This is a genomic window from Burkholderia sp. AU30198 (assembly GCF_020419825.1).
Lineage (GTDB): Bacteria > Pseudomonadota > Gammaproteobacteria > Burkholderiales > Burkholderiaceae > Burkholderia.
Genome location: NZ_JAIZSA010000012.1, coordinates 114,689 through 169,797, shown reverse-complemented (window position 1 = coordinate 169,797; position 55,109 = coordinate 114,689). Strand labels below are relative to the sequence as shown.

Sequence of the window (55,109 nt, the reverse complement as noted above, 5' to 3'; positions counted from 1 at the left end):
GAGGCGCTCGTGCCGGAGGCACGCATCGCGATCGCGCACGGTCAGATGCACGAACGCGAACTCGAACGCGTGATGCGCGATTTCGTCGCGCAGCGCGCGAACGTGCTGCTGTGCACGACCATCATCGAGACCGGCATCGACGTGCCGAGCGCGAACACGATCATCATGCATCGCTCGGACAAGTTCGGCCTCGCGCAGCTCCACCAGCTGCGCGGCCGCGTCGGCCGCTCGCACCACCAGGCGTATGCGTACCTGCTGGTCCACGATCCGCAGGCGCTGACCAAGCAGGCCCAGCGCCGGCTCGAAGCGATCCAGCAGATGGAGGAACTCGGTTCGGGCTTCTATCTCGCGATGCACGACCTCGAGATCCGCGGCACCGGCGAAGTGCTCGGCGACAAGCAGTCGGGCGAGATCCACGAGATCGGCTTCCAGCTCTATACGGACATGCTGAACGACGCGGTGAAGGCGCTGAAGAACGGCAAGGAGCCCGACCTCACCGCCCCGCTCGCCGCGACGACGGAAATCAACCTGCACGCACCGGCGATCCTGCCGGCCGACTACTGCGCGGACGTGCAGGAGCGGCTGTCGCTGTACAAGCGGCTCGCGAACTGCGAGCACGGCGACGCGATCGACGGCATCCAGGAGGAGCTGATCGACCGCTTCGGCAAGCTGCCGCCGCAGGCGCACGCGCTCGTCGAGACGCACCGGCTGCGGATCGCCGCGAAGCCGCTCGGCATCGTGAAGATCGATGCGAGCGAGGTCGCGATCGGGCTGCAGTTCGAGCCGAATCCGCCGATCGATCCGATGCGGATCATCGAGATGGTGCAGAAGCACCGGCACATCAAGCTCGCGGGCCAGGACAAGCTGCGCATCGAGACGCGCTCGCCCGATCTCGCGATCCGCGTGTCGACGATCAAGGAAACGCTGCGCGCGCTCGGTCCGAAGCAGGGAGCGGCTGCCCCGGTGCGCTGACGCGATACTGACGGGTGCGGCGTTGCTGCACCGCATCGCGCCCGACGCGGGCGGGCCGACGCGTTTTTGAGTATGATTTTCCCATTCTTCAGACGGAGTTTTGCCATGTCCACTCTCGACGCGACGGCGCCGTCCGCCGCCGACCAAGGTGACGCGTCGCTCGTCAGCCTGCCCTGGATCAAGCAACTGGTGTCGATGGACACAACGAGCCGCGTGCCGAACCTCGGCCTGATCGAAACGGTGCGCGACGCGCTCGCCGCGAAGGGCATCGCCTCGACGATCACGCACGATCCGCGCGAAGGCTGGGCCAACCTGTTCGCGACCGTGCCCGCGCACGACGGCTCGACGAACGGCGGCATCGTGCTGTCGGGACATACCGACGTCGTGCCGGTCGACGGCCAGCAATGGGACAGCAATCCGTTCGCGCCGGAAATCCGCGACGGCCGCCTGTACGGCCGCGGCACCTGCGACATGAAGGGCTTCATCGGCACCGCGCTCGCGCTGCTGCCCGAGATGCAGGCGACCAGGCTCGCGAAGCCGATCCACTTCGCGCTGTCCTACGACGAGGAAATCGGCTGCGCGGGCGCGCCGCTGATGATTGCGGATCTGGTCAAACGCGGCGTGCAGCCGTCCGGCTGCATCGTCGGCGAGCCGACCAGCATGCGGCCGATCATCGCGCACAAGGGCATCAATGCGTACCGCTGCTGCGTGCGCGGCCACGCGGCGCATTCGTCGCTGACGCCGAAGGGGCTGAACGCGATCGAGTATGCGGCACGCCTCATCTGCCACATCCGCGACATCGCCGACCGCTTCCGCGCCGAAGGCCCGTTCGACGCGCTGTACGACGTGCCGTTCACGACCGCGCAGACGAGCACGATCCAGGGCGGCAACGCGATCAACACGGTGCCGGCCGAATGCCGGTTCGACTTCGAGTTCCGCAACCTGCCGACGCTCGATCCCGAGCAGATCTTCACGCGCATCGAAGCGTATGCACGGGACACGCTGCTGCCGCAGATGCTTCGCGAGCATCCGAATGCCGCGATCGAATTCTCGAAGATCGCCGCGGCGCCCGGCCTCGACGCCACCGAACAGGCCGCGATCACGCAACTCGTTCGCGCGCTGACGGCCGACCAGGACAAGCGCAAGGTCGCATACGGCACCGAGGCCGGCCTGTTCGAACGCGCGGGCATCCCGAGCGTCGTATGCGGGCCCGGCAACATCGAGCAGGCGCACAAGCCGAACGAATATGTCGAGCTCGCGCAGCTCGCCGCCTGCGAACAGTTCCTGCGCAAGTTCATCCGCAGCATGTCGGTCGACGCGCACTGACTGCCTCCCGCCACGCCGGCCCGCGTGTGCGGGCCGGCCCACTCCGCCACCCGCCACGTCATGTCGACTGAACACCACGGCACCGCCCATACGACGATCGACGGCGAGCCGATCCCGACGCTCGACGAAATCGCCGCGCAGCATTTCGCACTGTCGCCCTGGGTCGCGCGCACGCCCGTGTTCGAACGCGCCGACCTGCCGTCCCTCGAGGGCACGCATGTCAACTTCAAGTTCGAGTTGCTGCAGGCCAGCGGCAGCTTCAAGGCGCGTGGCGCATTCACGAACCTGCTCGCGCTCGACGAGGCACGCAAGAACGCCGGCGTCACCTGCGTGTCGGCCGGCAATCACGCGGCGGCTGTCGCGTATGCGGCGATGCGGCTCGGCAGCAGCGCCAAGGTCGTGATGTTCCATACCGCGAGCCCGACGCGCATCGCGCAATGCAAGCAGTACCGCGCGGAAGTCGTGCTGGCCGGGAGCGCGTCGCAGGCGTTCGACCTCGTCCGGCGGATCGAGGCCGAGGAAGGCCGCTTCTTCATCCATCCGTTCAACGGCTATCACACGATCCTAGGCACCGCGACGCTCGGCTACGAATGGGCAACGCAGACCCCCGACCTCGACGCGGTGATCGTGCCGATCGGCGGCGGCGGGCTCGCGGCCGGCATGGCGACCGCGCTGCGGCTCGCGAATCCGCGCGTGCACGTGTACGGCGTGGAGCCGGAAGGCGCCGACGCGATGAGCCGCAGCTTCGCGGCGAATCACACGATCAAGATGAGCGCGATGCAGACGATCGCCGATTCGCTGATGGCGCCGCATACCGAGGAATACAGCTACCAGCTGTGCCGGCGCCATGTCGACCGCATCGTCACCGTGTCCGACGACGCGCTGCGTGCCGCGATGCTGTTCCTGTTCTCGCACCTGAAACTGTCGGTCGAACCGGCGTGCGCGGCCGCGCTGGCCGCACTGCTCGGCCCGCTCCGCGAAACACTGCAGGGCAAGCGCGTCGGCGTGCTGCTATCCGGCACCAATACCGACCCCGGCACACTTGGCATGCATCTCGCGCACGCGAAATTGCAGCACTGACCCCGTATCGGGCACTCGCGGGTAAACCTAGGGTTATCCCCAGATTATGTTGACAGCCCTGTTGATAACCCGCCGGACAAGCACGCAAGTGGTTGAGCGCGCAGCGTTTTGCGCGCGCGGAGGTCGATCGTCACGAAATGGGCAGATGCGGCCGTCAGCCGCATGGGCCGCGACCGGGTGGCGCCGCGCGGCACCGGTGGTCGGCAGTGTCGCGATCGCGCTGCTCGCCGGTTGCGCGGCACCATCCTCGCCCGTCGACGGCGCGCCGTCGGCCTGCGCGCAGCCGGGCGAGCACCGCATGCTGCAGGCCGACCTGCTGTTCGGGCGCGACATCGCCGGGCGCAGCCCCGTCACCGATGCGGAACGCGCGACGTTCCTCGCCGACACGGTCACGCCGCGGTTCCCCGACGGCCTCACCTACTGGGACACGCACGGCCAGTGGCGCGACCGCGCAAGCGGCGGAATCACGCGCGAAGACAGCTTCGTGATCCGTATCATCGCCGCCGATACGCCCGACACACGCGCACGGCTCGCCGCGATCCGGCAGGCGTACAACCAGCGATTCCACCAGCAATCGGTCGGCATCACGCTCGTGCCGGCCTGCGCGTCGTTCTGATTCCGCTTCCGCCGCGGCTTGCGCCGTAAAAAAACGGGCGCCCGAAGGCGCCCGTCGCATGCCGGAACCGCGGCGTACCGCTTACTTGTTCTCGAACATGTCCATGATCTGCTGCTTCTCCTGCGGCGTGACAGGCGGCGGTGCAAGCCCCGCCGCACCGGCCGAGCCGAGTGCGTCGTTCGCGCTGATCGAGTTCTCGGACGGGTTGATGTCGACGTTCGCGACGAAGCCGTTGCCCGGCGTACGATCGGCGTAGAACAGCTCGCCGTCGATCGAGGTCAGGCCGTCCGGCATCGGCATCTGCTGCTCGGGCACGCCGTTCAGCGCGGTGCGCATGTAGTTCACCCAGATCGGCAACGCGAGCTGCGCGCCGAATTCGCGGCTGCCGAGGCTCTTCGGCTGGTCGAAGCCCATCCACGCGACCGCGACGAGCGATTGCTGGTAGCCGGCGAACCAGCCATCCTTCGCGTCGTTCGTCGTACCGGTCTTGCCCTGCAGGTCGCTGCGGCCCAGTGCGTTGGTGCCCGCGCCCGTGCCGGCCGTCGCGACGGAATGCAGCAGGCTGTTCATCACGTACGCGTTGCGGCCTTCGATCGTGCGCGGTGCCGTGCTGCCCGCGAGCACCGGCTGCGACTTCTGCAGCGGCTGGCCGCGTGCGTCGTCGACTTCGGCGATCAGGTACGGATCGACCTTGTAGCCGCCGTTCGCGAACACCGCATAGCCGGTCGCGAGCTGCAGCGGCGTCACGAGGCCCGCGCCGAGCGCCATCGGCAGGTAAGGCGGCGTCTTCGCCGGATCGAAGCCGAAGCGCTGCGTCACGTACTGCTGCGCATACTGCGTGCCGATCGATGCGAGGATCCGGATCGACACGAGGTTCTTCGAACGTTGCAGGCCGGTGCGCATCGTCATCGGGCCGTCCGGCTGGTCGTCGTCCTTCGGCTCCCATGCGGTGCCGCCCGGCACGCTCGGCGGGAAGTACAGCGGCGCGTCGTTGATCATCGTCGCCGGCCCCATGCCCTTGTCGAGCGATGCCGAGTAGATGAACGGCTTGAACGACGAGCCCGGCTGGCGCCACGCCTGCGTCACGTGGTTGAACTTGCTCTTGTTGAAGTCGAAGCCGCCGACGAGCGAGCGGATCGCGCCATCCTGCGGCGCGATCGCGACGAGCGCGCCTTCGACCTGCGGCAGCTGCACCACCTGCCAGCCCGTCTTGCCGTCCTTCAGCACGCGCACGACCGAGCCCGGCTTGATGCGCAGCGTGTCGTTCGCGCGGGGGCCGAGCGCGGCCGCGACGAAGCGCAGCCCGGCCGGGCCGATCGTCGTGGTCGCACCGCCGACGAACTGCACCTCGACCGCAGCCGGCGATGCCGACAGCACGACCGCCGACTGCAGGTCGCCGTTGTCCGGGTGATCGGCGAGCGCGTCGTCGATCGCCTCGTCGCGGTCGTCGCCGGCCGCGGGCAGCTGGATCGACGCTTCCGGCCCGCGATAGCCGTGGCGGCGCTCGTAGTCGAGAATGCCGCGACGCACGGCCTGGTACGCGGCTTCCTGGTCGGACGAGTTGATCGTCGTCGTGACGGTCAGCCCGCGCGTATAGGTTTCGTCCTTGTACTGCTGGTACATCATCTGCCGCACCATCTCGGCGACGTACTCGCCGTGCACCGCGTACTGGTTGCCCGGCGTGCGCACGTGGATCTCTTCCTTCACGGCCTCGTCGTACTGCGGCTGCGTGATGTAGCCGACTTCGAGCATGCGCTTCAGGATGTATTCCTGGCGCACCTTCGCACGCTTCGGATTGACGACCGGGTTATACGCGGACGGCGCCTTCGGCAGCCCCGCGAGCATCGCCGCTTCCGCGAGCGTGATGTCCTTCAGGTCCTTGCCGAAATACACGCGCGCGGCGGCCGCGAAGCCGTACGAGCGCTGGCCGAGATAGATCTGGTTCATGTACAGCTCGAGGATCTGGTCCTTCGTCAGGGCCCTCTCGATCTTGTACGCGAGCAGCATTTCGTAAATCTTGCGCGTGTAGGTCTTCTCGCTCGACAGGAAGAAGTTGCGCGCGACCTGCATCGTGATCGTGCTCGCGCCCTGGCGCGCGCCGCCGTGCATCAGGTCGGCCACGCCGGCGCGCAGGATGCCGAGGAAGTCGACGCCGCCGTGTTCGTAGAAGCGGTAGTCCTCGATCGCGAGCACCGCCTTCTTCATCACGTCGGGAATCTCCTGGAAGCGCACGAGGCTGCGGCGCTCCTCGCCGAACTCGCCGATCAGCACGTGATCGGCCGTAAACACGCGCAGCGGCACCTTCGGCTGATAGTTGGTCAGCGCATCGAGCGACGGCAGTTGCGGCGCCATCACGACCAGCGCGTAGCCGACGATCAGCGCGCCGACGATCGCCAGCGTCACGAACAGGCCGACGAACCACAGCACGACGCGCGAGCCGAACGAGCGACGGCGCCCGCCGCCGCCGCTGCGCTCGGTGCGGCGATCGTCGTCGCGATCGTCGTCATCGGGGTAATAGGCTCCGGACGGCGAACGGCGCAGCGTGTAGTGGGGTTCGTTCCTGTCGGAAGAAGAAGGCGGTCGTTTGATAATTGGCATGTCGGAATGGCGGGCGTACGTGGCGCCCTCGGACGCATGCGGAAATGCAGGCGAATGAATCAGAGCAGAGACATCGTGATGCGGCTGTCACGTCGACAGACCCCGCCGCGCGGCGATCCGTTCCCGCGACGTGACAGCGCATTTTAATGAAATCGACCGGGTGCCTTCGCGATTTTTTGTAAAAATTCCCGCAATGCCGCGATTTAAGGAACGTATTGTCGGCATCCTCTGCCTATCATGGACACGCAATATGGCGCGCATCGCCGGCTTTCTTTCAATCGCGAAAGGTTCGATATCCTGATGCGCAAGCCGCTTGAACTCGCGCGTTTAAGCCGTATTTAAGTGAACCGGTGGTGTAATATCCGCCGGCTCATGCGGGTCGGAACCGGCTCGCAATGGGCACTGCCGCGGTCACGCGGCGCCTTTCAACCACGGAGGATTTCATGTCGCTTTTCGACTCTGTTTCGCGCACGATCAAAGGCCTGCTGAACGATGCGGCCGATTCGGTACAGGATCCGTCGCGCGACGCACGGCAGATCGTGCGGGAGCTCGACGACAGCATCGGCCGTGCCGAGAATTCGCTGATCGAGATCGAGGCACAGGTCGCGACCCAGCGCAGCAAGCGCGATGCGGCCGACGACAAGGTGAAGAAATACGAGGACGGCGCGAAGCGCGCGCTGCAGTCCGGCGATGAAGCACTCGCACGCGAGGCACTCGGCGCGCAGTCGAACGCGGAAGCCGAGCGTGACGCGCTCGCGGCCGAACTGTCGACGCTCGAGCCGTCGGTCGACAAGCTGAAGGGGCAGATCGCCGACATGCGTCAGCGCCGCAACGACCTGAACGCACGCTCGAACATCCTGCAGGCCAAGCAGGAAATCGCGCAGGCGAAGGACGTCGCGGCAAGCGCGTTGGGCGGCATCGGCGGCAAGAACCTGTCCGAGGATTTCCAGAAGCTCGAGGACAAGGTCGCACTGCAGAACGCACGCTCGGACGCGCGCCTGAATTCGGCCGACACGTCGAGCGGCAAGGCGCTCGACGACAAGCTCGCCGCGCTGAACAAGGGCCCGTCGGTCGAGGATCGCCTCGCCGCACTGAAGAAGCAGCTCGACACGCCCGCGCAGTAACGGCAACTGCGGGCAACCGCGCCGCCGCCCGCCCCGGGCGCGGCGCGAACCGATCGTCAGGAGACGGGCGCCTGCGCCCGGTTCGACCATGAAGAAATCTCTCGCCGCACTCGGCCTCTCGCTGATGTTGCTGTCGTCCGCCGCGTTTGCGGTCCCGTCGCTGCAGCAGGTCGAGCAATCGATCGCGCAACGCAACTGGCAGCAAGCCGACACGCAGCTGTCGCAAGTCATCGACGCCCATCCGAACAACGCGCACGCGCGCTACCTGTATGCGCAGGTGCTGGACCGCGAAGGCCGCGCGTCCGACGCACTCGAGCAGCTGCAGCGCGCGAAGTCGCTCGATCCGCAACTGAAGTTCACCGACGCGTCGCGCTTCGCGCAGACGGAGTCGCGCATCCGCGCCGACGCCGCGCGCGTGAGCGGCAACGTGCCTTCGGCCACGCAGGCCGGCACGCTGCAATCGTCGCTCGCGCCCGCCGTCGCGCCGGCCGAGAAACACGGCCCGTCGACCGGCATGTGGATCGCCCTCGGGCTGATCGTCGCGGTGATCGCGCTGGTGCTGCGCTGGACGCTGCGGCGCGCACGCACGGCCGACGACAGCCGCGCCGACGACGAACGCCGCACGCAGCTCAAGCGCGCCACCGACGTGCTGAACGACATCCGCCCGCTGAAACTCGACGCGAAGCTGTCGACGGCGCCCGGCGCCGCAGCGCTCACGGGTGAACTCGAAGCGATCGAGACCGACGCGCGCACGCTCGTCGAAACGCTGGCGAACGGCAAGAATCCGGTGCCGCCGTATCGCGTCGATGAACTCGAACAGCGCCATGCGAGCGTAAAGGCACGCGTCGAAGGCCGCCCGGACCCGGCCGCGCAACCCGCGGCACCGGCCAACGGCAGCGGCTCCGTGTATGCGCAGGAAGCCGACCGCATGACGGGCGCCCAAGGCCAGCCGTATCCGCAGCAGCCCTACCCGCAACAGCAACCGCCTGTCGTGATCCAGCAAGGCGGCGGCGGTTTCGGTGGCGGCATGGGCGGGCTGCTGACCGGCGTATTGCTCGGCGAGGCGATGTCGGGCGGCCGCGAGCGCGTCGTCGAACGCGACGTGATCGTCGACGGCGAGCGCCGCCGGCAGGAGAACGACCCGGGCTTCGACCTCGGCCGCGGCGATGCGTCGAACTGGAGCGACGGCAACAGCGGCGGCGGCATGGATCTCGGCAGCAACGACGACGGCTGGACCGACGACAACACCTGAAGTTGCGCAGCGCGTCGACGCACCCGCGACGCGCTGCCTCGCACGCCACGCTCCCCAGCATGGCCGGCCGCGCCGACGCGCGGATTTGTCAATCATTTCAAGATGGGCTACCGGCAATGGGGAGCGTTCGCTATCATGCGGCCATCGGCGTGCCACCGACCCTCATTCGACGCTCTGCATCCCTGCGCGTCGCGGCACGCCTCCCCTCGCCCCAACCAGGAGAAAGCCGCTCATGAGCATCATCAAGGAATTCAAGGAGTTCGCCGTCAAGGGCAACGTGATGGATCTCGCCGTCGGCGTGATCATCGGCGGCGCGTTCTCGAAGATCGTCGATTCAATCGTGAAAGACCTCATCATGCCGGTCATCGGCGTGCTGACCGGCGGTCTGGATTTCTCGAACAAGTTCGTTCTGCTCGGCACCATCCCCCCGACGTTCAAGGGTAATCCCGATTCGTTCAAGGACCTGCAGGCCGCGGGTGTCGCCGCGTTCGGCTACGGCTCGTTCATCACCGTCGCGATCAATTTCGTCATCCTCGCATTCATCATTTTCCTGATGGTCAAATTCATCAACAAGCTGCGCAAGCCGGAAGAAGCCGCACCGGCCGCGACGCCGGAAGACACCGTGCTGCTGCGCGAGATCCGCGATTCGCTGAAGCAGCGCTGATCGCCGAGCGCCCCGCCAGCCAGGCCCGCCCCGTGCGGGCCTTTTTATTGCGCGCGCGATGCACCGCCGCCTGCGGCCTATCTCACTTTTTTGTGACGGGCGAATGCACGCGCGGGGAAAGCAGGTCTATGATGGAGACTAAACGACAGTACGGGCGCCAAGACGCTGGCTGTGTCGATCATGGCGAGCAGGTCGACGGGAGACATTGATCGTCGTACTGCACGAAGGCAGCATTTTCGTGTGCTATAAAGGATCGACATGCGGCGTACATAGCCGGGAGTGGGTCGCATGAAAGTGCCGCATTTCTTGCAATTGTTTTTGAGGCGAGTGTTTATGTCCTTCCCGAAAAAACGTCGGCGTGCCCAGCAGGATGGCCAGGAGTCATTCCTCGCGGTATTGCGCCACTCGAAACCGTTTGCCCAGCTCGACACCAAGATTGCCCGCGCCCGTGCGCAGGACGAACCCGTCCTGTACGCGCATGTGCTGCCCGGTCTCGACGTGCTCCTGTGCAGCGTGCGCGGCGCCCAGCCGCCCTATCCCGCCATCGCCGAGCTGCGCAAGCGCTGCATCGAATCGATCGCCAACGCGCTCGAGCAGCCGCTGGACGGCCTCGAGAACGGCGGATACTGGTATGAAGCAAACGGCTTCGGCTTCCTCGTGTTCGCCAGCCGTGCGCGTGCGCGCATCCTGCCCGAGTTTGGTGCAGGCACGAAAGCGAGCCTGCGCGGCGGGCTCGGCCGCCAGAACGCCGGCGACACGACACCACGCTCGCTCGGCTGATCCGCCTGCCATTCGATGGGCCGCCTCCGGGCGGCCCATCTGCCATTCACGCGCCCTGCCTGCCCGTCACGACGCCTGCTGACGCCCGTTGCCGGGCCGCACGATGTCGATGAACGCGGCGAAATCGGCGCCGGCAAGCCCTTGCGCGGCACCGAGCCGCAACACCTGCTGGACGGTGGCCGACACCGGCATCACCGCCCCCGTGTCGCGCGCCGCGTCGGCGATCGCATCGACATCCTTCTGGAACGTGCTGAGCGCGCCGATCGGGGCGTGACCGCCCGACGTCATGCGCGGCACGAACGTCTGCAGCAGCACCGAATCGGCCCAGCCGCCCGCTAGCGCTTCGGCCAGCCGCGCGGCATCGATGCCGCTCGCCTGCGCCAGACCGACGGCCTCGGCGATCGCGGTCACCGTCGCGGTGACGATCGCCTGGTTGCACAGCTTCGCCGTCTGCCCCGCGCCCGCGTCGCCCATGTGCGTGATGCGCGACGCGTACGTGTCGATCAGCGGCCGCACCGCGTCGAGATCGTCCGCGCTACCGCCGGCCATCACCGCGAGCGTGCCCGCCTGCGCGCCGGGCACGCCGCCCGATACGGGCGCATCGACCCAGCCGACGCCAAGCGCGGCTGCGCGCGCCGCGTAATCACGCGTCGCGGCGGGCGGAATGCTCGAATGATCGACGATGCGCCGCAGGCGACGCGCAGCGGCGTCGCCGGAGAGCAGCCCGTGCTCGCCGAACACGACCTCACCCACCGCGCGGCCGTCGAGCACGCACACGCATACCGTATCGACGCGCTCCGCCAGTTCGCGCGGCGTGCCGACCACCTGCGCGCCATCCTTCACGAGCGCCTCGGCCTTGTCGCGCGAGCGATTCCACACGCTGACCCGATGCCCGGCCGCCAGCAAATGCCGAATCATCGGCGCGCCCATCAATCCCGGTCCGCAAAATCCGACTTCCACGATGTTCCTCGTCTCCGATATGGGTTGAACTTGCCGCCCATCATACCTATCACTCAAGAAGCCGGGCACGCGCGGCGCCGCTTCGGGACCACGGCTTGCACCGGCCATCCATACCGACATCCCAGGGAGCGCATCATGAGCGACCACGTGTACAAGATGATCGAGCTGACCGGTTCGTCCAAGCAATCGAGCGACGACGCCATCCGCAACGCGATCTCGAAAGCCGGCAAGACGCTGCACAATCTGCACTGGTTCCAGGTGACCGAAACGCGCGGCCACATCGAAGGCGACCAGGTCGTTCACTGGCAGGTCACGCTGAAGGTCGGCATGCGCATCGACGACTGACGCGCCCGCCGCATCACACGCCGCGCCGCGATCCGGACTCGCGCAACGCGCGTCCGCGCGGCACCGCGCGCTTCACATCGCCCCCCGTTCGGGCCCCTTGTCGCGGCCCGGCTGGCGGGTGCCTGCGGGTATCCATCTCTTGACGCTGGCCCATCTTCATATTAAAAACGATATACCCCAATGCCCCATCGATCAGCCCAGACATATAACCCGGAGATATCATGAGTCAGCAACGCGAGGCGATCGACACGTACCTCTTGCGCGTCTTGCACACCTTGTTGATGGAGCGCAGCGTCACGCGCGCGGCCGTCAAACTGAACCAGTCGCAACCGGCGATCAGCGCCGCGCTGCGGCGCCTGCGCGACATCACCGGCGATCCGCTGCTGGTGCGCGGCAAATCCGGCATGGTGCCGACCGAATACGGGCTGCGCCTGCTCGAGCCCGTGCAGAACGCGCTGCGTGAAATCGAGCGCATCAAGTTCCAGCAGCACAACTTCGACCCGGCCACGTCGATCCGCTGCTACCGGATCGGCTGCCCCGACTACCTGAATGTGCTGTTCGTGCCGACCGTGGTCGAGCGCTTCCGGCAGGCCGCGCCGAACGCGACGCTCGAATTCCACTCGCTCGGCCCCGCGTTCGACTACGAGCTCGCGCTGGAAGACGGCAAGCTCGACATCGTCGTCGGCAACTGGCCCGAGCCGCCCGAGCAGCTGCACCTGTCGAACCTGTTCGTCGACGAAATCGTCTGCCTGATGAGCAACACGCACCCGTTCGCAAAGCGCGGCGGGCTCACGCTCGACCAGTACCTGAACGCGCCGCATCTCGCGCCGACGCCGTACTCGGTCGGCCAGCGCGGCGCGATCGACGTGCATCTCGCGCGCGAACGGCTCAAGCGCCACGTGGTCGTCACGCTACCGTACTTCAACCTCGCGCCGTACGTGCTCGTGAAGTCCGACCTGATCTTCACGACGACGCGCCTGTTCGCCGATCACTACGCGAAGTTCCTGCCGCTGTCGGTCGTACCGGCACCGCTCGACTTCCCGCCGATGCAGTACTACCAGCTGTGGCACGAGCGCTGCCACTACTCCGACGAAGTGCGCTGGCTGCGCAGTCTCGTCGCCGAAGCCACCCGCACGCTGATCGAGGCGTAACGGCACGCGCCTCCCGCGCCGTCCCGGCGCGGTGCGGTGCGACGACAGCGGGCGGCACGCCTGGCAACGCAGCCGCCGGATGGCTTCAGAATTTCTTCAGCGCGATGCCTCGACCAGTGCCTGTGCAAGCGCGTTGTGACGCGCGATGACGGGCGGCAGGTCGAGCGTCGCCAGCCGCCCCTCCCGCACCACCACCTTCCCGTTCACCACCGTGTACGCCGTCTGCGACGGCGCGCAGAACACGAGCGCCGCGACCGGATCGTGCAGCGCGCCCGCGAACAACGGCTGGCGCAGGTCGAACGCGGCGAAATCCGCCGCCATGCCGGGCTTCAGCGCGCCGATATCGTCGCGGTTCAGCACCTTCGCGCCGCCGAGCGTCGCGATCTCGAGCGCTTCGCGCGCGGTCATCGCATCGGGGCCGAAACCGACCCGTTGCAGCAGCAGCGCCTGCCGCACTTCCGCGACCATCTGCGCGCCGTCGTTCGACGCGGAGCCGTCGACGCCGAGACCGACCGGCACACCCGCGAGACGCATCTTCTTCACCGGCGCGATACCCGACGCGAGCCGCATGTTCGAGCACGGACAATGCGCGACGCCCGTACCGGTGCGCGCGAACAGGCCGATGCCCGCATCGTCGAGCTGCACGCAGTGCGCATGCCACACGTCGTGGCCGACCCAGCCGAGATCTTCCGCATATTCGGCGGGCGTCATTCCGAACTTCTCGCGGCTGTACGCGATGTCGTTGACGTTCTCCGCAAGGTGCGTGTGCAGCGACACGCCGTATTCGCGCGCGAGCACGGCCGCGTCGCGCATCAGGTCGCGGCTCACCGAGAACGGCGAGCACGGCGCGACGACCACGCGCAGCATCGCGTAGCGGCCTTCGTCGTGATAGGTCTCGATCAGGCGCTGCGTGTCGCGCAGGATGTCGGGTTCGCGCTCGACAACGGAATCGGGCGGCAGCCCGCCGTCGCGCTGGCCGACGCTCATCGCGCCGCGGCTCGCGTGAAAGCGCATGCCGATCTGCTGCGCGGCGCCGATGCTGTCGTCGAGGCGGCTGCCGTTCGGATAGATGTACAGATGATCGCTCGACGTCGTGCAGCCCGACTGCAGCAGCTCGGCCATTGCGGTCAGCGTCGACACCTCGATCATCTCGGGCGTCAGGTGCGCCCAGATCTTGTACAGGTTCGTGAGCCAGCCGAACAGCTCGGCGTTCTGCGCCGCGGGCACCGCGCGCGTGAGGCTCTGGTACATGTGGTGGTGCGTGTTCACGAGCCCCGGAATCACGAGGTGGCCGCGCAGGTCGAGCACTTCGTCGGCCGTGTCGGGCAGCTCGGCGGTCGGGCCGACCGCAACGATCCGGTTGTCTTCGATGTAGAGCCCCGCGTCGCGCAGCTCGCGGCGCGTGTCGTCCATGGTCACGAGCACATCGGCGTGCTTGACCAGCAGGGTCTTCGGGCGGGATGAGGAAGGGTTCGGCGCGCGTGCGCCAGCGTGCTGCTCGAGGTTCATGCGTTCTCCGCGTCGGTCTGCTTCCAGGGGCTGATCCTGGAGGCGGTCACACAGCCGTTCGAACGCTGAATCGCGGCACGCTCCGGTGCCTGCGTCCGTTCGAACGCCCTGGCCCGGTTACCCGGCGTGCTCGCCGTCTTCGGGGTACGCGCGGGCCATCGGCCGACGCGCACGGCGGGAGGATCGCCCAAGCGCGCGCCGCACACAATGCGCGATCCGGAATACCGCGCTTCACGGTTTCGATATGGTACGCCGCGCAACGCCCCGCCGGAGGCCCGAAACGCCCGCCGGAAGCCCGATCCGGCGTGCCGTCGACAGCCGCTCATGCGCGGCGCATTATCTTTGATATCGCGCCCGTATTTGCGCGGGGAACCTTTTTACAATGCCTGCACGGCGCTCGCTTCAATCTCGCCGACGGGTATGTAGCCACGTGACGTGGAGCCTCGATCCGCCGCACAGTCAATGGATCGAGTCGCCGCCGAACCTCGCATTCACACAAGGACAATTGCGAATGGGAAAGCTCACTACCCACGTACTCGATACGGCGCACGGCCGTCCCGGCGCTGCAATCAAGGTGGACCTCTACGCGCTGGACGGCGAATCGCGCCGCGCGATCAAGACCGTGCTGACCAATAGCGACGGCCGCTGCGACGAACCCCTGCTCGAAGGCGCCGCGCTCGCCGCCGGTGAATACGAACTCGTGTTCCATGCCGGCGACTACTTCGCGTCGCTCGGCGTGAAGGTGCCCGAACCCCGTTTCGTCGATCGCGTCGTGCTCCGCTTCGGCATCGCCGACACCGGCTCGCACTACCACGTGCCGCTGCTCGTGTCGCCGTGGTCGTACAGCACCTATCGCGGCAGCTGACATCCGCATCAGCGCCCACATCAAGACAAAATCTGAGTCTGGAGGAGTTTCATGGAAGGCTTCATCACCGACTGGCTGAACCTCGCGCTGCGATGGCTGCACGTCATCGTCGCCATCGCGTGGATCGGCGAGTCGTTCTATTTCGTCGCGCTCGACAACAGCCTGAAACCGCCGACCGACCCGAACCAGCGCAAGCGCGGTGTGTTCGGCGAACTGTGGCACGTCCACGGTGGCGGTTTCTACAACATGCAGAAGTACACGGTCGCCCCGCCGGAAATGCCGGATGACCTGCACTGGTCGAAGTGGCCGTCGTACACGACCTGGCTGTCGGGCTTCTCGCTGTTCTTCGTGCTGTACCTGCTCGCGCCGAACACGTACCTGATCGACAAGAGCGTGCTCGACATGGGCCCGGTGGTCGCCGTCGCATCCGCACTCGGCTTCCTCGCCGCCGGCTGGATCGTCTACGACTCGCTGTGCCGCATCCTCGGCACCAACGATCGCGTGCTCGGCATCTGCGTCGGCATCTACGTGGTCGCTGCCGCGTACCTCGCATGCCACATCTTCGCGGGTCGTGCCGCGTACCTGATCGTCGGTGCGATGCTCGCGACGATCATGTCGGCGAACGTGTTCTTCGTGATCATTCCCGGCCAGCGCAAGATGGTCGACAAGATGCTCAAGGGCGAAGAGCCGAACCCGATCTACGGCAAGCGCGGCAAGCAGCGCTCGGTGCACAACACGTACTTCACGCTGCCGGTGGTGTTCGCGATGCTGTCGAACCACTATGCGATGACCTACACGAACAAGTTCAACTGGGTCGTGCTCGTGATGATCATGCTGGCCGGCGCGCTGATCCGCCAGTTCTTCGTGATGCGTCACCGCGGCAAGCAGCTGTGGTACCTGCCGATCGGCGGCGTCGCACTGCTGTCGGCCGCGCTGGTCTGGACGATGCCGAAGCCGGTCGCACCGGAAGCGCAGGCCGCGAACGCACCGAAGGTCGTGATCAACGACATCATGCCGATCCTGCAGCAGCGCTGCGTCGAGTGCCACTCGGCGAAGCCGACGCTGATGGGCAGCGCGCCCGCAGGCGTGATGTTCGACACGCCGGACGAAGTGTCGAAGAACGCGCAGCGTATCTACGAACAGGCCGTGCGCCTGAAGGCGATGCCGATCGGCAACGTCACGCACATGACCGACGACGAGCGGACCAAGCTCGCCGCCTGGTTCGAGGGTGGCGCGAACAAGTAAGCCGCCGTGCGCCGGATGCAGGATGCCGGCGCAATCCTCTCCGTTCGCGGGCCCGGTGACGGGCCCGTTTTTTTTGCGTGCTTCAGCTACGCGTCGCGCTGGAGCGCGACCAGCGCATCGAGCGCACGCGGGCCGTCGTCGAACGGCACGAAGATGTGATCGTGACAGGCAGCCGCCATCACGTTGCAACTGATGCCGGCCGCACCGAGTGCGCGTGCGAACGCCGCCGTGAGGCCGACCGCCGCGAGGTCGGAATGCACGGTCAGCGTGATCCAGGCCGCACGGAACAGCACGGGCCAGCCGTGACGCGCGGCCGTCTCCTCGTCGACGACGACCGTCAGCCCTTCCGCTTCGCGGAACGTTGCAATTACTTCGGATAACGATACGTCTGTATCGGGCGGCAGCGACACGAATGCGAATGCGCCCGGGTGCAGTTCGGGCCGCATCGTGCGCAGCAGGATCGCGAGGTCGTTTTCAGGTTGGCTCATCGGAGGAACACGTCCGGAACCGGACGTCGTGCGGTGGCGATGCGGGCACGATAGCACGCGCCGCTGCCACCGCTACGCGCGCATCGTCGCGACTTCATCCGCGAGCCAGTCGCGCAAGGCGACGATGCGCGGATCGTCCTGCGTGCGCTCCGGATACACGACGTGATACGCAAGGCCGGGCGCCACCTCGACATTCACGTCGAACAACTGCACGACGCGCCCTTCCGCGAGATCGCGCGCAATCATGCGCGGCTCTGCAAGACCGACCGCCGTGCCATCCGTCACGGCCTGCACGACGTGGCTCGAATCCGGAAACGCTACGCACCGGCTGTCGTCGAAACCGTCGACGCCCGCCGCTGCCATCCACGCCGACCAGCGCGGCCAGGTCACGCCGTCGACTTCGCAGTCGACGTGGCAAAGCGTGTGGCGCAGCAGATCGCGCGGCTTGCGCAACGGCGGCCCGGCCGACAACAGCGCCGGGCTGCAGACCGCGATGACCGACGTATCGAACAGGCGCTGCGCGCACGCGTCACGATAACGCCCGGTGCCGAAGCGGATCGCGACATCGACGTCGTCGTCATCGAAATCGCGCAACCGGTCGGTGATGTCGAACGACAGCTCGAACGCCGGATGCGCGGCCCTTAAACGCGGCAGGCGCGGCAGCAGCCAGTGCGTCGCGAAGCGCGCGCCGACCGACACCCGCAGCTCCGTCTGCTCCCGCGCGATGCGCCGCGCCCGCACGGTCGCGCGCTGAAGTGCCGCCAGCGCATCGGCGGCCGCAGCCGCCAGCACGACGCCGGCCGGCGTCAGCCGGATGCTGCGGCTCGTGCGGACGAACAGTTCCATGTCGAGCTGCGCCTCGATTTCCTTGATCTGGTGACTGACGGCTGCCGGCGTCAGCCCGACCTCGTCGGCCGCCCGCGAGAAATTCAGGTGCCGCGCCGCCGCATCGAACGTCCTCAGCGCGCGCGTACCGGGCCACATGCGTTCCATCGATCTTCAAACCGGATTTGATGACCGTTCCAAAACTACTCGTTTTTCAAGCGCCCATCAATCGACAAACAATAAACTTTCTTGAAGATGTGGCGAGCCGCCCCGCGCTCGCGACCGAACCCGGAGATCCATCGATGACCGTTGCCCCGTTCCCGTCCGTCGTCCAGCTCAACGGCGTCGCCGCCACTCCGGACGCGCTCGCCGCGCTCGCGTTCGCCGGCCATGCGCATTTCACCGCGATGCAGGTGCGCGACGGCCGCGTGCGCGGCCTCGACCTGCACCTCGCGCGGCTGCGCGATGCGTCGAACACGCTGTTCGGCCAGGCACTGCCCGACGACCGGATTCGCGCGCTCCTGCGCGCCGCGCTCGATCACGCGCCGTCGGCGCTGTCGCTGACGGCGACCGTGCATGCGACGACGGGTGAATTCGTCGCGCCGCGCGACGATGAAACGCTCGACGTGCTGGTCCGCACGACCGCGCCGTCGTCGGGGCCGGCGGGCCCGCTCGATCTCGCGCTGTTCGAACACGAGCGTATGCTGCCGGAAATCAAGCACGTCGGCGAAGTCGCCAAGACGCACTTGCTGCGCCGCGCGATCGCGCAAGGTTTCGACGATGCGGCGTTCGTCGATCGCCACAGGCGCATCAGCGAGGGCTCGATCTGGAATCTGGCATTCTGGACCGGCGACGCGGTCGTGTGGCCCGTTGCCGGCATGCTCGGCGGCGTCACGATGCGCATCGTGCGCCGGCAACTATCGCGCCTGGGCGTCGCGCAGCACGATCGCGAACTGACACCGGCCGACCTGCCGTCGCTGGCCGGCGCCGTCGTGATGAATTCGTGGACGCCCGGGATCGCCGTGCGCCGGTTCGGCACGGCGACGTTGCCCGATTCGTCATCGTTCGTCGCGCTGTTGCATCGCGCATACGAACAGGAAGCGCCCGTCGCACCGTGATGCGCGCCGCCGCGAACCGCGAGCGCCCGCTCACCCGTCGACCGTCTCCGGCAGCCGCGCGATCGCCTTGATCTCGAACTGGAAGCCATACAGCCAGGTCACACCGACAGCAGTCAGCGTCGGATGCGGTGCATCGCCCCAGTATTCGGGGACGATCTCCCAGATCCGCTCGAACGTCGCTTCGGGATCGACGAGGAACACCGTCACGTCGACGACGTCGTCGAACGTGCAACCGGCCGCGCGCAGCACCGCATTCAGGTTGTCGAACGCGCGGCGGACCTGCGTGCCGAGTTCCGGTTCGGGCGAGCCGTCCTCGCGGCTGCCGACCTGCCCGGACACGAACAGGAAGCCGTTCGAGCGCACTGCCGGCGAATAGCGGTTGCGGTCGTACAGCGCCTGGCGACCGGGCGGAAACACCACGCTACGCTTTACCATCCCATACCTCCTTCGGTTTATGGGGCGAAGTCGCCCCGGCATCAACGATGAAGGCACTTTACGGACCGATGCACGGCGGATAAACCGGCAACCCTGTCCAACACTGTTTGCACGTCCCAAACAATTTCCGACCAACGCGGAGCCCTGACCCGATGGATCGATTCGACGCAATGCAGGCGTTCGCCCGCGTGGTGGAAGCCGGCAGCTTCACGAAGGCGGCCGAGACGCTGCACATGAGCCGCACCACCGTCACGCAACTCGTGCAGCAGCTCGAAGCGCGGCTGCGCGTGAAGCTGTTCAACCGCACGACGCGCAAGGTCGTCGTCACCGCGGACGGCGCCGCATACTACGATCGCGTCGTGCGGCTGCTGGCCGACATGGACGATGCCGAAACGAGCCTGTCCGCGGCGTCCGCGTCACCCCGGGGGCGGCTGCGCGTGGACGTGCCGAGCCCGTTCGCGCGCCTGATCCTGATCCCCGCGCTGCCCGCGTTCCATGCACGCTATCCGGATATCCAGCTCGACATGGGCGTGAGCGACCGCGTGGTGGACGTGATCGGCGAGAACGTCGACTGCGTCGTACGCGGCGGCGAGCCGACCGACCGCGCGCTGGTCGCGCGCCGTGTCGGCGACCTGCGGCTCGGCGTGTATGCGTCGCCGGCGTATCTCGCCCGCGCCGGCACGCCGACGCATCCGGACGAGCTGGAGGACACCCATCACCGGATCGTCGGTTTTCTGTGGGCACGCACCGGCAAGGCGTTGCCGTTCGAGATGGCATGCGACGGCGAGCGGGTCACCGTGCGCGGACGCTACGTGCTCGCGGTCGACGATGGCAACGCGTACCTCGAGGCCGGCCTCGCCGGGTTGGGCATTCTGTGGCTGCCCGACTACATGGCCGGCGCACATCGCGCCCGCGGCGAACTGGTGCCGCTGTTCGAGCGATGGCAGCTCGAACCGATGCCGATGTACGTTGCGTTCCCGCCGAACCGGCACGTCAGCGCGAAGCTGCGCGTGTTCATCGACTGGGTCGCCGAGCTGATGGCGCAGCATGCGCCGGTCGCGAACCGGCGCCGCGGCGGCCAAGGTTCGCTCGCTACGCGCAAAACCGCGGCGACCTGAATCGCGAGAAAGCGACCGTACATAAAAAAACCCGCGCAGGTTGCGCGGGTTTCGACAGCAGTCAGTCGCGAATACGCGGGCGACTCACGCAGTCAGCGCGTGCAGCGCCTCGTCGGTGAGCCACAGCGATTCCTGCAGGTCCTGCTCGTTCAGGTTCAGGCCGTCGCCACCGCGATCGACAACGATGAAGTCGCTGACGCCGCCGAGCGCAATCAGCGGGTGATGCCACACGCCCTTCGCATAGTTGACGCCCTGCCACCCGCTCGTCACGAACGCGCGGATCTTCGCCGGATCGAGATCGCCCGCGGGCGCCACGACGACGAGATACGGCTGGTCGTTCAGCGGCACGAACGCCTGGCTGCCGAGCGGGTGCCGCTCCAGCATCTTCACTTCGAACGGCAGCGTGCGCGGCTGGCCGCGGAACAGGTTGACGAGCGTGCGGCCGTCTTCATCGGTCACGTCGACTTTCGCGAGGTCGTGAAAGCGGATCGTGGTGCCGAGGTTGATCGGGATCTGCTTCGCCCCGTCCGTTTCGATCACGTCGCCGAACGGCGCGAACGCTTCCTTGGTCAGCGGTTCGATGGCAAGCGTCTTCATTTGTCGAGCGTCCCCCACAGACGCAGGCGCGACACGCCGCCGTCCGGAATGATGTTCAGTCGCACGTGCGTGACGGGGCCGAGCGACGCGATGTCCTTTTCGAAGTAGTGCTGCTTGTCCATCTGCAGCTTCTGTTCGCCGAGCAGCACCGGCCAGAACATCGACTGCGTGATCAGCGAGCTGTCCGTGCCGCCAGACACGTATGCGGCCTGGATCGAGCAGCGGTCCGGGAAGTTACCCTTGAAGAACGCGGTATCGACTTCGATCTTGCGGATCACGCCCGGCTGCGCAAGCGCGATGATCGCCCAGTCGTTGCCCGGTTCGCGGCGGCGGCGGGTTTCCCAGCCGTCGCCCATGTTCACGCCGCGGCCCGGCAGCAGCAGGTTCGATGCGACGCCGAAGTGCTGGTTGTTCGCGGCCACCACGTAACCGCCGTTTTCCATCGCCGCGAGATCGAACTGCTCGGTCGCGCTCGCGACGGCCCAGTCGAGTTGCGGCTGGCCGTATACGCGCAGGCGTGCAATGCCGCCGTCCGGGTAGATGTTCACGCGCAGGTGCGTGAAGGCGCGCGCATCGCTCGCTTCGACGTAGTGATGGCTGTTGCCCTGCAGCGTCGTCGACGGCACGATCTCGACCCACTCGGTCGCATGCGTCGGCGCACCGTCGGCCACGAACGCGGCCTCGATCGACGCAGCCGGCGGGAAGTTGCCGGTGAAGTGGCTCGTGTCGATGTCGAAGCCCTTGATCACGCCCGGGCGCGCAAGCTTGACGATGCACCAGTCGTAGCCCGTCGTGCGCTTGCGGCGCGTTTCCCAGCCGTCCATCCACTTGCCGTGGTCGTCGTACTTGCCGGGGATGAAGACAGCCGGCTCGGGGTTCAGCATCCGATCCTTCGGCGCGAAGAAATCGTCGCTGGCTTCGAGCGCCTGCGCACCGAGACGCGGGTCGGCAAGATTCACGTAGCGCCGCGTGAAGTCGGGTGCGTTGGGATCGAGAAGCGGAACAGCCATGATGTTTCCTTGTTTCAGTGAGGCGATCAGGCCGCTGCGACGCAGCCGGCCGTATTGCGGTGTCAGGCGTCGATCAGGTCGTCGAGGCGGAAGCGCGCGATCCGGTAGATCTGGTCGAGGCTCGCCCGCAGTTCCTCGGTGCGCGAATGATTCACGCGCGACTCGAAGTTCGCGATGATGCCGTGCCGGTCATAGCCGCGCACCGCGAGGATGAACGGGAAGCCGAACTTCTCGCGATACGTGCGGTTCAGCGTCAGCAGCTTGTCGAACTCTTCCTGCGTGCACTGGTCGAGGCCCGCGCCGCTCTGCTCGCGTGTCGACTCGGCGGTCAGCTCGCCGCGCACGGCGGCCTTGCCGGCCAGCTCCGGGTGAGCGTTGATCAGCGCGAGCTGGCGCACTTCGCCGCCCGTTTCCACCGCGCCCGACATCGTCTGGTGCAGCGCGTCGATGCTCGCGAACGGCCGCTCGCCGGCGGCGACTTCGGCCACCCACGGCGAGTGTTCGAAAATCCCCGACAGTGCCGCGACAAATGCGCTCGGCGCCATCGTGTTCAGTTGATCCAACGTGTAGCGCATCGCCTTCATGCTTTCCCTTCGTTTCGATGATTGGGCTGATACGGATGATGTTCACGCCAGTGACGCGCGATATCGACACGGCGCGTCACCCATACGCGATCGTGCTTCTCGATGTGATCGAGGAATCGCTGCAGCCCGCGGAACCGGCCCGGCCGGCCGAGCAACCGGCAGTGCATGCCGATCGACAGCATCTTCGGCGCTTCGTCACCCTCCGCGTACAGCACGTCGAACGCGTCGCGCAGGTAGTCGAAGAAGTGATCGCCGGTGTTGAAGCCCTGCGGCGTCGCGAAGCGCATGTCGTTCGTGTCGAGCGTGTACGGCACGATCAGCTGCGGCGACTTCTTGCCGCCCGACACCTCGACATCCATCCAGAACGGCAGGTCGTCGCCGTAGTTGTCGGAGTCGTACAGGAAGCCGCCGTATTCGGCGACCAGGCGGTGCGTGTTGGGGCTGTCGCGGCCGGTGTACCAGCCGAGCGGGCGCTCGCCCGTCACGCGCTCGATCGCTTCCATTCCGAGGCGCATATGCTCGGCCTCGAGTTCCGGCGTCATGCTCTGGTAGTGGATCCAGCGCCAGCCGTGGCACGCGATTTCATGGCCGAGCTCGACGAACGCGCGCGCGAGCTCCGGATGGCGTTCGATCGCCATGCCGACGCCGAATACCGTCAGCGGCATCCCGCGCTTCTCGAATTCGCGCAGGATGCGCCACACGCCGGCCCGCGAACCGTATTCGTAGATCGACTCCATGCTCATGTGGCGGTCGGGATACGCGGCCGCGCCGACGATTTCGGACAGGAACTGCTCGGAGCCCGGATCGCCATGCAGCACGCAGTTCTCGCCGCCCTCCTCGTAGTTCAGCACGAATTGCACGGCGACGCGGGCGCGTCCCGGCCAGTTCGCCTGAACGGGATGGCGGCCGTAGCCGATCAGGTCGCGAGGATAGTTGGGATCGAGTGACATGGTTCGAAGTGCGGCGAAAGCTCGCTGAAATAATGGGTTCGCATCGACTGCGCGGGGGCCGGAAGCCGGCTGCGCAAGCCGATGCGATGACGGCCCAGTGTAGCGAAAACGCCCATACGCGCCCATACAGCGGCGCAGATAGTGCGTGTCAGACGGTGTGTATGTGCGGTTGCGGCAAATTCGGCACCGGTTCCGCCGCATCCCCGTCCGGCGGGCTGAAGCGGGCGAACGCGCCGTCGTAGCGCTTCGGCAGCGGCCGCGCGTAATCGCCGCGCTTCGCGGTCGCGAGGCGCAGCGCGACGAGCGCCTCGGCCCACTTGACGGCCGCCGTGACGCCCTCGACCACCGGCGCGCCGATCTGCTGCTCGATCTCGTGCGCGAACTCGGCCATCCCCGCGCAACCGAGCACGATCGCGTCGGCGCCGTCCTCGTCGAGCGCGCGCCGGCATTCGTCGACGATGATCCGGCGCGCGGCCGAGCCCGGCCGGTCGAGCTCGAGCACCGCAACGTCGGTCGCGCGCACGTTGCGGCAGAAGCGCTTCATCCCGTAGCGCTCAGCCAGGTGCCACGCCATCCCGCAGGTGCGCGCGAGCGTCGTGACGACCGAGAAGCCCGGCGCAAGCACGCTCGCCGCATGCATCGCGGCCTCGGCAATGCCGATCACCGGCCCGCGCGCCAGCTCGCGTGCCGCGTAGAGGCCCGGATCGCCGAAACATGCGATCACGTACGCGTCGCAGCCGTCGCGCTCGCCCTGCGCGATCTCGGCGAGCAGCCCCGGTGTTGCGAGCGCCTCGTCGTAATACCCTTCGATCGACGGCGGCCCCATCGGCGGGCTCACCGCGACGATTTCCGTCCCGGCGGCCGCGACTTCGCGCGCGCAGCGGCCCATCGCGTCGGTCATCCGCTGGGTCGTATTCGGATTGATCAGTCGGATCTTCATCGCACGCTCCTCAGGCCTTCGCGCTCACGAGCAGCCGGTAGAACACGAAGCCGAGCCCCGCGCCGATGAACCACGAGAAGTTCGCAACGCCCTGCCAGCCCGGCACCATCACGCAGACGATCGCGATCACCGCGGCCGGCAACAGCGCGGCAAGCGCGCGGCGGTTGACGCCGCCCGTGTACCAGTACGTGCCGCTTTCCGACATCGTGTACAGGTCGTCACGCACGAGCCGGCCGCGCTTGACGAGGTAGAAGTCGGCGATCAGCACGCCGTACAGCGGGCCGATGAACGCGCCGAGCACGTCGAGCGTGTAGTGGATCACGGCCGGGTTGTTGAACAGGTTCCACGGCGTGATGAAGATCGACGCGACGGCCGCGAGCATCCCGCCCGCGCGCCAGCTGATCAGGCGCGGCGCGACGTTCGAGAAGTCGAAGGCGGGCGACACGAAGTTCGCGACGATGTTGATGCCGATTGTCGCGATCGTGAACGTCAGCGCACCGAGAATCACCGCGGTCGGATGGTCGATGCGGCCGACCGTCTCGACCGGATCGGTGATGAGCTCGCCGAACACCGGCAGCGTCGCGGCCGTCGTGATCACCGTGACGAGCGAGAACGCGAGGAAGTTGACGGGCAGCCCCCAGAAATTGCCGCGCTTCACTTCGCCGAACGAACGGCAGTAGCGCGAGAAATCGCCGAAGTTCAGCATCGGCCCGGAGAAGTACGACACGACCAGCGACACGGCCGTGATCATCACCGGAATCACTTCCGCGCCGTGGTACTTCACGCCGCCGAGATTGATGCCGATGTTGCGCCAGCCCGCGCGCCACACCATGTAGCCGGCGAGGATGAACATCACGACGTAGACGGCCGGCCCCGCGAAGTCGATGAACTTCTTGATCGTCTCCATCCCGTTCCAGAACACGAGCGCCTGGAGCACCCACAGCAGCATGAAGCCCGCCCAGCCGACCGCCGACAGCCCGAGGAAGCCGTAGCGGTGGACGTCCGCGTAAGGCAGCCATTGCGGGAAGAACTTCAGCACGACGATCACGAGCGCGCTCGATGCGAGATAGGTCTGGATGCCGTACCACGCGATCGCGATCAACCCGCGGATCACGGCCGGCACGTTCGCGCCGAGCACGCCGAACGTCGCGCGGCACGCGACCGGATACGGCACGCCGACCTGCTGGCTCGGCCGCGCGATCAGGTTGCACAGCTGGTTCACGATGCCGATCCCGACGATCAGCGCGATCAGCACCTGCCAGCTCGTCAGCCCGAGCGCGAACAGGCTGCCCGCGAACACGTAGCCGCCGACGCTGTGCACGTCCGACATCCAGAACGCGAATATGTTGTAAGAACCCCACGTCTGATTTTTCAGGGGTGCCAAATCTTCGTTGTACAGACGTTCGCTGTAACCATTCGGCAGTGCCGGGTCGCCGCCCTCGCCGCCTTCTTCCGCCGGATAGGCGCTGTCGTGCGCCACACTGAACTGAGCCATGACTTCTCCTTGACGCGGCCGGGCGGCCGCTCCACCGTCATCGATATCGCTCCGGATCGACGCCCGGAGTCGGACCAGCGGCCCGCGGCATACACCGCGGGCCTGCATTTCGCTCGTTCTTGTGGCGCGCGGCCGGGTTCGCGTCGCCGCTCAGGCGCCGCCGAACACTTCGCGCAAATCGACCTGCCCTTGTGCGGGCCGGTCCAGCATCTTCAGTTCGACATGCTGCAGGTGATGCGCCATCAGCGTCACCGCCCGCTTCGGATCCCCCGCCTCCAGCGCGCCGAGGATCTCGTCGTGGTCGTCGCACGAGCACGGGCTGCGCCCGTGCGATTCGTACAGCGCCGACATCAGCGTCGAGCGTGCGACCAGCCCTTCGAGGCACGCGCTGAGCGTCGCATTGCCCATCAGCGTGGCAAGCGTCGTATGGAATTCGCCCGACAGGCGGATCCAGGCGGCGAAGTCGTGCCGCTCGAACGCCTTGCGCTCCTTTTCGATCAGCGCGGCGACCCCTTTCAGCCGCTTCGCGCCGGGCCCGGTCGCAAGCCGCTCGACCACGGCGAGCTCGATGATCCGGCGCATCTCGAACACCTCGTGCACGTCCTGCAGCGTCGGGCTCGCGACGAACGCGCCGCGGTTCGGCTCGAGATCGACCAGCTTGTCGGTCGCGAGCTGCGCGAGCGCCTGGCGGATCGCCCCGCGCTTCACGTTGAACACGTCGCAGAGCTGCGCCTCCGTCAGCTTCGCGCCGGGCGCGAGCCGATGCTCGAGGATTGCCGTGCGGATCCGCTCGGCGATCGCTTCGGGACTGGCTGCACCGGACGGGTGGGATTCGGAGTCGTTCATGATCGGCATCGTGTGATGATCCTCATCCTAGGGCGGACATAAAGATTGTCAACAATTCTTTTCCGGGATTGCGCACAATCGGCGTGCATCGATGCGACCCCGTTCGGTGCACGATGCGTCAAATCCATGCACGACAAGGCTTCGACGTACGACCGGGGCCCTTCTCGTCGTATACCCTTCCGGCCATTTTGTTGACAAAACTGGTGCAAGATCCGGCGCCGCCCCACCTGGCGACGACGAAAACATTCGACCGTTAGTTGCGCATTTACATAAAGAAAAAGGCGGGAAACCCGCCTTTCGATCGATCGCGCCCGCCTCAGCCGAGATGCGGATAGTCCGACAGCGTGAGCCGGAAACCGTGCGCATTCGCGACCAGCTGCGCCTGCGCGCCGAACGGCAGCGTCAGCAGGTCGGGCACATGGCCGAACTGGAGCCCCGTGACGACCGGGATCCCGACCACCGCGCGCACCTGGTCGATCATCGCCTGCATGTCGTAGCCGTTGTCGTACTCGAACGGCCGCGCACCGGTGAACTGGCCGAGCACGAGCGCCTGCTGGCGCGCGAGCAGCCCCGACAGATGCAGTTGATAGATCATCCGTTCGATCCGGAACGGCTGCTCGTTGACGTCCTCGATGAACAGGATGCCGCCTTCGATGTCGGGCATGTACGGCGTGCCGACGAGCGACGTGAGGATCGCGAGGTTGCCGCCCCACAGCGTGCCCGTCACGTTGACGGTCTGCACCTGCGGCGCTTCGACGATGATCGTCGTGCTCGGCTGCGTCAGCGTCTGCCAGAAGTGCTGCATCGTGAAATCGCTCGGCGTTTCCGCGCCGAAGTCGGCGGACAGCATCGGACCGCCGAACGTCTTGATGCGCGCCTTCGCGTACAGCGCGAGCTGGAGTGCCGTGAAGTCGCTGTGGCCGACGAGCGCGACCGGCTGGTCGCGCAGCCTGCGTTCGAGCCCGCGATAGTCGAGCCCGTGCAGGATGCGCGCGGCCCCGTAGCCACCGCGCACCGCGAGTGCGATGTCCGGCAGCGGCCGTTCGGGATCGGCAAGACGATTCAGATCGCCAGCCCGTTCGCCGTCGGTGCCGCCGAACCGCTGGAAGCGCCGCTGGGTCGCCTCGACGTTCTCGATGCGGTGCTGCGCGGTGCTGAGGCGCTCGAGCGCGCGGTTGATCGCGTCGGGGTCGTGCGGATAGCCGGACGGCGCAAGCAGGCGGATGGTGTAGGACGCGGCGGGCTGGAAGGACATGGCGAAGGGTGTCGGGTCGTCAAACCTGCTTAGAGGGCCTGAACCGTCTCCGGTTCACGGAACCGTGGGCGCCCGGCTGGCTCGCACCGGGCGACGCGCGCGGCGGGCGCGCCTATGACGCGCCGGATTCGGCGTCGCGGGCCAGCCGTGCTTCGCGCAGCGCACGACGGCGCTCGGCGAAGAACGACTTCAGCGCGGCACCGCACTCGTCGGCAAGCACGCCGCCGGTCACTTCGGTGTGGTGGTTGAGTTGCGGATTCGCGAACGCGTCGATCACGCTGCCGCAGGCTCCCGTCTTCGGGTCGGCGGCGCCGTAGACGACCCGCGCGATGCGCGCATGCATGATCGCGCCCGCGCACATCAGGCACGGCTCGAGCGTCACGTACAGCTCGCAGCCGGGCATCCGGTAATTCTGCAGATGCTGCGCGGCCATGCGCAGCGCGGCCATTTCCGCATGGGCCGACGGGTCGTGCCCGCCGATCGGATGGTTGAAGCCGCGTGCGATCACTTCGTCGCCGCGCACGAGCACCGCACCGACCGGCACTTCGCCGGCCGCGCGCGCCTCTTCGGCGGCGGCCTGCGCAAGACGCATGAAATGCAGGTCGCGTGCCGATACGGGCGCGGTGTCGGGAACGGGAACAGAAGAATCGGCGGCGGATTCGGCCGCCGAGGCGGCCGCCGCCCGGGCTGCGTCGTGCAGCGCGTCGGACGTCACATCGGCCCCGCTTCGGCGGACGCTTCGTCGAGCCCGCGCTCGCACAGGCGTTCCGCGATGCGCCGGCAGTAGTCGCGCGGCATCACCATCGGGCCGCCGCGCAGTGATTCGAGCGCCATGTCGAGCGCGAGGATCTTCGCCTGCAGCCGGCACCGCGCGGCACGGTCGCTGACCGCCTGCACTTCGTCATGCAGATTGCGCAGCGCGCGCAATTGCTCAACGGCCGGCGGCACGAAGCCCGCATTCTTCAGGATACGGTTGGCCACCCGCACCTCCTCGGGTACGAGCAGGTCGTCATCCAGCGCCTGCGGCGCGCCGGTACCCGGCAAATCGTCGAACTCGCGCCGCGCAGCAGCAGCGGCAATACGTTGTTCGACCAGGGCGTCAAGCAATCTCATCGGTCAATCGAAACAATGCGGCAGGCCGAATTCTAGCAGGGTGACGCACGTGTGACAGGCACTTCGAACGAATGCTCGATATGCCATTGACGACACGCTCGCGCCGTGCTTGCGCGAGCGTTGTTCCAACCCCGTTTTAGACCATGCCGGCTCGTGGCCACGCATGGTCGTACCCCATTGATGCACGCCGCCGATACCCGGCGCCGCCGTCGACGCAGCCGCTTCGCCACGGCCGCGTCGTCAGGTCCGCTACTACTGTCCGTTGTACAACTCATTGTTGAGACGTTCGAGTTCGCCCGACTTCTGCGCGCGCAGCAGTTCGTTCCGGACCTGCGCTCGCGTGAGCGCGGTCGGACTACCCGCCTGCGACCCTGCGCTGGGCATGCTGCCCATCGACGTCGCGCTGATCGCGGCATCGGACGGCGGCGTCGACATCGGCGCGCTCCCTTCCTGCGCCTGCGCGAGCCCCACTGCGCCCAGCACGCAGATTGCGGCCAGCGCCGCCTTGTACATGGTCTTCATCGTGGCACCTCACATGAAGCTGCAATACCCCCCAACGACGCGGCCGGCGCCATCTTCACACCGTCCGCGCACTTCGACGTCCTGCCTGCTCGCGTGCCGCCGCATCCGGCGCGCACGCAACGTCGATCCTTGCTGGCAATCCCCCTGTTTCCCCCCGGGGCTGGCGCATCGACATGCGCGATTTCGTGCTGCGGCCACCTTGCGCGTTTCGAGTTGTGTGACTCGCGCGTCCCGCCGCATCGCGAATCGGATATTCCCGTCGCATTCGGATTGCATCGGACGAATGCCGCACGCCGAAGGCAACGGCATGTTCGTCACGTGAATACAACCGGAATGGAGCAATGATAGAAACCGCGTGCCGCTTTGACGCCCCCTTGAAAGGGGGCAATTTCGGTCGTTGTCATGTTGAGCGTCTAAGCTGGACAGACAGGACGGCACATGCGCAATCGGCCATGTCAGCACGACGCCGCGCGCGAGTCCGATGCATGCTCGAGGAGCATCTCGATGTCCGACAAGCACGTCGCGCTGGCGAGTCACATCCGACGACTCTGTTCGCTCGGCGTCGAGCCGCGCCTCGTCATTCCTCATGTGATTGAAGCCGCACGGCACATCGTCGGCGCCGACTGGGGCATGTTCTTCTACGCCGACGAGCACTACGCACTGTCGGACGTCTACAGCGAGAACGACACGGTCTACACGGTATTGCCGTCGTACTTCATGAACGTGCACAACACCGCGCGGCAGGAGGTGCTCGGCGTCACGTTCTCCGATGCGATGCGCCGCGGCCGTGGCTTCGTCAACAGCGCGCACTACGACGATGAACTGCTGTCGAGCGAGATGTATGCGGACCTGTGGCAGCCGACCTCGATGCGTCATTGTCTCGAACTGACCGCGACGGACGGCACGCGCGGCTGGGGCAGCCTGCAGCTGTCACGCGCGCCCGGCAGTCGCCCGTTCTCGGAAAAGAATCATCGCGACATCGAACCCGTCGCCAGACATCTCGCGCACGCGCTGTCGCGGCCCGCGCAACTGCCGCTGCACGAGGCGGAAGGCAGCCTGTCCGCGATCGTCGTCGTCGATGGTGCCGGCCGGCTCCTGCTGCACAACACGGACAGCATCCGGATGCTGTCGCTCGCGACCGGCGAACCGCTCGCGTTCTATCGTCACGACCACCTGCCGGACTGGCTCGCCCCGCTGCTGTCGAACGTCAACCGGATCTGGCGCGGACATCCCGCGCCACCCGCGACGCTCGAGCGCCGCAATACCGCCGGCCGCTTTCGCTTCAGGGCCTATCGCCTCGCCGACGCACGCCCCGTGCAGCGCGATTTCTCGATCGTGATCTACATCGAACATTTTCCGCCGCTCGAACTGGAGATCGAACGACTCGGTTTCGAATTCGGGTTGACCGAACGCCAGCGCGAACTCTGCACGCAGCTCGTGCTCGGCCGCTCTCATAGCGAGATCGCGAGCGGCTTCGCGCTGCGCAACAGCACGGTCATCGATCACGTGCGCAAGATCTATCGCAAGCTCAACGTGCACAACCACGACGAATTGCGCAGCGTGTTTCGGGCCGGCTCCCACGACTAGCGCAGCATTCCATTCGTTATCCTGAGCAGCGTCCATGCTCCGCACGACATGCGGCTCACGGTCGAACGACAGTCATGCGACTGCCCGCATCGACCGGGATTTCGGAAACGGACGAAACATCCATGCGATCAGGCATGCGCCGATGCCGATCGCGAACGAACCGATGTAGAGCCAGCCGTAGCTGCCGGACGCATCGACGATCAGGCCGCCCGCGACAGGCCCCGCGGCCATGCCGAGGCCACCGGCCATCGCGCTGCCACCGATCACCGTGCCCATCATCCGCTGCGGAAAATTCTCGCGTGCGAGCACCGGATACAGCGGCATCACACCCGCATAGACGAAGCCGAACAGCGTCGCGATCGCGTAGAACCCGTCGAGCGTGCGCACGAAATCATAGCCGAGCGCACCGAGCGCCTGCGCGAGCAGCCCCACCACCAGCATGCGCTTCGCGCCGATGCGATCGCCCAGGATCCCGAACACGATCCGGCCGCCCATGCCGGCGAGCCCTTCGACGCTGTAGATCGATACCGCGACGATCAGCGGGATCCCGCAAGTCACCGCGTAGCTGACCGTATGGAAGATCGGGCCCGAATGCGTCGCGCAGCAGAAGAAGTTGGTCAGCAACAGCACGATGAACTGCGGCGAACGCAGCGCCTCCACGACCGACATCGCCACAGGCTCGCCCGCCGGTGCGGGGGCCGCCAGCGCCGCGGGCGCGCCGTAGAGCGCAGGCGCCCGGCGCACCAGCAGCGCTACCGGAATCATCACGACCGCCGCCAGCACCGCCATCAGCAGCATCGACGTGCGCCAGTCACGCACCGACACGAGCCACGCGGCCAGCGGGGCCATCGTCATCGGCGCCATCCCCATCCCGGCCGACACGAGCGACACCGCCAGGCTGCGGTGCGTGTCGAACCAGCCGGTCACGCACGCCATCATCGGCGCGAATATCGCGGCCGTCGCGCCGCCGACGGCGAGGCCGAAAGTCAGCTGGAACGCGAGCAGCGACGGCGCACGGCTCGCCAGCGCCAGGCTTGCCGACAGGAGCACGGCGCCCGTGATGACGACCGGGCGCGTGCCGATGCGGTCCGACAGGCTGCCCCACCCCATGCTCGCGAAGGCCATGGCAATGAAGCCGAGCGTCATCGCGCCGGAAATGCCGGTCATCGACCAGCCGGTGTCGCGCGCGATCGCGCGCAGGAACACCGGCAGCGAAAACATCGCGCCGACCGCGATGCAGCCCATCAGGCCGCCCGCGGCGACGATCACCCAGCGGTATCGGGAATCCGGCATGGCGTGGCTCCTTTTCGTGACGGCAATACCCGGGAACCGGGTGCCACCCGCGTGGCGTCCTGCCCGGTCGACATGGATACGACGGGCGACGCATCGGGAAATCGACATGCGCGGGACGCACGCTGACGAATTTTTTATGGTCCGCCGCTCCGCTCCGCCCGCAACCGGCGGCTCGGGCCGACACCGCGTGACGGATCGTCCGGTCGGTCTGTCCCCTGCCAGCGTGCTTTTCGGGAATCGGAAAGTCCAAATCAGAAATCGTTGGTTGGGCCCCGAGAGCACGCTGACTACACTCGAGCGATCTTGTCATAACAAGTTGACCGATGACCTCACCCAACGTCGTGCCGCTGTCGGCGGCTCCGCTCTACGTGCAGATCAAGGACACCCTGCGCGCGCGCATTCTCGACGGCACCTATGCGCCGCACAGCCGGATGCCTTCCGAGCACGATCTCTGCGCGATGTTCGACGTCAGCCGTATCACGGTGCGCCAGGCGCTCGGCGATCTGCAGAAGGAAGGCCTGCTGTTCAAGCTGCACGGCAAGGGCACCTTCGTGTCGAAGCCGAAGGCATTCCAGAACGTGACGTCGCTGCAGGGCTTCGCCGAGGCGATGTCGTCGATGGGCTACGAGATCGTCAACCAGGTGCGCAGTTTCCGCACCGTCAAGGCCGACCGCCATCTCGCGACGAAGCTGAACGTGCCCGAAAGCGCGCCGCTCGTCGAGATTCATCGCGTGCGGCTGCTGAATCGCGAGCCGGTGTCGCTCGAACAGACCTGGGTGCCCGAAGCCGTCGGCAAACGCCTCGCGGGCGCCGATCTCGCGACCCGCGACATCTTCCTGGTCCTGGAAAACGACTGCGGCATCCCGCTCGGCCATGCCGACGTGTCGATCGACGCGATTCTCGCCGACGACGAGATCGTCGATGCGCTGCATGTCGAGGAAAGCAGCCCCGTGCTGCGCATCGAGCGCCTCACGCATGACGCGTCGGGCGCACCGATCGACTACGAAATTCTCTACTTCCGCGGCGACGCCTTCCAGTACCGGCTGCGCATCGACCGGCAGAAGCCGCGCAAACCTGCAAGGACACAACGATGACTACCCATGTGCTCGAATACGACATCGTCGTGGTCGGCGGCGGCACGGCCGGCCCGATGGCGGCGATCAAGGCGAAGGAACGCGACCCGTCGCTGCGCGTGCTGCTGCTCGAAAAAGCGCACGTGAAGCGCAGCGGCGCGATCCCGATGGGGATGGACGGCCTGAACAATGCGGTGATCCCCGGGCATGCGACACCCGAGCAGTACACGCGCGAGATCACCATCGCCAACGACGGGATCGTCGACCAGGAAGCCGTGCATGCGTATGCCACGCACAGCTTCGCGACGATCGAGCAGCTCGACCGCTGGGGCGTGAAGTTCGAAAAGGACGGCACCGGCGACTACGCGGTGAAGAAGGTCCACCACATGGGCGCATACGTGCTGCCGATGCCCGAAGGCCACGACATCAAGAAAGTGCTGTACCGGCAGCTGAAGCGCGCGCGCATCGCGATCACGAACCGGATCGTCGCGACGCGCGTGCTGACCGATGCACAGGGTCGAGCCAGCGGCGTGCTCGGTTTCGACTGCCGGACGGCCGAGTTCCACGTGATCCGCGCGAAGGCCGTGATCCTCTGCTGCGGCGCGGCCGGCCGCCTCGGCCTGCCGGCCTCGGGCTACCTGATGGGCACCTACGAGAACCCGACCAACGCAGGCGACGGCTACGCGATGGCCTATCACGCCGGTGCCGCGCTCGCGAACCTCGAATGCTTCCAGATCAATCCGCTGATCAAGGACTACAACGGCCCCGCGTGCGCGTACGTGACGGGCCCGCTCGGCGGCTTCACCGCGAACAGCAAGGGCGAACGCTTCATCGAATGCGATTACTGGAGCGGCCAGATGATGTGGGAGTTCTACCAGGAACTGCAAAGCGGCAACGGCCCCGTGTTCCTGAAGCTCGACCATCTCGCGGAAGAAACGATCCAGACCATCGAGCAGATCCTGCATACGAACGAGCGGCCGAGCCGCGGCCGCTTCCACGCGGGGCGCGGCACCGACTACCGGCAGCAGATGGTCGAGATGCACATCTCCGAGATCGGCTTCTGCAGCGGCCACAGCGCATCCGGCGTGTATGTGAACGCACGCGCGGAGACGACCGTGCCGGGGCTCTACGCGGCCGGCGACATGGCGGCCGTCCCGCACAACTACATGCTCGGTGCATTTACGTACGGCTGGTTTGCCGGGCAGAACGCGGCCGACTACGTGGCCGGCCGTGCGCATGCCCCGGTGGACGACGAACAGGTCGCCGCCGAACGCACCCGCGTGCTTGCGCCGTTGTTGCGCGAGCGCGGCCTGGCGCCGGCGCAGGTCGAATACAAGCTGCGCCGCATGGTGAACGACTATCTGCAACCGCCGAAGGTGACGCGCAAGATGGAAATCGGGCTGCAACGCTTTGACGCCATTACTGAGGATATCGAATCGATAAAGGCCGATCATCCGCACGAACTGATGCGCGCCGCCGAGGTACGCGCGATCCGCGACTGCGCGGAAATGGCCGCGCGCGCGTCGCTGTTCCGCACCGAGAGCCGCTGGGGGCTGTACCACCATCGCGTCGACTTCCCGCAGCGCAACGACGCCGAGTGGTTCTGCCACACGTGGCTGAGCAAGGGCGCCGACGGCGCAATGCGCAGCGAGAAGCGCGCGGTCGAACCCTACGTCGTACCGCTCGCCGACGACGAGCGCAGCGCCTACGCGCATCTGCGCATCCGCGAACCGGCCGCACCCGCGGCCACCCTCTGAGGAATCCTGCCGTGTCCCATACGCCGCATGACATCTTCCTGCGCAGCAGCGCGCCCGTCACGATCGACGAGGATCTGTGCATCGCCGACAAGGGCTGCACCGTCTGTGTCGACGTGTGCCCGCTCGACCTGCTCGCGATCGACGTGACGAAAGGCAAGGCCTATATGCAGTTCGACGAGTGCTGGTACTGCATGCCGTGCGAGCGCGACTGCCCGACCGGTGCGGTCAAGGTCGACATCCCGTACCTGCTGCGCTGATCGTGTGCGCGGCAGGCTCTCACCCTCCCCCGATCGCTTACCCATGACCGCCTCTGCCTTCGCTTCCCCGCTGCCCGGCGCGCACGACCCCGACCAGGCCGCGCTCGTCACCCGCCTCGCCGCACCCGACGCGTCCGTGCGCCGTATCGCGCTGCTCGAACTCGCCGATCTCGAGGATCCCGACTGCGTGCCCGCGTTCGTCACGTCACTGCGCGACGATGCGTCGGCCGACGTACGCGGCGAAGCCGCCCGCGTGCTCGGCGCGTGGGAGCAGCCCGACGTCGTCGACGCACTGTCCGGCGCGCTGCTCGATCCGGACGACGGCGTACGGGCCACCGCCGCGCAAAGCCTAACTGAAGGACGCTGCATCGGGCGCGGTGCTGCGTCGCTGGGCCGACCGGCCGGAACCGTTCGTGCGCGGCGCCGTGCTGCGCGGCTTGCGCGAACTGCGCGACCCCGATGCGTTTGCGCCCGCGCTGCACGCGCTCGATGCCGACGCGGCAGCCGTGCGCGCCGAGGCCGTCGCGGTGCTCGGCTGGCTCAAGGATGCGCACGCGCTGCCGCCGCTCGCGCGCGTCGCGACGACCGACACCGATGCGGACGTACGACGTGCGGCGGTCGGCGCGCTCGGCTTCGCGTCGCCCGGCGACGCGACCATCGCGACGGCGCTGCTCGCCGCACTGCGCGATCCCGCCTGGCAAGTGCGCGAGGAAGCGGCCGCGACACTCGGCAAGCTGCGTATCTCCGCTGCGAGCGCACCGCTCGTCGCCGCGCTCGACGACGATTACTGGCAGGTACGCCTGCGCGCCGTCCGCGCGCTCGGCCAGTTGCGCGACAGCACCGCCGCCCCGGCAATCGCCGCCCTGCTTGCGCATGCGATCGGCAACCTGCGCAAGGAGGCCGCGCTCGCGCTCGGCGAGCTGCGCGAGCGTGCGACCCTGCCCGCGCTGCACACCGCACTGGAGGATCGCGACCCCGAGGTTCGCAAGGCCGTGCGGATCGCGATCCGGCAGATCGACGACGCTTCATGATGATCGTGCCGACCGAGATCGTGCTCGATCATCCGGCACGCGCACTGACGCTGCGCTGGCCGGACGGCGACACGCAGCGCATCGGCTATGCGCAATTGCGCAGCGGCTGCCCGTGTGCGGAATGCCGTCGGATCCGGTACGACGGCGGCCATGTCGACGTGCAGCCCGACCTCACGCTGGACGATGTGGAACCAGCCGGCTACGGCATCCGTCTCGCATTTGGCGACGGCCATGCACGCGGCATCTATCCGTGGCCGTATCTCGCCGGCATGAACGCGCCGCCATCGCATCGCTAGAACCCCTTCCTGCGCGACGCGCGCGGCATCGCCGACATGCGAACGAAAACGCTGCGATACTGACGGCCACGATCGTCTCCACTCACAGCGGGAGTCAGGACATGCAAACGGCAGTCGGATTCATCGGCCTCGGCGTGATGGGCACGCCGATGGCGCTCAATCTTGCGCGGGCCGGCACGCCGCTCGTCGCATGGAGCCGCTCCCACGGCAGCGACGACGCGCTGCGCGACGCCGGCGCACGCATCGCCGAGCACGCCGACGACGTGTTCGCAGCCTGCCGCACCGTGATCCTGATGCTCGCGAACGACACCGCGATCGACACCGTCCTCGGGCGCGGCACGCCCGACTTCAGTCGTCGCGTCGGCGATCACGTGATCGTGAACATGGGCACCACGTCGCCCGAATACTCGCGCGCGCTGGCCGACGAGATCGCGGCCGCGTCGGGCCGCTACGTCGAGGCACCCGTGTCGGGGTCGCGCAAGCCGGCCGAAGCGGGCCAGCTCGTCGTGATGCTGGCCGGTGCGCCGGACGACGTCGACGCGGTCCGCCCGCTTGTGAAGCCGCTGTGCCGCGACAGCTTCATCTGCGGCGAGGTGCCGTCGGCGCTGACGATGAAGCTCGCCGTCAACCTGTTCCTGATCACGATGGTCACCGGCCTGACCGAAGCCACGCATTTCGCACAACGCCACGGCATCGATCTCGCCCGCTTCGCCGACGTGCTGAACGCCGGCCCGATGGCGAGCGACGTGTCGCGCGTGAAGATCGGCAAACTCGTCGCGGCGGATTTCTCCGTGCAGGCCGCGATCACCGACGTGCTGAAGAATGCGCGCCTCGTCGCCGAATCGGCGCGCAGCATCGGCATCGCGTCGCCGCTGCTCGATATCTGCCACGCGCTTTACGGCGAGACCGAACAGGCCGGGCACGGGTCCGCCGACATGGTCGCCGTGATCCGCGCAATCGAGCAGCGTACCGAGGACGGGCGATGACTCGCCGCCTGGAACGGCTCACCTCCATCCGCTTCGACGCTTAGCACCCTCATGTCCGATTCCTCGCCCGCGCCGACCGTGCGCCCCGTTCCCGCCGTGATCGGCGTCGTCCTCCGCGAGCACGACGTGCTGATGGTTCGCCGCGCCAATCCACCCGATGCCGGCTGCTGGGGGTTTCCCGGCGGCAAGATCGAAGCCGGTGAAACCGTCACGCGCGCCGCCGTGCGCGAGATCGCCGAAGAAACCGCGATCGACGTCGAAGCGCTGGACGTGTTCACCGCGCTGGATGCATTCGATCACGATGCCAATGGCGGCCTGCGCCAGCATTACGTGCTGGTCGCCGTGCTGTGCCAATGGCTGCGCGGCATGCCCGTTGCGGGTGACGATGCACTCGAAGCGCGCTGGTTCGATCTCGCCGAACTCGATCGTGACGATCTGCCGATGAGTGCGGGCGTGCGGGACGTGGCGCGGCGGGCGGTGGAACGGGCAGCAGCCTTGGCCGAAACGCCTCGCGCCTGAACCTGACATAATGCTTACTTTCCGCGCCACCGTGCAGGCGGCCCGATCGGGACCCTGACGGCGCCGGCCACCTGCCGGCATCGCGACCAAAACAACAAATCGAATCATGATCAGAATCCGCCAATCCACCCCGGCCGACGGCGCGCGCGTGCTCGATATCTGGCGCAGCGCAGTCGATGCCACGCATCATTTCCTGAGCGACGACGACCGTCGCTCGATCGAGTCGGAAGTCGTGGCGTTTCTGCCCGATGCACCACTCGATCTGGCCGTCGACGAAACCGATCGGCCAATCGGTTTCATGCTGCTCGACGGCAGTCACATGGAAGCGCTGTTCATCGATCCCGCTCATCACGGCGCGGGGATCGGACGCCTGCTTGTTGAGGATGCGCTCAGGCGCCATCCCGGCCTGTCGACCGACGTCAACGAGCAGAACGAACAGGCGGCGGGATTCTATGAACGGCTGGGATTCGAGCGCACCGGGCGATCGGCGCTCGATGGACAAGGTCGGGCTTATCCGTTGATTCACCTGCGCTATCGCAGGGGCGATCAAGCCTGAGCGGTATCGCGAAAGCGCGTGCCTTCTGCTTGCGCTTCGTCTCGTGTGCTTTCGTCGACGGCCATCCCGAGCATCCGGTTGCCTTCGATTCCGCGATACCCTTGACGCCCCTACATCACGGGTATCGCGCGCATCGCACCGTTACGCGCGTCCCCGCGCAAGCCTGCTCCCGACGGCCGCAAACGCGCGCTGCATGAAGCCGTTGAACCGCTCGGCGTCGCGCCGCAGCCCGGCTTGCTGGCCGCCGATCAGGCAGAGATGCGCGAGTTGCCCCACGATCTCGGCTTCGCCCGGCATACGGGCCCAGCGGCGGGACGTCTCGACCGCGAATGCCAGGCGCGTCGCATCGACGCGCTGCTGGAATTCCGCCACCAGCGGATCGTGCAGCGCCCACGCGCGAATCGCGATTTCACGGCCGGGCCGCTTCTCCGCGGCAATGTGCAGGTAGCGCGTCAACGTGTCGCCGGCACCGTGGCCGCCCGCCGCATACGCAAGCATGCGTGCGGTGTAGTCGTCCTCCCACACGGTCAGCAAGGTCCTGACGAAGTCCTCGCGATTGCGGAAGTGGTGATAGAACGATCCGCGGGTCACGTTCAGCCGTCGCGCGAGGCTCTCGGCGGAAACGCCCGCATACCCTTCCCCGTCGAGGGCCTCGAAGCCCGCTGCAATCCAGTCGTTTCGCGTCAGTGTGCTCATCGTCATCGCCATACAGGCTGTGTATGGTGCGGTAGGGACAGATAGGCTGCGAACTCTATCACGGCCGCCGCCGCATCCGGCAGCGCGCCACCACGCATGGAGTCCACCTTGAAAGACATCGCTCTCGTTGCATTCGACCGGTTCACCGACGTCGACCTGTTCCTGATGTGGGACATTCTCGGCCGCAACAACCGCGACTGGCGCGTCCGGATCCTGGGTGCGCAGCCGGTGCTGCATTCCGCACACGGTCTGGCCATCCCGACGCACGGCCCGCTTGCCGACGCCAATCACGCCGATGCGGTCCTCTTTTCGAGCGGCAAGGAAGGCGTACCGGCCGCACTGGCCCGTCCCGATTTCCTGCCGTCGTTCGATCTCGATCCCGAGCGCCAGCGGGTCGGGTCGATCTGCGGCGGGGCTTTCATTCTCGAGCGGCTCGGGCTGCTGCCGGAGCGCCGCGCCACGACGCATCCCGACGCGCGGAAGGGTTTGCAGGCACTCGGGCTGGACGTGCTGAACCAGCCGCTGGTGTGCCACGGCAACGTCGCAACCGCGGGCGGATGCCTGGCGTCGCTCTATCTGACGGGGTGGCTCGTCGAATCGATGTTCGATGCGGACAAGCGGCGCGAGACGCTGCTGCCCGTGCTGCCTGCCGGGCAACGGGAGGTTTACGAAGATCTGATCGAATTCAGCATCAGGCAGGGTGCGGGACAAACCACGGGCCCGATCCGGATGGTTGAAGGCGAAACCGGGCTGGCGGCATGACGCGCGGACCCATGGGCTGCCGATAGTCGGCGATCAGCGCCCTGTTGCATCGTCGTGCGTCCTGCCAAGCCAACGGCGGGTCGGAACGAATTCGCGGGCGGTCCGCCTCATCGATCGGGTCGGCGCTCGCTGCACGCATAGTCGTTTCCCGGGCTGAACGAGCCTGTCGCGGGCCTGGAGATGCTAACCTCTCGGCCACTCTAACGACACCGCGTGAAGCAACAGGATTCGACCATGCAAACCGTTGCGGTACTGGACTTCGAAACAACCGGACTTTCGCCGAATATGGGCGACCGTGCGACCGAAATCGCCGTCATCCTGCTCCGGGACGGACAGGTCGTCGACCGTTTCCAGAGCCTGATGAATGCAGGCAGACGCATACCGTCCGATGTCGTCGCGCTGACCGGCATCACGAACGAGATGATTGCATCGGCGCCGCCAGCGTCGACAGTCATGAAGGAAGCCGCAGCGTTCGTCGGCAAGCATGCGGTCGTCGCGCATAACGCCGGCTTCGACAAACGGTTCTGGCAGGCGGAACTCGGGCTGCTCGGCATGTCGGCCGAGCATGCGTTTGCTTGCACGATGCTCGTGGCGCGACGTATCTACCCGGATGCCCAGAGTCACCGCCTGTCGAGCCTGGTGGATATGCTGCGCTTGCCCAAATCGGGCCGTGCGCACCGGGCGATGGTCGATGCCGAGATGGCCGGTCACCTGTGGTGCCGGCTGCAGCAGGACATTGCGCGGACTTACGGGCTGGGTCGTATCGATCACGCACTCATGGCGCGCGTGCAAGCAACGGCGAAGGCGAAAGTGCCGATGTATCTGCGGTCGCTCGTGGGGTCACACGCGTGAGATCCGGTCAGCGGACGGAAGCGATCGCCAGCGAGCGCACAACGGATTGCCGCGTCACGAATGCCGCACGACGTCTCGTGACTCACGCAACGCGTTAACGAAAAACGGCTTGGCAATCGCCAAGCCGTTTCTTGTCACGGTCCGTGCGGGACAGCGAACAAGCTGAACCCGCCATCCGCTCACGCCCTATCGCGCCACCAACCGATGCGCCACGACGAGAGCGGAATCGAACGCTGATTCAGCACGAACGCTTATTCCCACTCGATCGTCGCCGGCGGCTTCCCCGAGATGTCATACACCACACGGTTGATCCCGCGCACCTCGTTGATGATCCGGTTCGACGCGCGGCCGAGCAGCGCGTACGGCAGGTGCGCCCAGTGTGCGGTCATGAAGTCGGTCGTCTGCACTGCGCGCAGCGACGTCACGTAGTCGTACGTGCGGCCATCGCCCATCACGCCCACCGACTTGACCGGCAGGAACACCGCAAATGCCTGGCTCGTCAGGTCGTACCAGCTCTTGCCGACATCGGCTTCGCCGCACAGGCCGGCAGCCGCATCGTGCGCGGTCGCGGTCGTGTTGCGCAGTTCCTCGATGAAGATCGCATCCGCGCGGCGCAGCAGGTCGGCATACTCGCGCTTCACTTCGCCGAGAATCCGCACGCCGAGGCCCGGGCCCGGGAACGGATGGCGGTACACCATCTCCGGCGGCAGGCCGAGCGCGACGCCCAGCTCGCGCACTTCGTCCTTGAACAGGTCGCGCAGCGGCTCGAGCAGCTTCAGGCCCAGCGTTTCCGGCAGGCCGCCGACGTTGTGGTGGCTCTTGATCGTCGTCGCCTTCTTGGTCTTCGTGCCGCCCGATTCGACCACGTCCGGATAGATCGTGCCCTGCGCGAGCCACTTCGCCTTCGACAGCTTCTTCGCCTCGGCCTGGAACACCTCGACGAACTCGCGGCCGATGATCTTGCGCTTCGCTTCCGGATCGGTCACGCCGGCCAGGTGGCCGAGGAACTGATCGGCCGCGTCGACGTGCACGACTTTCGCGTGCAGGCGGCCCTCGAACATGTCGAGCACCATCTTGCCTTCGTTCAGGCGCAGCAGGCCGTGGTCGACGAACACGCAGGTGAGCTGGTCACCGATCGCGCGATGGATCAGCGCGGCCGCGACGCTCGAATCGACACCGCCCGACAGGCCGAGAATCACTTCCTCGTCACCGACCTGCTCGCGGATCTTCGCGACAGCTTCCTCGATGTGGTTTTTCATGATCCAGTCGGGCTTCGCGCCGGCGATCTGCAGCACGAAGCGTTCGATGATCTGGCGGCCCTTCACCGTGTGCGTGACTTCCGGGTGGAACTGCACCGCGTAGTAGCCGCGCGCCTCGTCGGCCATGCCGGCGATCGGGCAGCTCGGCGTCGATGCCATCAGCGCGAAACCCGGCGGCAGCTCGGCGACCTTGTCGCCGTGGCTCATCCAGACCTTCAGCATGCCGTGGCCTTCGTCGGTCTTGAAATCCTCGATGCCGTCGAGCAGGCGCGTATGGCCGTGCGCACGCATTTCCGCGTAACCGAATTCGCGGTGGTCGCTCCACTCGACCTTGCCGCCGAGCTGCACGGCCATCGTCTGCATGCCGTAGCAGATGCCGAGCACCGGCACGCCGAGATCCCATACGGCCTGCGGCGCGCGCAGCTGATGGTCTTCGTACGTGCTCGCGTGGCTGCCCGACAGGATCACCGCCTTCGGCGCGAACTCGCGGACGAAGTCGTCGGACACATCGTTCGGATGGATTTCGCAGTAGACGTGCGCTTCGCGCACGCGTCGCGCAATCAGTTGGGTGACTTGCGAACCGAAGTCGAGAATCAGGATTTTGTCGTGCATGGCTGCGGACGGGATGAAGAGAATAAGAAAAGCAGCGCATCATTTACATCATGCGCTGCGTCAATAGCATGGACAGCGGCGTCGGGCGGAAGGCAGCACGCGCGACGCATGGCCGGTCAATCCTGCATCGGCGGGCGCTCGTCGAGTGCGACGCCGCCTGACGATTGACTGGAGCCGGATGAAGCCGGTGACGGTGCGGCAGATGCCGCGGGACGGCTGACGACCGGTTCGACACGCTGCGGTGCGGGCGACGACGCGGGCGCCATCGCCGGCTCGGCCGGACGCTGCGCCGGCGCGCGCGCCTCGAGCGCCTGCGCTTTCTCGCGCCGGCGCACGGCCGATGCGAGCCGCACGCCGCCAAGGCCCAGCACGATCAGCACGACGCCGGCCACGGCCGACAGCACCCGGCCGGCGGCAGCCAGCGCGGGACCGCTGCCGGTGCCGATCGACCAGACGATCGTCAGCACACCGGTCAGCCAGTACACGTGGCCGACCGACCGCGCAACGGGCGCGGTGAGATCCCCGTTGAACGCTGCATGAAACGCGAGCCACGCGAGCCCGAGCAACGCGATGCCGAACGCCTGGCCGAGCATCGCCGGCTGGACGCTCGCCAGTTGCAATGCGTTGAACAGCGACTGCCAGGGCGTCAGCACGAACAGCACGCCGAACGCCAGCAGCAGCACGGCATCGATGATCAACACGGCTCGCAGCAGCGGTTTCATCGGCGATCAGTCCACGTGGTAGTTCGGCGCTTCCTTCGTGATCTGCACGTCGTGCACGTGCGACTCGCGCATGCCCGCCGCGGTGATCTGGACGAATTCGGCCTTGTCGTGCAGCTCGTCGATCGTCTTGCAGCCGCAGTAGCCCATGCTCGCGCGCACGCCGCCGACCAGCTGGAACAGGATCGCGTTGACCGAACCCTTGTACGCGACGCGGCCTTCGATGCCTTCCGGCACGAGCTTGTCGATGTTCGCCGAGTTGTCCTGGAAGTAGCGGTCTGCCGCGCCGTCCTTCATCGCACCGACCGAGCCCATGCCGCGGTACGACTTGTACTGGCGGCCCTGGTACAGGAACACGTCGCCCGGCGCCTCTTCGGTGCCCGCGAACATGCTGCCCATCATCACCGCGTTCGCGCCAGCCGCGAGGGCCTTCGACACGTCGCCCGAGAAGCGCACGCCGCCGTCGGCGATGCACGGCACGCCCGTGCCCTTCAGCGCTTCCGCGACATTCGCGATCGCGCTGATCTGCGGCACGCCGACACCGGCGACGATCCGCGTCGTGCAGATCGAGCCCGGGCCGATACCGACCTTGACCGCATCTGCGCCGTATTCGACGAGCGCCTTCGCGGCGGCGGCCGTCGCGATGTTGCCGCCGATCACCTCGACGTGCGGGTAGTTCTGCTTGACCCAGCGCACGCGCTCGAGCACGCCCTTGCTGTGGCCGTGTGCGGTATCGACGACGATCACGTCGACGCCGGCCTGCACCAGCAGCTCGACGCGCTCTTCGTTGTCGGGACCGACGCCGACCGCCGCGCCTGCGCGCAGCTTGCCGTGTTCGTCCTTGCACGCGTCCGGGTGCTCGGTCTGCTTCGTGATGTCCTTGACGGTCATCAGGCCGCGCAGTTCGAATGCGTCGTTGACGACCAGCACGCGCTCGAGGCGGTGGCTGTGCATCAGCGCCTTCGCTTCGGCGAGCGGCGTGCCTTCCTTGACCGTGACGAGGCGCTCGCGCGGCGTCATGATCGACTTGACCGGTTCATCGAGGCGGGTTTCGAAACGCAGGTCGCGGTTCGTGACGATGCCGACCAGTTGCGGGCCTTCGACGACCGGGAAGCCCGAGATGCCATGCTGGCGCGACAGCGCGATCACGTCGCGCACCTTCATTTGCGGCGGCACCGTGATCGGATCGCGGACGACGCCCGATTCGAAACGCTTGACCTTCGCGACCTCGCGGGCCTGTTCGGCCGGCGTCAGGTTCTTGTGGACGATACCGACGCCACCCTGCTGGGCCATCGCGATCGCGAGGCGACCTTCGGTGACCGTGTCCATGGCGGCGGACACGAGCGGCATGTTCAGGGAGATGTTGCGGGTCAGCTGGGTCTTGAGGCTGGTGTCGCGCGGGAGAACGTCGGAGAAGGCGGGAACGAGGAGCACGTCATCGAAAGTGAGTGCTTTTTGGATCAGACGCATGGCAAATCCTATGGGCGCAAAAGCGAATTATACGCGAAGCGCTGCGAATTTTCACAACACGAACAACGGCTTAGCCGCTTTCCTCCGTTCGGGGGCCGAATCGTTCGGTTCGCCGTTCGGTTCGTTTTCGATCGCCTTTCGTTTCACCGCCGCATCGCGCCATTCGCGCAGCCGGCCACGAATCGGCCGATCCGCCTGTTGCGGGCCGGCCACGCGGCGATCGCGCCGACGGTGAAGCGCGGCCCGGCAACGCGTCGAACGGGCCCGCCTTCCCCGCCTCACAACAGCCCGGCCGCGCGGACGATCATCGCCATGCCGCCGCCGACCGCGACGCAGCCGACGATCCGTGCAACACGCCCACCGGCCGGCACAAGGCGTTCGGCGGCGATCGCAAGCGTCACGGCCGCCATCACGCGCAGATCCATCATGCCGGCCGCCAGCGCGACCGCCATCAGGTTTCCGCAACACATCCCGCATCGCATGGCGGCTCGCACGCCGTACCGCCATGCCGTATCGGCATCCACGCGCGGCACGTGCACACAGGTCGCCGCGTGCCGGCAGCACGCCAGCCGGCGCGCCTTCCATCCGAAGAATTGCAGGGCGCCTGCAGCCAATACGACCGTGCCGACCACGAACGGCATCGCTCGCGCGAGCGCCGGTAGCCGTGCGGCGGCGCTCATCAGTGCGGCGCCGGCCGGAAACACGAGCGCCCCGAGCACCATCCACACCGCGAAATACCCGGCACCCGCGACGACGACGAGCCAGGCCGAACGCGCCGCCGCCTGCGGACCGATGCCCTGGCGGTATCGCCAGAGCACCGGCGCGAGGACGGGCAGCATCATCGTCGCCGTCATCGCGCCCCACATGCCGGCGAACGCCGCGAACGTGCGGCCGGCGCCCCATCCACACGGCCGCTGCCATGCCGCCGACGTCATCCAGCCACCGGGCATCGGTTCGCCACCCATCACGGCCATCGACGCGTGTTGCGCCAGGGTCGCCATCGCAGCGAGCGCGAACGCGGCCACAACCGCCACGCCGAATACCCTCGGATCGGGGCCCGTATCGCCAGCAGCCGGCTGTGTGATCGCCCGCCCCCGCCCGTCGCCGGCGCGCTCAGCCGCGTGCGTATTCGTCATGACGGCGCCACCACGGGCCCGTCTCGTTGCGCCCGCGCGGCGCGCGATCGAGCCACTGGTACATCCCCCACAGCCCGTCGAGCCCGCGCGCATAGGTCGAGTACGTGTGATAAACCGCGCCGTCCTCGCGCACGAACGCGCTCATCCCCGGCCGGTCGAGCGAATACGTGACCGCGTCCGTGCCGCAGGTCGCCGCGAACTCCACGACAGGCGCCGGCGGCGGATCCATGTCCATCGCGTGGCCGGCCCGCGCATAGTTGTACTCGACGTCGCCCGCCCGCTGCTGCGTTTCGGTGAACGACACATTGAAGTCGAAGTTGAAATCGCTTCCGACCGACGACGCCCACGGGAAGCGCCACCCCATCCGCTGCCGGTACGCGAGCAGCTTCGCGAGCGGTGCGCGCGACACGGCCGCGAGCGTCACGTCGTGGTTCGCCAGGTGCACGGCAAAACCGTCGAAACCGTCGGCGATCGACGAACACGACGGGCAGCCGGCCTTGTAGTCGGGGCCGAACATGAAGTGATAGACGAGCAGCTGCGACCGGCCGCGAAACAGATCGTCGAGCGTGGCCTGCCCGTCTTCGGTGTCGAACCGGTAGATCTTGTCGACGCGCACCCACGGCAGTGCCTGGCGCCGCCGCGCGAGTTCGTCGCTTTGCCGCGTCAGCGCCTTTTCCGCGTCGAGCAGCGCGCGGCGCTCGGCCAGCCATTCGTCGCGCGTTCCGGTGAGATGGGTCGTCATGGCGAGTACCTCCTTCCGATGGGTTGCCGGGCACGGCGTCCGGTGCCGTGTGCGTGGTGCTAGATTAGTGGCGGGCATCGGGCCGGAGGGAGTGACAAGTGTGTCGGGATTCGGATGGATTCGCTGATCACCGCGGCCGCGCGCGCGCTTGCGGCCGGTGACGCGCTCGGCGCGCTGAACCGCGTCGCGCTGCGCGACGATGCGCCGGCGCTCGCGCTGCGCGGGATCGCGATGGCGCAGCTCGGCGATTTCGAACGCGCGCGTGCACTCGTGCGCGGCGCCGCACGCGCGTTCGGCGCGAAGGAGGCCGTGGCGCGTGCGCGCTGTGTCGTCGCCGAAGCGGAGATCGCGCTCGCGTCGCGCGACCTGCGCTGGCCGACCCGCGCGCTCGACGCCGCCTGCGCAACGCTCGACGCGCACGGCGACCGCGCGAACGCCGCGCATGCGCGCTATCTCGGCGTGCGCCGGCTGCTGCTGATCGGGCACCTCGACGATGCCGAGCAGATGCTCGCGCATCTCGATCCCGCGCCGCTGCCGGCCGCATCGCGCGCCGCCCATGAGCTGATCGCAGCCGGCATCGCGATGCGCCGCATCCGCACGCACGCGGCCCGTGCGGCGCTCGCCCGAGCGCGCGCCGCGGCCGGCGACGCCGGTATCGCCGCGCTGACGGCCGAGGTCGACACCGCGGCACACGTGCTCGACGCACCGGCCGCGCGCCTCATCGCGCGCGGCACGTCGCGGCTGGTGCAGCTCGACGAAGTCGAGACGCTGTTCGCGTCGAACGCGCTCGTCGTCGATGCGTGCCGCCACACGGTGCGCGACGCACGCACGACCGTGTCGCTCGCGCGGCGGCCCGTGCTGTTCGTGCTCGCCCGCGCGCTCGGCGAGGCATGGCCGGCCGACGTGTCGCGCCACGTGCTCGTCGCGGCCGCATTCCGCGCGAAACACGCGGACGAATCGCATCGCGCGCGCCTGCGCGTCGAGATCGGCCGGCTGCGCGCGATGCTCAGGCCGCTCGCGAACGTCATCGCGACGCCGCGCGGCTTTGCGCTCGAACCGCTCGGCATACGCGAGACCGTCGTCCTGGCGCGCCCAGTCGACGATCGCCACGCGGCCGTGCTCGCGCTCCTCGCCGATGGCGAAGCGTGGTCGAGCTCCGCGCTCGCACTGGCGCTCGGCGCGAGCCAGCGCACCGTACAGCGCGCGCTCGACGCGCTCGCCGAAGCCGACAAGGTCCAGGCGCTCGGCCGTGGCCGCGCGCGCCGCTGGATGACGCCGCCGCTGCCCGGTTTCGCGACGACCTTGTTACTCCCTGCCCCGCTGCCGGGCGATTAGGATGACCTCACCGAACGACGAGGTGACGAACATGAAACGCTCCAGTGCAGACATCCTTCGCGAATACGGCCCGTTTCCGGGCGTCGACGGCGTACACGGCGTCACGTTCGACGGGCAGTACGTGTGGTACGCGTCCGGTGACAAGCTCAATGCGCTCGACCCGGAATGCGGCACGACGGTCCGCTCGCTCGACGTCGCCGCGCATGCGGGCACGGCGTTCGACGGCCGCCACCTGTACCAGATCGTCGAGGACCGCATCGAGAAGATCGATCCCGAATCGGGCCGCGTACTCGCGACGATTCCCGCCCCCGGCGGCGGCGGCGATTCGGGGCTGGCATGGGCCGAAGGCACGCTGTGGGTCGGCCAGTACCGCGAACGCAAGATTCATCAGGTGGATCCGCAATCGGGCGCCGTGCTGCGCACGATCGAATCGAACCGCTTCGTCACGGGCGTGACGTGGGTCGACGGAGAGCTGTGGCACGGCACCTGGGAAGCCGACCAGGCCGACCTGCGGCACATCGATCCGCGCACGGGCCGCGTGCTCGAGCAGATCGACATGCCGGCCGGCGTCGGCGTATCGGGGCTCGAATCCGACGGCCACGACCGCTTCTACTGCGGCGGCGGCAACAGCGGCACGTTGCGCACCGTGCGGCGGCCCGCGCGGGCACTGGGCAACAGCGCGGACACAACGCCCGATCCGGCTGACGAATGACCCGCCGCCCGCCGCGATCGCGCCCGCACGCGGCACGCCAGCGCCCCGCCCTGCGCCGAGTGCAGGAATGAACAAGACGCCGCTGCGACCGCGTCGCTAAGATGCGCGCTCGTCAGTCATGTGTTCGGAGCGGTCGATGCAGCGCGGTGTGGTCTATGGTGTCCTGGCAGGTGCCCTGTGGGGCATGGTGTTTCTCGTTCCTCGGCTGCTGACCGACTTCTCGCCGCTGCTGCTGAGCGCCGGCCGCTACGCGATGTACGGCCTCGTATCGCTCGCGGCCGCGTTGCCGGCCGCCCGCTCGCTGCTCGCGCGGCTGACCCGCGAGGATCTCGTCGCGCTGGTCAGGCTCGCCGTCGTCGGCAACGTCGCGTACTACATGCTGCTATCCGGCGCCGTGCACCTGATCGGCATCGCGCCCAGCTCCCTGATCGTCGGCGTGCTGCCCGTCACGGTCACGCTCGCGGGCCTCGGCGACCACGGCGCGGTGCCGCTGCGGCGGCTCGCGGCCCCGCTCGCGCTGGTGATCGCGGGCATCGTCTGCATCAACGTCGACCTGTTCACGTCGGAGGCCGCGCATGCGACGACGCTCGGCCAGAAGCTCGCCGGGATTGCCTGCGCGGCCGGCGCGCTCGCGAGCTGGACCTGGTATGCGGTCGCGAACGCCCGCTATCTGCAGCGCCATCATCATTTCGGCGGCAACGAGTGGTCGGTGCTGTGGGGTGTCGTGACGGGCCTGATCGGTGGGCTCGTCTGGATCGCGATCCTCGCGCTGCCGGCCGGCACGGTGCAGGCAGCCGTCCCGGCGTCGCGCTGGCAGCTGTTCTGGCTGCTGAACCTCGTGCTCGCGATCGGCGCGTCGTGGCTCGGCAACGGGCTGTGGAATGCCGCGTCGAAGCGGCTGCCGCTCACGCTGTCGGGCCAGCTGATCGTGTTCGAAACCGTGTTCGCGATGCTTTACGCGTTCGTGTATGACCAGCGGATGCCGCACGCGCTCGAGATCGCCGCGCTGGTGCTGCTGCTCGCGGGCGTCTACGGATCGGTGCGGCAGCACGGCAACACGCCCGCCGGCGGCGATACATCGGGAAGCGCGCCGACAAACGCGAACGCCGCGGCCCACTGAGCGCCGCGGCGTTTGATCAGACGAATCGGGTCTGAAGCCGCGAACCGGCCCGCGTCAGCGCGCGTCCTTGTGCATCCACTTGCGGCCCTCGATGGAGCCGTCGCGGCGCGACTTGTCGACGCGCCGCTGGCGCGCGAGTTTCGGATCGACGATCAACGGGCGGTAGATTTCGACGCGGTCGTGATCGGCGAGCGGCGCGTCGAGCGGCGCAAGCTTGCCGTACACGCCCGTCTTCGCGTTCGCGAGATCGATTTCCGGGTGCAGCGCGAGCACGCCGCTCGCGTCGATCGCCGAACGAACGGTCGCCCCTTCGGGCAGCGACAGCGGAATCAGCGTCTGGCGATCCGGCAGCGCGTAGCAGACTTCGATCGACAGCATCGCGTCACCCCTTTCCGTAGCGCTGGTCGGCGCGCTTCACGAACGAATCGACGAACGTGTTCGCGATGTGGCTGAACACGGGCCCGATGATCTTCTCGAGCAGGATGCTCGAGAACTCGTAGTGCAGCGCGAATTCGATCTTGCACGCATCGGCACGCAGCGCCGTGAAGCGCCACGCGCCCGTGAACTTCTTGAACGGGCCGTCCGTGAACTCCATGTCGATCCGCGCCGGGCGCTGCTGCGTGTTGCGCGTCGCGAAATGCTGCTTGATGCCCTTGAAGTTGATGTCGATGCGCGCTTCCATCCCGCTCTCGTCCTGACGGCGAATCTCGACGCCGCCGCACCAGGGCAGGAAATTGGGGTAGTCGGCCACGTCGGTGACGAGGTCGAACATCTGTTCCGCCGAATGACGGATCAATACGGTTTTCTGGACATCTGCCATAAATCGCGCGGCATCGCTTAAGGTGAGAACGCAAGCCGGGCGATTCCCGCCCCGCTTTGCTAAAATCGTGATTTTAAACGAGTTGGCCCGATCCTTTCATGAGCATCATCGACAACAGGAAAGCGCACTTCGATTATCACATCGAGGAACGCTACGAGGCGGGGCTCGTGCTCGAGGGCTGGGAAGTCAAGGCGCTGCGCGCCGGGCGCGGCCAGATCAGGGAAGGTTACGTCGTGATCAAGCACGACGAGATCTTCCTGATCGGCACCCATATCAGCCCGCTGCCCGAGGCTTCGACCCACATCACGCCCGACCCGGTTCGCACGCGCAAGCTGCTGCTGCACCGCGAGGAAATCAAGAAACTGATCGGCAAGGTCGAGCAGCGCGGCTACACGCTCGTGCCGCTGAACTTCCACTACAAGGGCGGTCGCGTGAAGTGCGACATCGCGCTCGCGAAGGGCAAGAAGCTGCACGACAAGCGCGAAACCGAGAAGAAGCGCGACTGGGAACGCGAAAAGGCACGCATCATGCGCGCCGGCACCTGACGCGCGCGACGCGTCTCGCAAACGACACGGCCCGCTCGAAGCGGGCCGCGTTGCTTTGGGCCAGGTGAATCGCGGATGCCGGCTGCCCGGCGGCGGCTGAGGCGGCACTCGGCGCGCCACACCGCCCGTTTCGACTGAAGAAAGGCACCGACGACGGCGCCGAACGGGCATCATCCGCGCCCCGGCTACGCGACGATTCGTCGCACGCCGATCGCCCGCGGCGGCGGCCTGCGCACCGCGTGCGTCCGACTCAGGCCTTCCCGCCCGACGCCGCCCCCGCGCTCTTGACGATCGTCAGCGCCGACGAGATCGCGGTGCCGAGGTCCGACAGGTTCGCCGGCACGATCAGCGTGTTGCCCTGCTTCGCGAGATTCGAGAATGCGCTGACATACTGCTCGGCAACCTTCAGGTTCACCGCGTCCATCCCGCCCTGCGATTGCATCGCGTTCGCGATCTTCTGGATCGCCTGTGCATTCGCCTCGGCCACCGCCAGAATCGCGGCTGCTTCGCCCTGCGCCTGGTTGATCGCGGCCTGCCGTTCGCCTTCGGATTTCTGGATCGCCGCTTCGCGCGCGCCCGACGCGAGGTTGATCTGCTCCTGCTTGCGGCCTTCGGATGCGGCGATCAGCGCGCGCTTTTCACGCTCCGCGGTGATCTGCGCCTGCATCGCGTGCAGGATTTCCTTCGGCGGCGTCAGGTCCTTGATCTCGTAGCGCAGGACCTTCACCCCCCAGTTCGCGGCGGCCTGATCGAGCGCCGACACGATGTTGTGGTTGATGAAGTCGCGCTCCTCGAACGTCTTGTCGAGTTCGAGCTTGCCGACCACCGAGCGCAACGTGGTTTGCGCGAGCTGCGTGATCGCGAGCACGAAGTTGCTCGCCCCGTACGACGCCTTCATCGGATCGGTCACCTGGAAATACAGCACGCCGTCGACCTGCAGCTGCGTGTTGTCGCGCGTGATACAGACCTGGCTCGGCACGTCGAGCGGGATTTCCTTCAGCACGTGCCGGTATGCGATGCGATCGACGAATGGCAGCACGATGTTCAGGCCAGGCGACAGCGTCGCGTGATAGCGCCCGAAGCGCTCGAGCACCCACGCATGCTGTTGCGGCACGATCTTCACCGTTTTCGACACGATCACGATCGCGATGACGAGCAGGACCACCCAGATGATCAGCGAATCCATGAAGTATTCCCTCCTTGTTGTATCGGCGGACGATCAGCCCGCGGGTTTCGCCACGACCACGAGACAATTGCCGCGCACGGCACTCACCTGATACACGTGCGCATCGTCGCGCTCGCCGTTCGCGAGCTCGACATCCCAGTCGGCACCGCGATACTGCACGCGCGCGCGGCCGTCACGCCACGCGTCGACCGTGACGGTCGAGCCGATATCGAGATTGACGTCGGGATTGGTCGACGTGTCGCGCTTCTGCTTGCGGCCGAGCCCCGAGCGGCGCAGCGCGATCATCGCGACGATCGCGACCACGGCCGCCGCGCCGAACTGCACGTGCGGCGCGAAACCGGCCAGTTGCAGCAGCCCGCCCGCGAGAAAGCCGAGCGCGATCATCAGCAGGTAGAACGTGCCCGTCAGCAACTCGGCTACGACCAGCACGCCCACCGCGCCCCACCAGAACAGATGCCCCGACATCATTGTGGTCTCCAGAAAAGTCCCCCGCGCTCACCTGCGTCTCATGCAACCAGAATACGCGCTGAAGCGCTGTTCCGGATCGATATATTCGCGGCCCCCGAGCGAGTGACACGCGCGGGGTGGCCCGGTTCGCACCGAAAGGAAATAGCCCCCACGCTCACCATGTTCGCTGCCCCCCCCAAGGGGCGGTCGGCACTCTTGGGGCGGCCCGGCGAGTACCGACGAAAAAAAACACCCCGGTGTCTACCGGGGTGTTTATAGCATGAACCTTGCATTTTGCCTTCAACGAAAGCGCGATGCCACCGCGCTCTCGTCAAAGGGGCGTTACCGACCGTTACTTCCGGTTGGCGAGCGCCTGCCACGTCTCGATGATCGTGTCGGGGTTCAGCGAGATCGACACGATGCCTTCGTCCGTCAGCCATTGCGCGAAGTCCGGGTGATCGGACGGGCCCTGGCCGCAGATGCCGACGTACTTGCCCATCCGGCGGCAGGTATCGATCGCGCGCTTCAACAGAAACTTGACGGCCGGGTCGCGTTCGTCGAAGTCGACAGCCAGCAGTTCCATGCCCGAGTCGCGGTCGAGGCCGAGCGTGAGCTGCGTGAGGTCGTTCGAACCGATCGAGAAACCGTCGAAATGTTCGAGGAACTCTTCGGCGAGGATCGCGTTGGTCGGGACTTCGCACATCATCACGAGGCGCAGGCCGTTTTCGCCGCGCTTCAGGCCGAACTTCTCGAGCAGGCCGACGACACGCTCCGCCTGCTTCACGGTCCGCACGAACGGCACCATGATCTCGACGTTGGTCAGGCCCATCTCGTCGCGCACGCGCTTCAGCGCACGGCACTCCATCTCGAACGCCTGCGCGAAGTCTTCAGCGATGTAGCGCGACGCGCCGCGGAAGCCCAGCATCGGGTTTTCCTCGTCCGGCTCGTAACGCGAACCGCCGATCAGCTTCTTGTACTCGTTCGACTTGAAGTCGGACAGACGCACGATCACGGGCTTCGGATAGAACGCTGCTGCAATCGTCGCGACACCTTCCGTCAGCTTGTCGACGTAGAACTGACGCGGCGATGCGTGACCGCGCGCGACGCTCTCGACGGCCTTCTTCAGGTCCTGGTCGATGTTCGGGTACTCGAGGATCGCCTTCGGGTGAACGCCGATGTTGTTGTTGATGATGAACTCGAGACGCGCGAGACCCACACCGCCGTTCGGCAGTTGCGAGAAGTCGAACGCGAGCTGCGGGTTGCCGACGTTCATCATGATCTTGACCGGGATTTCCGGCAGTTCGCCGCGCTGCACTTCCGTGACTTCCGTCTCGAGCAGGCCGTCGTAGATCTTGCCTTCGTCGCCTTCCGCGCACGACACGGTGACGAGCGCGCCGTCCTTCAGGATGTCGGTCGCATCGCCGCAGCCGACGACTGCCGGCACGCCGAGCTCACGCGCGATGATCGCCGCGTGGCAGGTCCGGCCGCCACGGTTCGTGACGATCGCGGCTGCACGCTTCATCACCGGCTCCCAGTTCGGGTCGGTCATGTCGGCCAC

The 55,109-nt window shown here is 67.0% G+C and carries 58 protein-coding genes and 1 pseudogene (2 of these 59 running past the window's edge); 29 read left to right on the top strand and 30 right to left on the bottom strand.

Annotated features, from left to right (window positions below):
• The 4 genes from mfd to LGN19_RS25165 form a co-directional block, all read left to right on the top strand.
• Positions 1–972, top strand: the 3' portion of a protein-coding gene (gene mfd, locus LGN19_RS25180) for a transcription-repair coupling factor (RefSeq protein ID WP_174960949.1). It extends 2,499 nt beyond the left edge of the window; the window shows 972 of its 3,471 coding nt (coding positions 2,500–3,471); the start codon falls outside the window, past its left edge; the stop codon is at positions 970–972.
• A gap of 105 nt (positions 973–1,077) precedes the next feature.
• Entirely contained in the window at positions 1,078–2,298 is a 1,221-nt protein-coding gene (gene argE / locus LGN19_RS25175) for an acetylornithine deacetylase (RefSeq protein WP_175223369.1), read from the top strand.
• A 60-nt stretch (positions 2,299–2,358) separates the two neighbouring features.
• Complete coding sequence (locus LGN19_RS25170; protein ID WP_226217719.1) at positions 2,359–3,378, top strand: threonine/serine dehydratase; 1,020 nt, start codon at positions 2,359–2,361, stop codon at positions 3,376–3,378.
• A gap of 145 nt (positions 3,379–3,523) precedes the next feature.
• Positions 3,524–3,994, top strand: a complete 471-nt coding sequence (locus tag LGN19_RS25165; protein ID WP_226217717.1) for a DUF3574 domain-containing protein — start codon at positions 3,524–3,526, stop codon at positions 3,992–3,994.
• Positions 3,995–4,075: 81 nt separating this feature from the next.
• Here the strand turns inward: LGN19_RS25165 and LGN19_RS25160 are convergent, their stop codons facing one another.
• Positions 4,076–6,592 carry a penicillin-binding protein 1A gene (locus tag LGN19_RS25160; protein WP_226217715.1) on the bottom strand — a complete coding sequence of 839 codons (2,517 nt, stop codon included), beginning with the start codon at positions 6,590–6,592 and terminating at the stop codon, positions 4,076–4,078.
• Between the two features lie 443 nt (positions 6,593–7,035).
• Here LGN19_RS25160 and LGN19_RS25155 point away from each other — a divergent pair, with 443 nt between their 5' ends.
• The 4 genes from LGN19_RS25155 to LGN19_RS25140 all read left to right on the top strand — a co-directional run bounded on the left by LGN19_RS25155 (position 7,036) and on the right by LGN19_RS25140 (position 10,412).
• Positions 7,036–7,716, top strand: a complete 681-nt coding sequence (locus LGN19_RS25155) for a PspA/IM30 family protein (protein WP_011352396.1) — start codon at positions 7,036–7,038, stop codon at positions 7,714–7,716.
• An 88-nt stretch (positions 7,717–7,804) separates the two neighbouring features.
• Positions 7,805–8,968, top strand: a complete 1,164-nt coding sequence (locus tag LGN19_RS25150) for a tetratricopeptide repeat protein (protein ID WP_226217714.1) — start codon at positions 7,805–7,807, stop codon at positions 8,966–8,968.
• A 232-nt stretch (positions 8,969–9,200) separates the two neighbouring features.
• On the top strand, positions 9,201–9,632 hold the full coding sequence (gene mscL, locus LGN19_RS25145; protein ID WP_077232803.1) for a large conductance mechanosensitive channel protein MscL: 432 nt from the start codon (positions 9,201–9,203) through the stop codon (positions 9,630–9,632).
• A gap of 333 nt (positions 9,633–9,965) precedes the next feature.
• Entirely contained in the window at positions 9,966–10,412 is a 447-nt protein-coding gene (locus LGN19_RS25140; RefSeq protein ID WP_027784713.1) for a hypothetical protein, read from the top strand.
• Between the two features lie 66 nt (positions 10,413–10,478).
• Here the strand turns inward: LGN19_RS25140 and LGN19_RS25135 are convergent, their stop codons facing one another.
• Positions 10,479–11,372 carry an NAD(P)-dependent oxidoreductase gene (locus tag LGN19_RS25135; protein ID WP_122945656.1) on the bottom strand — a complete coding sequence of 298 codons (894 nt, stop codon included), beginning with the start codon at positions 11,370–11,372 and terminating at the stop codon, positions 10,479–10,481.
• Positions 11,373–11,507: 135 nt separating this feature from the next.
• Here LGN19_RS25135 and LGN19_RS25130 point away from each other — a divergent pair, with 135 nt between their 5' ends.
• Together LGN19_RS25130 and LGN19_RS25125 are read left to right on the top strand one after the other, a co-directional pair.
• Complete coding sequence (locus LGN19_RS25130; RefSeq protein WP_011352399.1) at positions 11,508–11,717, top strand: dodecin; 210 nt, start codon at positions 11,508–11,510, stop codon at positions 11,715–11,717.
• Between the two features lie 221 nt (positions 11,718–11,938).
• On the top strand, positions 11,939–12,868 hold the full coding sequence (locus LGN19_RS25125) for a LysR substrate-binding domain-containing protein (RefSeq protein WP_006762467.1): 930 nt from the start codon (positions 11,939–11,941) through the stop codon (positions 12,866–12,868).
• A gap of 96 nt (positions 12,869–12,964) precedes the next feature.
• On the opposite strand, the gene LGN19_RS25120 is transcribed toward LGN19_RS25125, so the two are convergent.
• The gene (locus LGN19_RS25120) at positions 12,965–14,377 is read right to left on the bottom strand and encodes an 8-oxoguanine deaminase (protein ID WP_226217713.1); all 1,413 of its coding nucleotides are present in this window, start codon (positions 14,375–14,377) and stop codon (positions 12,965–12,967) included.
• A gap of 511 nt (positions 14,378–14,888) precedes the next feature.
• On the opposite strand from LGN19_RS25120, the gene uraH reads away from it, so the two are divergent.
• Positions 14,889–15,242: a hydroxyisourate hydrolase gene (gene uraH / locus LGN19_RS25115; RefSeq protein ID WP_011352401.1), complete on the top strand. Its 354-nt coding sequence runs from the start codon at positions 14,889–14,891 to the stop codon at positions 15,240–15,242.
• 51 nt (positions 15,243–15,293) lie between these two features.
• Positions 15,294–16,487, top strand: coding sequence for a urate hydroxylase PuuD (locus LGN19_RS25110; protein ID WP_122945658.1), 1,194 nt, complete (start codon positions 15,294–15,296; stop codon positions 16,485–16,487).
• Between the two features lie 86 nt (positions 16,488–16,573).
• Here LGN19_RS25110 and LGN19_RS25105 read toward each other — a convergent pair whose 3' ends face one another.
• Complete coding sequence (locus tag LGN19_RS25105; protein ID WP_226217712.1) at positions 16,574–16,975, bottom strand: ACT domain-containing protein; 402 nt, start codon at positions 16,973–16,975, stop codon at positions 16,574–16,576.
• A 72-nt stretch (positions 16,976–17,047) separates the two neighbouring features.
• Positions 17,048–17,968 carry a LysR substrate-binding domain-containing protein gene (locus LGN19_RS25100; RefSeq protein ID WP_226217711.1) on the bottom strand — a complete coding sequence of 307 codons (921 nt, stop codon included), beginning with the start codon at positions 17,966–17,968 and terminating at the stop codon, positions 17,048–17,050.
• A 134-nt stretch (positions 17,969–18,102) separates the two neighbouring features.
• On the opposite strand from LGN19_RS25100, the gene LGN19_RS25095 reads away from it, so the two are divergent.
• The gene (locus LGN19_RS25095; protein ID WP_226217709.1) at positions 18,103–18,918 is read left to right on the top strand and encodes an aminotransferase class IV family protein; all 816 of its coding nucleotides are present in this window, start codon (positions 18,103–18,105) and stop codon (positions 18,916–18,918) included.
• A 30-nt stretch (positions 18,919–18,948) separates the two neighbouring features.
• Here the strand turns inward: LGN19_RS25095 and LGN19_RS25090 are convergent, their stop codons facing one another.
• Positions 18,949–19,353: a RidA family protein gene (locus LGN19_RS25090; RefSeq protein WP_226217707.1), complete on the bottom strand. Its 405-nt coding sequence runs from the start codon at positions 19,351–19,353 to the stop codon at positions 18,949–18,951.
• A gap of 152 nt (positions 19,354–19,505) precedes the next feature.
• Between LGN19_RS25090 and LGN19_RS25085 the strand changes: the two genes are divergently transcribed.
• Positions 19,506–20,471 (top strand): LysR family transcriptional regulator, encoded by a 966-nt coding sequence (locus LGN19_RS25085; protein ID WP_226217705.1) that lies wholly within the window; start codon positions 19,506–19,508, stop codon positions 20,469–20,471.
• An 84-nt stretch (positions 20,472–20,555) separates the two neighbouring features.
• Here the strand turns inward: LGN19_RS25085 and LGN19_RS25080 are convergent, their stop codons facing one another.
• From LGN19_RS25080 to LGN19_RS25030, 11 genes are all read right to left on the bottom strand, one after another.
• Positions 20,556–21,068 (bottom strand): ureidoglycolate lyase, encoded by a 513-nt coding sequence (locus LGN19_RS25080; protein WP_124450504.1) that lies wholly within the window; start codon positions 21,066–21,068, stop codon positions 20,556–20,558.
• The gene (alc, locus tag LGN19_RS25075) at positions 21,065–22,078 is read right to left on the bottom strand and encodes an allantoicase (protein WP_226217703.1); all 1,014 of its coding nucleotides are present in this window, start codon (positions 22,076–22,078) and stop codon (positions 21,065–21,067) included. Before alc ends, LGN19_RS25080 begins: the two co-directional genes overlap by 4 nt.
• Before the next feature lie 62 nt (positions 22,079–22,140).
• Positions 22,141–22,662, bottom strand: a complete 522-nt coding sequence (gene uraD, locus LGN19_RS25070) for a 2-oxo-4-hydroxy-4-carboxy-5-ureidoimidazoline decarboxylase (protein WP_226217701.1) — start codon at positions 22,660–22,662, stop codon at positions 22,141–22,143.
• A complete protein-coding gene (gene puuE, locus LGN19_RS25065) occupies positions 22,659–23,612 on the bottom strand; it encodes an allantoinase PuuE (protein WP_041492879.1) in 954 nt (317 codons plus the stop codon). Before puuE ends, uraD begins: the two co-directional genes overlap by 4 nt.
• Before the next feature lie 148 nt (positions 23,613–23,760).
• Positions 23,761–24,552 carry an aspartate/glutamate racemase family protein gene (locus tag LGN19_RS25060; RefSeq protein WP_174960932.1) on the bottom strand — a complete coding sequence of 264 codons (792 nt, stop codon included), beginning with the start codon at positions 24,550–24,552 and terminating at the stop codon, positions 23,761–23,763.
• 10 nt (positions 24,553–24,562) lie between these two features.
• Positions 24,563–26,047, bottom strand: a complete 1,485-nt coding sequence (locus LGN19_RS25055; protein ID WP_122945668.1) for an NCS1 family nucleobase:cation symporter-1 — start codon at positions 26,045–26,047, stop codon at positions 24,563–24,565.
• Positions 26,048–26,197: 150 nt separating this feature from the next.
• A complete protein-coding gene (locus LGN19_RS25050; RefSeq protein ID WP_226217699.1) occupies positions 26,198–26,902 on the bottom strand; it encodes a GntR family transcriptional regulator in 705 nt (234 codons plus the stop codon).
• Between the two features lie 307 nt (positions 26,903–27,209).
• Positions 27,210–28,148, bottom strand: coding sequence for a muramoyltetrapeptide carboxypeptidase (ldcA, locus tag LGN19_RS25045; protein ID WP_226217697.1), 939 nt, complete (start codon positions 28,146–28,148; stop codon positions 27,210–27,212).
• Between the two features lie 112 nt (positions 28,149–28,260).
• Positions 28,261–28,863: a tRNA adenosine(34) deaminase TadA gene (gene tadA / locus LGN19_RS25040; RefSeq protein WP_226217696.1), complete on the bottom strand. Its 603-nt coding sequence runs from the start codon at positions 28,861–28,863 to the stop codon at positions 28,261–28,263.
• A complete protein-coding gene (locus LGN19_RS25035; RefSeq protein WP_043187968.1) occupies positions 28,860–29,261 on the bottom strand; it encodes a DnaJ family domain-containing protein in 402 nt (133 codons plus the stop codon). Before LGN19_RS25035 ends, tadA begins: the two co-directional genes overlap by 4 nt.
• A 252-nt stretch (positions 29,262–29,513) precedes the next feature.
• Positions 29,514–29,783: a DUF4148 domain-containing protein gene (locus LGN19_RS25030; RefSeq protein ID WP_122945673.1), complete on the bottom strand. Its 270-nt coding sequence runs from the start codon at positions 29,781–29,783 to the stop codon at positions 29,514–29,516.
• Between the two features lie 504 nt (positions 29,784–30,287).
• On the opposite strand from LGN19_RS25030, the gene LGN19_RS25025 reads away from it, so the two are divergent.
• The gene (locus LGN19_RS25025) at positions 30,288–31,370 is read left to right on the top strand and encodes a helix-turn-helix transcriptional regulator (protein ID WP_226217694.1); all 1,083 of its coding nucleotides are present in this window, start codon (positions 30,288–30,290) and stop codon (positions 31,368–31,370) included.
• 72 nt (positions 31,371–31,442) lie between these two features.
• Here the strand turns inward: LGN19_RS25025 and LGN19_RS25020 are convergent, their stop codons facing one another.
• Positions 31,443–32,663, bottom strand: a complete 1,221-nt coding sequence (locus LGN19_RS25020) for an MFS transporter (protein WP_226217692.1) — start codon at positions 32,661–32,663, stop codon at positions 31,443–31,445.
• A gap of 323 nt (positions 32,664–32,986) precedes the next feature.
• Here LGN19_RS25020 and LGN19_RS25015 point away from each other — a divergent pair, with 323 nt between their 5' ends.
• From LGN19_RS25015 to LGN19_RS24980, 8 genes and pseudogenes are all read left to right on the top strand, one after another.
• Positions 32,987–33,757 carry a GntR family transcriptional regulator gene (locus tag LGN19_RS25015; RefSeq protein ID WP_226217690.1) on the top strand — a complete coding sequence of 257 codons (771 nt, stop codon included), beginning with the start codon at positions 32,987–32,989 and terminating at the stop codon, positions 33,755–33,757.
• Positions 33,754–35,493 (top strand): fumarate reductase/succinate dehydrogenase flavoprotein subunit, encoded by a 1,740-nt coding sequence (locus tag LGN19_RS25010; protein WP_226217688.1) that lies wholly within the window; start codon positions 33,754–33,756, stop codon positions 35,491–35,493. The genes LGN19_RS25015 and LGN19_RS25010 overlap by 4 nt, the downstream gene beginning before the upstream one ends.
• Before the next feature lie 11 nt (positions 35,494–35,504).
• Entirely contained in the window at positions 35,505–35,750 is a 246-nt protein-coding gene (locus tag LGN19_RS25005) for a ferredoxin family protein (protein ID WP_226217686.1), read from the top strand.
• Positions 35,751–35,793: 43 nt separating this feature from the next.
• Positions 35,794–36,781, top strand: a pseudogene (locus tag LGN19_RS25000) (HEAT repeat domain-containing protein).
• The gene (locus LGN19_RS24995) at positions 36,781–37,077 is read left to right on the top strand and encodes a gamma-butyrobetaine hydroxylase-like domain-containing protein (RefSeq protein WP_122946702.1); all 297 of its coding nucleotides are present in this window, start codon (positions 36,781–36,783) and stop codon (positions 37,075–37,077) included. Before LGN19_RS25000 ends, LGN19_RS24995 begins: the two are co-directional and overlap by 1 nt.
• A gap of 101 nt (positions 37,078–37,178) precedes the next feature.
• The gene (locus tag LGN19_RS24990) at positions 37,179–38,063 is read left to right on the top strand and encodes an NAD(P)-dependent oxidoreductase (protein WP_122945679.1); all 885 of its coding nucleotides are present in this window, start codon (positions 37,179–37,181) and stop codon (positions 38,061–38,063) included.
• Between the two features lie 51 nt (positions 38,064–38,114).
• Positions 38,115–38,582: an NUDIX hydrolase gene (locus tag LGN19_RS24985; protein ID WP_174976918.1), complete on the top strand. Its 468-nt coding sequence runs from the start codon at positions 38,115–38,117 to the stop codon at positions 38,580–38,582.
• A gap of 106 nt (positions 38,583–38,688) precedes the next feature.
• On the top strand, positions 38,689–39,138 hold the full coding sequence (locus LGN19_RS24980) for an acetyltransferase (RefSeq protein ID WP_122945680.1): 450 nt from the start codon (positions 38,689–38,691) through the stop codon (positions 39,136–39,138).
• A gap of 141 nt (positions 39,139–39,279) precedes the next feature.
• On the opposite strand, the gene LGN19_RS24975 is transcribed toward LGN19_RS24980, so the two are convergent.
• Complete coding sequence (locus tag LGN19_RS24975; RefSeq protein ID WP_226217685.1) at positions 39,280–39,834, bottom strand: TetR/AcrR family transcriptional regulator; 555 nt, start codon at positions 39,832–39,834, stop codon at positions 39,280–39,282.
• A gap of 96 nt (positions 39,835–39,930) precedes the next feature.
• Here LGN19_RS24975 and LGN19_RS24970 point away from each other — a divergent pair, with 96 nt between their 5' ends.
• Positions 39,931–40,596: a DJ-1/PfpI family protein gene (locus tag LGN19_RS24970; RefSeq protein ID WP_226217683.1), complete on the top strand. Its 666-nt coding sequence runs from the start codon at positions 39,931–39,933 to the stop codon at positions 40,594–40,596.
• 234 nt (positions 40,597–40,830) lie between these two features.
• Positions 40,831–41,448 carry a PolC-type DNA polymerase III gene (locus tag LGN19_RS24965; protein ID WP_122945682.1) on the top strand — a complete coding sequence of 206 codons (618 nt, stop codon included), beginning with the start codon at positions 40,831–40,833 and terminating at the stop codon, positions 41,446–41,448.
• Positions 41,449–41,699: 251 nt separating this feature from the next.
• Here the strand turns inward: LGN19_RS24965 and guaA are convergent, their stop codons facing one another.
• From guaA to LGN19_RS24935, 6 genes are all read right to left on the bottom strand, one after another.
• Entirely contained in the window at positions 41,700–43,319 is a 1,620-nt protein-coding gene (guaA, locus tag LGN19_RS24960) for a glutamine-hydrolyzing GMP synthase (protein ID WP_122945683.1), read from the bottom strand.
• Between the two features lie 116 nt (positions 43,320–43,435).
• Positions 43,436–44,041 (bottom strand): hypothetical protein, encoded by a 606-nt coding sequence (locus LGN19_RS24955; RefSeq protein ID WP_174960901.1) that lies wholly within the window; start codon positions 44,039–44,041, stop codon positions 43,436–43,438.
• A gap of 6 nt (positions 44,042–44,047) precedes the next feature.
• Positions 44,048–45,508 (bottom strand): IMP dehydrogenase, encoded by a 1,461-nt coding sequence (gene guaB / locus LGN19_RS24950; RefSeq protein WP_226217681.1) that lies wholly within the window; start codon positions 45,506–45,508, stop codon positions 44,048–44,050.
• Between the two features lie 51 nt (positions 45,509–45,559).
• On the bottom strand, positions 45,560–45,721 hold the full coding sequence (locus tag LGN19_RS24945; protein WP_164462495.1) for a hypothetical protein: 162 nt from the start codon (positions 45,719–45,721) through the stop codon (positions 45,560–45,562).
• Between the two features lie 65 nt (positions 45,722–45,786).
• On the bottom strand, positions 45,787–46,644 hold the full coding sequence (locus LGN19_RS24940; RefSeq protein ID WP_413227242.1) for a DUF2182 domain-containing protein: 858 nt from the start codon (positions 46,642–46,644) through the stop codon (positions 45,787–45,789).
• Positions 46,622–47,386: a DUF899 domain-containing protein gene (locus tag LGN19_RS24935; RefSeq protein WP_226217679.1), complete on the bottom strand. Its 765-nt coding sequence runs from the start codon at positions 47,384–47,386 to the stop codon at positions 46,622–46,624. The genes LGN19_RS24940 and LGN19_RS24935 overlap by 23 nt, the downstream gene beginning before the upstream one ends.
• Before the next feature lie 114 nt (positions 47,387–47,500).
• Between LGN19_RS24935 and LGN19_RS24930 the strand changes: the two genes are divergently transcribed.
• From LGN19_RS24930 to LGN19_RS24920, 3 genes are all read left to right on the top strand, one after another.
• A complete protein-coding gene (locus tag LGN19_RS24930) occupies positions 47,501–48,721 on the top strand; it encodes a helix-turn-helix domain-containing protein (RefSeq protein WP_226217677.1) in 1,221 nt (406 codons plus the stop codon).
• A 31-nt stretch (positions 48,722–48,752) separates the two neighbouring features.
• Complete coding sequence (locus LGN19_RS24925; protein WP_226217675.1) at positions 48,753–49,433, top strand: glutaminyl-peptide cyclotransferase; 681 nt, start codon at positions 48,753–48,755, stop codon at positions 49,431–49,433.
• Between the two features lie 136 nt (positions 49,434–49,569).
• Positions 49,570–50,553 (top strand): DMT family transporter, encoded by a 984-nt coding sequence (locus LGN19_RS24920; RefSeq protein ID WP_174959566.1) that lies wholly within the window; start codon positions 49,570–49,572, stop codon positions 50,551–50,553.
• A 54-nt stretch (positions 50,554–50,607) separates the two neighbouring features.
• On the opposite strand, the gene LGN19_RS24915 is transcribed toward LGN19_RS24920, so the two are convergent.
• Both LGN19_RS24915 and LGN19_RS24910 read right to left on the bottom strand, forming a co-directional pair.
• On the bottom strand, positions 50,608–50,931 hold the full coding sequence (locus LGN19_RS24915; RefSeq protein WP_039342764.1) for an RnfH family protein: 324 nt from the start codon (positions 50,929–50,931) through the stop codon (positions 50,608–50,610).
• Positions 50,932–50,935: 4 nt separating this feature from the next.
• Complete coding sequence (locus tag LGN19_RS24910; protein ID WP_085039369.1) at positions 50,936–51,373, bottom strand: type II toxin-antitoxin system RatA family toxin; 438 nt, start codon at positions 51,371–51,373, stop codon at positions 50,936–50,938.
• Between the two features lie 98 nt (positions 51,374–51,471).
• Here LGN19_RS24910 and smpB point away from each other — a divergent pair, with 98 nt between their 5' ends.
• Positions 51,472–51,918: an SsrA-binding protein SmpB gene (gene smpB, locus LGN19_RS24905; protein ID WP_011352441.1), complete on the top strand. Its 447-nt coding sequence runs from the start codon at positions 51,472–51,474 to the stop codon at positions 51,916–51,918.
• 250 nt (positions 51,919–52,168) lie between these two features.
• On the opposite strand, the gene LGN19_RS24900 is transcribed toward smpB, so the two are convergent.
• From LGN19_RS24900 to ppsA, 3 genes are all read right to left on the bottom strand, one after another.
• Positions 52,169–53,104, bottom strand: a complete 936-nt coding sequence (locus LGN19_RS24900; protein WP_175002975.1) for an SPFH domain-containing protein — start codon at positions 53,102–53,104, stop codon at positions 52,169–52,171.
• 33 nt (positions 53,105–53,137) lie between these two features.
• A complete protein-coding gene (locus tag LGN19_RS24895) occupies positions 53,138–53,572 on the bottom strand; it encodes an NfeD family protein (protein WP_174918855.1) in 435 nt (144 codons plus the stop codon).
• Positions 53,573–53,903: 331 nt separating this feature from the next.
• On the bottom strand, positions 53,904–55,109 hold the 3' portion of the coding sequence (ppsA, locus tag LGN19_RS24890; protein ID WP_226217673.1) for a phosphoenolpyruvate synthase. The gene runs 1,194 nt beyond the window's last position; 1,206 of the gene's 2,400 nt are visible here — the last part of the coding sequence; the start codon falls outside the window, past its right edge — the gene reads right to left on this strand; its stop codon occupies positions 53,904–53,906.

Excerpts from the sequence above, each read along its gene's own strand:
- argE (WP_175223369.1), top strand. The coding sequence starts at position 1,078 with ATGTCCACTCTCGACGCGACGGCGCCGTCCGCCGCCGACCAAGGTGAC.
- LGN19_RS25170 (WP_226217719.1), top strand. The coding sequence starts at position 2,359 with ATGTCGACTGAACACCACGGCACCGCCCATACGACGATCGACGGCGAG.
- LGN19_RS25165 (WP_226217717.1), top strand. The coding sequence starts at position 3,524 with ATGCGGCCGTCAGCCGCATGGGCCGCGACCGGGTGGCGCCGCGCGGCA.
- LGN19_RS25160 (WP_226217715.1), bottom strand. The coding sequence starts at position 6,592 with ATGCCAATTATCAAACGACCGCCTTCTTCTTCCGACAGGAACGAACCC.
- LGN19_RS25155 (WP_011352396.1), top strand. The coding sequence starts at position 7,036 with ATGTCGCTTTTCGACTCTGTTTCGCGCACGATCAAAGGCCTGCTGAAC.
- LGN19_RS25150 (WP_226217714.1), top strand. The coding sequence starts at position 7,805 with ATGAAGAAATCTCTCGCCGCACTCGGCCTCTCGCTGATGTTGCTGTCG.
- mscL (WP_077232803.1), top strand. The coding sequence starts at position 9,201 with ATGAGCATCATCAAGGAATTCAAGGAGTTCGCCGTCAAGGGCAACGTG.
- LGN19_RS25140 (WP_027784713.1), top strand. The coding sequence starts at position 9,966 with ATGTCCTTCCCGAAAAAACGTCGGCGTGCCCAGCAGGATGGCCAGGAG.
- LGN19_RS25130 (WP_011352399.1), top strand. The coding sequence starts at position 11,508 with ATGAGCGACCACGTGTACAAGATGATCGAGCTGACCGGTTCGTCCAAG.
- LGN19_RS25125 (WP_006762467.1), top strand. The coding sequence starts at position 11,939 with ATGAGTCAGCAACGCGAGGCGATCGACACGTACCTCTTGCGCGTCTTG.
- LGN19_RS25120 (WP_226217713.1), bottom strand. The coding sequence starts at position 14,377 with ATGAACCTCGAGCAGCACGCTGGCGCACGCGCGCCGAACCCTTCCTCA.
- uraH (WP_011352401.1), top strand. The coding sequence starts at position 14,889 with ATGGGAAAGCTCACTACCCACGTACTCGATACGGCGCACGGCCGTCCC.
- LGN19_RS25110 (WP_122945658.1), top strand. The coding sequence starts at position 15,294 with ATGGAAGGCTTCATCACCGACTGGCTGAACCTCGCGCTGCGATGGCTG.
- LGN19_RS25105 (WP_226217712.1), bottom strand. The coding sequence starts at position 16,975 with ATGAGCCAACCTGAAAACGACCTCGCGATCCTGCTGCGCACGATGCGG.
- LGN19_RS25100 (WP_226217711.1), bottom strand. The coding sequence starts at position 17,968 with ATGGAACGCATGTGGCCCGGTACGCGCGCGCTGAGGACGTTCGATGCG.
- LGN19_RS25095 (WP_226217709.1), top strand. The coding sequence starts at position 18,103 with ATGACCGTTGCCCCGTTCCCGTCCGTCGTCCAGCTCAACGGCGTCGCC.
- LGN19_RS25090 (WP_226217707.1), bottom strand. The coding sequence starts at position 19,353 with ATGGTAAAGCGTAGCGTGGTGTTTCCGCCCGGTCGCCAGGCGCTGTAC.
- LGN19_RS25085 (WP_226217705.1), top strand. The coding sequence starts at position 19,506 with ATGGATCGATTCGACGCAATGCAGGCGTTCGCCCGCGTGGTGGAAGCC.
- LGN19_RS25080 (WP_124450504.1), bottom strand. The coding sequence starts at position 21,068 with ATGAAGACGCTTGCCATCGAACCGCTGACCAAGGAAGCGTTCGCGCCG.
- alc (WP_226217703.1), bottom strand. The coding sequence starts at position 22,078 with ATGGCTGTTCCGCTTCTCGATCCCAACGCACCCGACTTCACGCGGCGC.
- uraD (WP_226217701.1), bottom strand. The coding sequence starts at position 22,662 with ATGAAGGCGATGCGCTACACGTTGGATCAACTGAACACGATGGCGCCG.
- puuE (WP_041492879.1), bottom strand. The coding sequence starts at position 23,612 with ATGTCACTCGATCCCAACTATCCTCGCGACCTGATCGGCTACGGCCGC.
- LGN19_RS25060 (WP_174960932.1), bottom strand. The coding sequence starts at position 24,552 with ATGAAGATCCGACTGATCAATCCGAATACGACCCAGCGGATGACCGAC.
- LGN19_RS25055 (WP_122945668.1), bottom strand. The coding sequence starts at position 26,047 with ATGGCTCAGTTCAGTGTGGCGCACGACAGCGCCTATCCGGCGGAAGAA.
- LGN19_RS25050 (WP_226217699.1), bottom strand. The coding sequence starts at position 26,902 with ATGCCGATCATGAACGACTCCGAATCCCACCCGTCCGGTGCAGCCAGT.
- ldcA (WP_226217697.1), bottom strand. The coding sequence starts at position 28,148 with ATGTCCTTCCAGCCCGCCGCGTCCTACACCATCCGCCTGCTTGCGCCG.
- LGN19_RS25035 (WP_043187968.1), bottom strand. The coding sequence starts at position 29,261 with ATGAGATTGCTTGACGCCCTGGTCGAACAACGTATTGCCGCTGCTGCT.
- LGN19_RS25030 (WP_122945673.1), bottom strand. The coding sequence starts at position 29,783 with ATGAAGACCATGTACAAGGCGGCGCTGGCCGCAATCTGCGTGCTGGGC.
- LGN19_RS25025 (WP_226217694.1), top strand. The coding sequence starts at position 30,288 with ATGTCCGACAAGCACGTCGCGCTGGCGAGTCACATCCGACGACTCTGT.
- LGN19_RS25020 (WP_226217692.1), bottom strand. The coding sequence starts at position 32,663 with ATGCCGGATTCCCGATACCGCTGGGTGATCGTCGCCGCGGGCGGCCTG.
- LGN19_RS25015 (WP_226217690.1), top strand. The coding sequence starts at position 32,987 with ATGACCTCACCCAACGTCGTGCCGCTGTCGGCGGCTCCGCTCTACGTG.
- LGN19_RS25010 (WP_226217688.1), top strand. The coding sequence starts at position 33,754 with ATGACTACCCATGTGCTCGAATACGACATCGTCGTGGTCGGCGGCGGC.
- LGN19_RS24995 (WP_122946702.1), top strand. The coding sequence starts at position 36,781 with ATGATCGTGCCGACCGAGATCGTGCTCGATCATCCGGCACGCGCACTG.
- LGN19_RS24990 (WP_122945679.1), top strand. The coding sequence starts at position 37,179 with ATGCAAACGGCAGTCGGATTCATCGGCCTCGGCGTGATGGGCACGCCG.
- LGN19_RS24985 (WP_174976918.1), top strand. The coding sequence starts at position 38,115 with ATGTCCGATTCCTCGCCCGCGCCGACCGTGCGCCCCGTTCCCGCCGTG.
- LGN19_RS24980 (WP_122945680.1), top strand. The coding sequence starts at position 38,689 with ATGATCAGAATCCGCCAATCCACCCCGGCCGACGGCGCGCGCGTGCTC.
- LGN19_RS24975 (WP_226217685.1), bottom strand. The coding sequence starts at position 39,834 with ATGAGCACACTGACGCGAAACGACTGGATTGCAGCGGGCTTCGAGGCC.
- LGN19_RS24970 (WP_226217683.1), top strand. The coding sequence starts at position 39,931 with ATGGAGTCCACCTTGAAAGACATCGCTCTCGTTGCATTCGACCGGTTC.
- LGN19_RS24965 (WP_122945682.1), top strand. The coding sequence starts at position 40,831 with ATGCAAACCGTTGCGGTACTGGACTTCGAAACAACCGGACTTTCGCCG.
- guaA (WP_122945683.1), bottom strand. The coding sequence starts at position 43,319 with ATGCACGACAAAATCCTGATTCTCGACTTCGGTTCGCAAGTCACCCAA.
- LGN19_RS24955 (WP_174960901.1), bottom strand. The coding sequence starts at position 44,041 with ATGAAACCGCTGCTGCGAGCCGTGTTGATCATCGATGCCGTGCTGCTG.
- guaB (WP_226217681.1), bottom strand. The coding sequence starts at position 45,508 with ATGCGTCTGATCCAAAAAGCACTCACTTTCGATGACGTGCTCCTCGTT.
- LGN19_RS24940 (WP_413227242.1), bottom strand. The coding sequence starts at position 46,644 with ATGACGAATACGCACGCGGCTGAGCGCGCCGGCGACGGGCGGGGGCGG.
- LGN19_RS24935 (WP_226217679.1), bottom strand. The coding sequence starts at position 47,386 with ATGACGACCCATCTCACCGGAACGCGCGACGAATGGCTGGCCGAGCGC.
- LGN19_RS24930 (WP_226217677.1), top strand. The coding sequence starts at position 47,501 with ATGGATTCGCTGATCACCGCGGCCGCGCGCGCGCTTGCGGCCGGTGAC.
- LGN19_RS24925 (WP_226217675.1), top strand. The coding sequence starts at position 48,753 with ATGAAACGCTCCAGTGCAGACATCCTTCGCGAATACGGCCCGTTTCCG.
- LGN19_RS24920 (WP_174959566.1), top strand. The coding sequence starts at position 49,570 with ATGCAGCGCGGTGTGGTCTATGGTGTCCTGGCAGGTGCCCTGTGGGGC.
- LGN19_RS24915 (WP_039342764.1), bottom strand. The coding sequence starts at position 50,931 with ATGCTGTCGATCGAAGTCTGCTACGCGCTGCCGGATCGCCAGACGCTG.
- LGN19_RS24910 (WP_085039369.1), bottom strand. The coding sequence starts at position 51,373 with ATGGCAGATGTCCAGAAAACCGTATTGATCCGTCATTCGGCGGAACAG.
- smpB (WP_011352441.1), top strand. The coding sequence starts at position 51,472 with ATGAGCATCATCGACAACAGGAAAGCGCACTTCGATTATCACATCGAG.
- LGN19_RS24900 (WP_175002975.1), bottom strand. The coding sequence starts at position 53,104 with ATGGATTCGCTGATCATCTGGGTGGTCCTGCTCGTCATCGCGATCGTG.
- LGN19_RS24895 (WP_174918855.1), bottom strand. The coding sequence starts at position 53,572 with ATGATGTCGGGGCATCTGTTCTGGTGGGGCGCGGTGGGCGTGCTGGTC.